Below are 55616 nucleotides of genomic sequence, written 5' to 3' on the forward strand. Positions count from 1 at the left end.
GTTCCTTGCGGACCGACTGCCAGTCCTCAAGCGCTTCGGGCGCCACTCCGCACGCGCGGACGAAGGACGTCAGGAGTTCCTCACGGGGGACGGTCGAGCGCGCGAGCATGTTGGCCACGGTCGAGCGGGGCAGGACGTCGCCGAGCGCCTCCGCCCGGGCCGACAGCTCTCGGTAGGTCAGTCCGGACCAGTCCTTGAGTGCCTGGAGCCGCGCGATGAACGAGGCGGCGTCGGTGGCCCCGCGCGGGTCGGGGGCGCCGTCCGCGCCGGCGTGTCCCTCGGTCATGCGTGCTCGCCGCCCCTCCCCCGGACAGGGTTGGGACATGTCCGGGACAGCCCCAAGCCTTGTTGATCCGGCTGTTCAACTCAAGAGTGGAAATCGGCAATTCCGGCCCCGGGCCGGAACCGCCACGGGGGGAGGCACGGGGGAACGGAAGGGCCCCGATCGTCCACGGGGGACGATCGGGGCCCTTCGGTGTCGGGACGGCTCGGGACCGAGGCCCCGGGCTGGTGGGGCCAGAAGACCCGGCTCGGCCGGATGGGGTCAGAAGACCGACTCCGCCTCGGACATCCGGCTCGACGGGACGGTCTTCAGCTGCGTGACGGCCTCGGCCAGCGGGACCATGTGGATGTCGGTGCCGCGCAGCGCCGTCATCCTGCCGAAGTCGCCCCGGTGCGCGGCCTCCACGGCGTGCCAGCCGAAGCGGGTCGCGAGCACCCGGTCGTACGGGGTCGGCGTGCCGCCGCGCTGGACGTGACCGAGGATGACCGGCCGGGCCTCCTTGCCGAGGCGTCGCTCCAGCTCGATGGCGAGCCGCGTGCCGATGCCCTGGAAGCGCTCGTGACCGTACTGGTCGATCTCGCCCTTCTTGTACTCCATGGAGCCCTCGGCCGGGTGCGCGCCCTCGGCCACGCAGATGACGGCGAACTTCTTGCCGCGCGCGAAGCGCTCCTCGACCATCTTGACGAGGTCGTCGACCTGGAAGGGGCGCTCGGGCAGGCAGATGCCGTGGGCGCCGCCGGCCATGCCGGACTCCAGCGCGATCCAGCCGGCGTGCCGGCCCATCACCTCGACGACCATCACGCGCTGGTGGGACTCGGCGGTGGTCTTGAGACGGTCTATGGCCTCGGTCGCCACGCCCACGGCGGTGTCGAAGCCGAAGGTGCGGTCGGTGGAGGAGATGTCGTTGTCGATCGTCTTGGGGACACCGACGACGGGCATGCCGGCGTCCGCGAGCATCCGGGCGGCCGTGAGCGTGCCCTCGCCGCCGATCGGAATGAGCACGTCGATGCCGTACTCCCTGGCCAACTCCGGGGCCGACGCGGCGGCTTCGGACAGCCGGTTGCGCTCCAGGCGGGCGGAGCCGAGGATGGTTCCGCCGCGGGCGAGGATGCCGCTGACCGCGTTGAGGTCGAGGGGGCGGAAGTGCCCGTCGAGGAGACCCTTGAACCCGTCCTCGAAGCCGATGACTTCGTCGCCGTGGCCGGTGAGCGCCCGGTGTACGACCGACCGGATCACTGCGTTCAGGCCAGGGCAGTCGCCGCCTGCGGTGAGAACTCCGATGCGCATCGTGCCGTGTCTCCTGCTCGGTAGTGGTACGTGTGAGCTCCGTCGATTCTCCCACGTCCGACGCGGCGCTCGCGCTCCCGGCGGCTCCGCGCACCCGCCCAGGAGGGCCTTTCGTCCCCTTTTATGGGCCCTTCGCCCGGCGGGCGTCCTATCCACCCCCAGAGGTATTGTCAAGAGGGCTATGCCACCCTATCGGGGTTTTTTGAACACACTCGGTTGACGCGATCGGGTGGACGGAAACGGGACAGGAGACCACGGCGTGACGCGCAGCGTGTACGTGACCGGGATCGACCGCGGGGACGGCCGGCAGGTCGTCGAGCTGGGAGTCATGGAGCTCCTGACCCGCCAGGTGGACCGGGTGGGGGTGTTCCGGCCCCTGGTGCACGACGGCCCCGACCGGCTCTTCGACCTGCTGCGCGCCCGGTACCGGCTCTCCCAGGACGCGGCGAGCGTCTACGGCATGGACTACCACGAGGCGTCCGCTCTCCAGGCCGAACAGGGTACCGACGAACTGGTCTCCCGGCTCGTCGACCGCTTCCACGCGGTGGCCCGGGAGTACGAGGTCGTCCTCGTCCTCGGTACGGACTTCGCCGCCACCCAGCTCCCCGACGAGCTGGCGCTCAACGCGCGCCTCGCCAACGAGTTCGGCGCCTCGGTGATACCCGTGGTGGGAGGCAAGGGCCAGCAGGCCGAGTCCGTACGGGCCGAGGCGCGCAACGCCTTCCGGGCGTACGACGGGCTGGGCTGCGACGTGCTCGCGATGGCCGTCAACCGGGTCGCCGCCGACGACCGGGCCGCCATCGCTGAACGGCTCGCGGCCCGGCTGCCGGTGCCCTGTTACGTCCTCCCCGACGAGCCCGCGCTCTCGGCCCCCACGGTCGCCCAGATCACCCACCACCTGGGCGCCTCGGTCGTGCTCGGCGACGACGCGGGCCTGGCGCGCGACGCGCTGGACTTCGTCTTCGGCGGCGCGATGCTGCCGAACTTCCTGAACGCGCTGACCCCCGGCTGCCTGGTGGTCACCCCCGGGGACCGCGCCGACCTCGTCGTCGGGGCGCTCGCGGCGCACTCGGCCGGCACCCCGCCGATCGCCGGTGTCCTGCTCACCCTCAACGAGCGCCCCAGCGACGAGATCCTGACCCTCGCCGCCCGGCTCGCGCCCGGCACCCCGGTCATCTCCGTCCCCGGCAACAGCTTCCCCACGGCCGCGGAACTCTTCTCCCTCGAAGGGAAGTTGAACGCCGCCACGCCCCGCAAGGCGGAGACCGCGCTCGGTCTCTTCGAGCGGCACGTGGACACCGCCGATCTGCTGAAGCGGATCTCGGTGGCCCGCAGCGGCCGGGTCACGCCGATGATGTTCGAGCACGAACTCCTGGAGCAGGCCCGCGCCGACCGCCGTCGCGTGGTCCTGCCGGAGGGCACCGAGGAGCGCGTGCTGCGCGCGGCGGACGTGCTGCTGCGCCGGGGCGTCTGCGACCTGACGCTCCTCGGCGACGTCGAGGTCATCCGCAAGAAGGCCGCCGACCTCGGCATCGACCTGTCGTCGCCGTCGACCCAGCTGATCGACCCTCAGACCTCCGAGCTGCGGGACGCGTTCGCCACCAAGTACGCCGAGCTGCGCGCCCACAAGGGCGTGACGGTGGAGCTGGCGTACGACGTCGTCTCGGACGTCAACTACTTCGGGACGCTGATGGTCGAGGAGGGTCTCGCCGACGGCATGGTCTCCGGCTCGGTGCACTCGACGGCGGCCACCATCCGTCCGGCGTTCGAGATCATCAAGACGAAGCCCGAGGCGTCGATCGTCTCGTCCGTGTTCTTCATGTGCCTGGCCGACAAGGTGCTGGTGTACGGGGACTGCGCGGTGAACCCGGACCCGAACGCGGTGCAGCTCGCGGACATCGCCGTGCAGTCGGCGGCCACCGCGGCCCGGTTCGGTGTCGAGCCGCGGATCGCGATGCTGTCGTACTCCACCGGCACCTCGGGCTCCGGCGCCGACGTCGACAAGGTCCGCGAGGCGACGAAGCTGGTACGGGAGTCCCAGCCGGACCTGCGGATCGAGGGTCCCATCCAGTACGACGCGGCCGTCGAGCCGTCCGTGGCGGCGACCAAGCTGCCGGGGTCGGAGGTGGCCGGTCAGGCGACCGTGCTGATCTTCCCGGACCTCAACACCGGCAACAACACGTACAAGGCCGTGCAGCGTTCGGCCGGCGCCGTGGCCGTCGGCCCGGTCCTTCAGGGTCTGCGCAAGCCGGTGAACGACCTCTCGCGCGGCGCGCTCGTCAGCGACATCGTCAACACGGTCGCCATCACGGCGATCCAGTCCCAGACCCCCCAGGCCCCCGAGGGCCAGTCCCAGGAGCTCCCCGCATGACCGGCAACGCGACCCGCGTCCTCGTCCTCAACTCCGGCTCCTCGTCGGTGAAGTACCAGCTGCTCGACATGCGTGACCGGAGCCGGCTCGCGGTCGGCCTGGTGGAGCGGATCGGCGAGGAGACCTCGCGTCTGGTCCACACCCCGCTGCAGGGCGGCGGAGGTGCCCAGCGGGAGCGGACCGGCGCCATCGCCGACCACGCGGCCGCCCTGAAGGCGGTGGCGGAGGAACTGTCGGCGGACGGCCTCGGCCTCGACTCCCCCGAACTGGCCGCGATCGGACACCGGGTGGTGCACGGCGGACTGCGGTTCACGGCGCCGACCGTGATCGACGAGGAGGTGCTCGCCGAGATCGAGCGGCTCGTCCCGGTCGCGCCGCTGCACAACCCGGCGAACCTGACCGGGATCCGTACGGCGATGGCGCTCCGCCCCGACCTGCCGCAGGTCGCGGTCTTCGACACCGCCTTCCACACGACGATGCCGGAGCCCGCGGCCCGGTACGCGATCGACGTGGAGACGGCCGACGCGCACCGCATCCGGCGGTACGGCTTCCACGGCACCTCGCACGCCTATGTGTCCCGTGAGACGGCGAAGCTGCTGGGAAAGGCGCCGGAGGAGGTGAACGTGATCGTGCTGCACCTGGGCAACGGCGCCTCGGCCTCGGCCGTCAGGGGCGGGCGGTGCGTGGACACCTCGATGGGCCTCACCCCGCTGGAGGGCCTGGTCATGGGCACGCGCTCGGGTGACGTCGACCCGGCGGTGACCTTCCACCTCAAGCGGGTCGCGGGGATGACGGACGACGACGTGGACACCCTCCTGAACAAGAGGTCCGGGCTCGTCGGGCTCTGTGGCGACAACGACATGCGGGAGATCCGCCGCCGGATCGACGAGGGCGACGAGCGGGCGGCGCTCGCCTTCGACATCTACATCCACCGGCTGAAGAAGTACATCGGGGCGTACTACGCGGTACTCGGGCGGGTGGACGCGGTCGCGTTCACGGCGGGTGTCGGCGAGAACGCGGCTCCGGTGCGGGAAGCTGCCATCGTGGGCCTGGAGGAGCTGGGCCTGGCGGTGGACGCCGATCTCAACGCCGTGCGGTCCGGCGAGGCACGGATCATCTCGCCGGCGTACGCGCGGGTGGCGGTCGCCGTGGTGCCGACGGACGAGGAGCTGGAGATCGCGCGCCAGAGCTACGACCTGGTGGCCCCGGCCGCTCCGGAAGTGAACGCCTGAGCGACCCCGCGCCCATTTGTACTTTCCACCAGACGGAATATTCCGCAGTGAAACAAACCGATAGGATCCGCCTCATGCGCCGTTCCAAAATCGTCTGCACGCTGGGCCCCGCCGTCGACTCGTACGAGCAGCTGAAAGCGCTCATCGAGGCCGGTATGAACGTGGCCCGATTCAACATGAGCCACGGGACCCAGGCAGAGCACCAGGAGCGGTACGACCGTCTCCGCAGGGCGGTGGCGGACACCGGCCGCGCCGTCGGTGTGCTCGCCGACCTCCAGGGCCCCAAGATCCGTCTGGAGACCTTCGCGGAGGGTCCCGTCGAGCTGGTGCGCGGTGACGAGTTCACCATCACCACGGAAGACGTCGCGGGTGACAAGTCCATCTGCGGCACCACGTACAAGGGCCTGCCCGGAGACGTCTCCAAGGGCGACCAGGTCCTGATCAACGACGGCAACGTCGAGCTGCGGGTCGTCGAGGTCGAGGGCCCTCGGGTCAAGACCGTGGTCATCGAGGGCGGTGTCATCTCGGACCACAAGGGCATCAACCTGCCGGGTGCCGCCGTCAACGTCCCGGCCCTCTCCGAGAAGGACGTCGAGGACCTCCGCTTCGCGCTCCGTATGGGCTGCGACATGGTCGCCCTCTCCTTCGTCCGCGACGCCAACGACGTCAAGGACGTCCACAAGGTGATGGACGAGGAGGGCCGCCGGGTCCCCGTCATCGCCAAGGTGGAGAAGCCGCAGGCGGTGGAGAACATGGCCGCCGTCGTCGCGGCCTTCGACGCCGTCATGGTGGCCCGTGGCGACCTCGCCGTGGAGTATCCGCTGGAGAAGGTCCCGATGGTGCAGAAGCGCCTCGTGGAGATGTGCCGCCGCAACGCCAAGCCGGTCATCGTCGCCACCCAGATGATGGAGTCGATGATCACCAACTCCCGCCCCACGCGCGCCGAGGCCTCCGACGTGGCCAACGCGATCCTGGACGGCGCGGACGCGGTCATGCTCTCGGCGGAGTCCTCCGTCGGCGCCTACCCGATCGAGACCGTGAAGACGATGTCGAAGATCGTCGCCGCGGCCGAGGAGGAGCTGCTCTCCAAGGGCCTCCAGCCGCTCGTGCCCGGCAAGAAGCCGCGCACGCAGGGCGGTTCGGTCGCCCGCGCGGCCTGCGAGATCGCGGACTTCCTGGACGGCAAGGCGCTGATCGCCTTCACCCAGTCCGGCGACACCGCCCGCCGCCTCTCGCGCTACCGCACGATCCAGCCGATCCTGGCCTTCACCACCGACGAGGCCACCCGCAACCAGCTCACGCTGAGCTGGGGCGTGGAGTCCTTCCTCGTGCCGTTCGTGGAGACCACGGACGCGATGGTCGACATCGTCGACGCGGAGCTGCTGAAGCTCCAGCGCTACAACGAGGGCGACACCATGGTCATCACGGCCGGCTCGCCCCCCGGCGTCCCCGGCACCACGAACATGGTCCGGGTGCACCACCTGGGCGGCGACGGCCGCGACTGACGCGCCGAGCCGGCCTCCGGGCCATGACGAGGGCCCCCGTCCGGATCGGACGGGGGCCCTCGTCATGTCGGGCTGCGGTCAGCCGGGCTCGACCGTGTTGCGCAGGCCGGGGACCGTGAGCGTGCCGCCGAACTGGCCGGCCTGGGTCACCTCGACGTCCGTGAAGATCGCGAACGGCACGTCGAGCGGCGGCGGGGTCTCCGGGCTGAAGGTGACCGGGATGATGCCGAAGAGGTTGCCCTTCAGCTTCTCCGTGTACATGGTCACGGTGCCGTTGCTCATGGTCGACGTCGAGCCCTTGTCGGAGCGGACGTGTCCCGTGTAGCCCTCGGAGTGGACGGTGCGCTGGTGCAGGTCCTTGATGTCCACACCGTCCTTCGCGGTGAACTTCAGGACCTTCTTGATCTTTCCGCTGCCCGTCTTCACCTCGACGATGCCGTGGTACTTGAGGCCCTTGAGCGTGAGCCTCGTGCTGTTGAGGATCCACGGCTCGTCCGGGAGCAGCGGGATGCCGGGCTCCAGCTCCGCGGCCGCCAGCGCCTCGGGGTCGGCCTCGGGGCACGGGAAGCGCGGCTTGGCGCCCTCCGGTATGTCCTCGTCCTTCTTGGCGTCGAGGCCCTTGGCGTCCTCCGGCAGCTCCTCGACCTTGGCGCCGGCCTTCTCGGCGGCGTCCTTGATCGCTTCCTTGGCGGTGTCGACCGGGTCGTCGGCGGTGGCCCCGCCCGGCTTGGGCGCCGCGGTCGACGGCTTGTCGTCGGGCTCGGCCGTCGGCTTCCCGGCCGGCTCCTCGGTCGGCGGCTGCGTCGCGGTGGCGGTCGGCGCCGGCGTGGCCGTCGGGGTGGCGTCCGGCCCGTCGAAGAGGTCCTTGATCTTGTCGCCGAGGCCCAGCGGGTCGAGCGGGTTGACGCTCTTCGTCGGGGTCGGCGTCGGGGCCGGGGCCTGCTGCTCCTCGGCGTCCGGCTTCGTCGTGGCCGTGGCCGAGGGGGTGGCGGTCGGCTTGGGCGCCTCCGGTTCCTCCGTCGTGCCGGGCTTCGGCGATCCGGTCGGGTCCGGGCTCTCGCTCGCGTCGGCCGTGGGCACGGGCTTCGGCGTCTCGGCGGGCTTCGTCGTCTCCTCGGCCACCGGCTCGTCCGAGCGGGTCACGCACGGACCGGGCGCGAAGGGGATGTCCTTCTCGTCGGCGAGGGCGAGCTTGGGCGCCATGCCCATACCCATCAGGACCGCGGTCGGCATGGCGGCCAGGGCCATCGCCTTGCCCGCGGGTCCCTGGATCTTGTTCAGCAGCGACTTGCGCGGTGCCGCGTGCCGCGGACCCCTGCGAGCCAGAGTGGCGTCGTCCGCAGCCGTCGCCGACTGCGCCGACTGTGTTTCGTCACCCCGCACTGTTCCTCCCGCCGTTGGCGTCGATCGTCGATTCGGTCGCCTGCGCACCGGGACCCGCCTGCGGGTCCGGCTCCTCACCGGCGCGCTGCTCCGGGACCGCGGCCTTCCCGAAGTCGACCGGCTGGGTCTCCTCCGGCGCCTCGGATCCCTGCGGCTGACCGTCGTACTCGTGCTCGCCCGCGTCGGCGCCCGTCGGCTCGCCGGCCGGCTTCGCGGTCTCCTGCACCGGAGCACCCGGGGCCCACGCGACGGAGAGTCCGCCGCCGATCAGGGCCAGCAGGAAGCCCATGAAGAAGCCGCCGAGGTTGGAGACCGGGATGGAGACGAGCGCCAGCACGATCGCCGCGACGCCCGCGAAGACCCGTACGACGGGCTGGAACCACATCGTCAGTCCGAGCGTCACCAGGAGTACGCCGATGATCAGCGCTCCGGCGCCGCCCGTCGTCGCCATGGCGATCGTCATGTTGCCGAGTCGCAGGTCGGCGTACGGGAAGTAGGCGATCGGTACGCCGCCGATCATGGTGAACAGACCCGCCCAGAAGGGCCGGCTGCCCCGCCAGTCGTGGAAACGGCGCTCGCGCTGGTTCGGGACTCCGCGGGAAGCAGTGGACTCGGCGCTCATGGAAAACAGCTCCCTGGAAGCGGTGTTGCTGAGAAATGTGGAGAAGATGGCGCTATGGCCGGGAACGGGCGGGGCCGTACGGAACGAACGACGGCCCTCGCCCGCCGGGCGGTTGTGCCAGATGCCGCACCGAGTGACTACTCGGTGAAGCACTCCTTGGTGCCCTTGTGCAGCTTCAGGCTCAGGTTGCTGAGCTTGAACGTTCCGGCGGTGGTCGCCCACGCCTTCTGCTCCACGTTGGTGAGCTTCGCCGTCTCGGCGCGCTGCGAGAAGCCGTAGGGGTTGGCCTTCGTACCGGGCTGGATGCCCGGCTTGCCCTCGGACTTCGGGAGCGAGCCCGCGGCCACACCGATGTCGATGTTGCCGAACTCGGCGTCCGCCTTCAGCGAGGAGACATCGAGGTAGATGTCCTTCGCGTAGACCGGCTTGTTCTTCTCCGTACCGGCGCGCAGCTCGAGCGACACGTTGCCGATGAACGGCACGTTCGGCGTCACCACGGACTGGCACATGTTGGTGATCCAGGCCTCGGAGAAGCCCGAGACACCGACCGGCTCCGCGAAGGGCTTGCCTTCGAGGTCCTTGCCGGACGCCACGCTGCCGTACTGGACGAAGTCATTGCCGACAAGGCTGTCGGCCTTCACCTTGAACTCCTGGCCGGAGATGCTGAAGGACGCTGCGAGCGCGCCCTGAGCCAGGCCGACACCGATCGCGGCCGTCGCGGCCACACTCGGCACCATGACGACGGCGAACCGCTTCCATCTGGTCCCGCCACGAACCTGGGACTTCATGAGAATCCTCCTTCTCGGACGTACATCTCCGGATGGGCCCAGGGGCCCGTCCTGGGATGGGAGAAGTGCTACGTCCTCGGGAAGGAGCGCCGAACACCGGGCGCGAGGAGCGTCCGACTTCACCGGCGATCACCCCCGAGCGACAACCACTGGCCACGCCTTGCGCGCAACCTCTTGGACAGGCCCTGCCGGTGAGAGCAGGAACCCCCCTGTCCACGGCCGGCGCCACTGTCGCCGACCCGCTCGGTGGGGACCCTCGCCGCCGCCCCGGTTGGGTGCCGGGGTGCGGTACAGGACCGAGCGTCGCCGATCGTGGTCCATTACGGGCCGGGGCACAAGGGGGTTCGTTACTGACTAGTAACGGCTGGATAACCGCGCCACGACGGGGCGATGTCGCCCGGCCACACAGGGTGCAGTCAACTGAGGTGACATAGGAGGAGGATGGCGGTGAAACCCGGACAGAAATCGAGGTTCGATTTACTGCAAGTAACAGCGGCCGCGATTACCAAGTTTTGGTAAAGCGCGGCCGCGTTTTGTCACTGTGTCGCCAAATCGGTGCTGTCCCGGGCGGGATGGAACGGGTCAGAACAGCACGCGTGCGAGGGCCTGACGGGCCGTCGTGACCCGCGGGTCGTCCGGACCGATGACCTCGAAGAGCTCCAGGAGCCGCAGCCGTGCCGCGTCCCGGTCCTCACCGGCCGTGCGCCGCACGGCGTCCACGAGACGGCTGAAAGCGTCCTCGACATGACCGCCCACCAGATCGAGGTCGGCGGCGGCGATCTGCGCGGTGACGTCGGCCGGATCGTCGGCCGCGTTCTTCCGTACCTGCTGCGGGTCCATGTCCTGCACCCGGGCGAGCAGTTCCGCCTGGGCGAGGCCCAGCTTGGCCTCCGGGTGGGCCGGGTCGTCGGCGAGCACGTTCTTGTACGCCTGGACGGCACCGCCCAGATCACCGGCGTCCAGCGCGGACATGGCCGCTTCGAGCAGCGCGTCGTACGGACCGGCCGGCGCGGGGGCGGCGGCCGACGCACCGTCGGCCGCGGCGTCCGGGTCCACGGCGATACCGGTGAGGCCGAAGCGCTCCTCGCCGACCTGGATCAGCTGGTCCAGGGTCTCGCGGATCTGGGCCTCGGGCGCGGCGCCCTGGAAGAGCGGCAGCGCCTGGCCGGCGACCACCGCGAAAACGGCCGGAATCCCCTGGATGCCGAACTGCTGCATCAGCATCTGGTTGGCGTCGACGTCGATCTTCGCCAGGAGGAAGCGGCCGTTGTACTCGACGGCGAGCCGCTCCAGGAGGGGGCCGAGCTGCTTGCAGGGCTCGCACCACTCGGCCCAGAAGTCGATGACGACCGGAACCTCGGCGGAGCGCTGGAGGACATCGCGCTCGAAGCCGGCCTCGTCGACATCGATCACCAGGGCGGAGGGGGCGACGGCCGTGGGCCCGCCCTGCCGGGCGGCCTGCGCGCGAGCCTGCTCCGCCTTGGCCTTGGCCTCTCCGGCCGCCTTCACCGCGGCGAGGTCGACGACGCCGCTCATGGACATGTTTCTGGGCTGCATGAGTACATCCTCCCCCCTCCGCGCGCGTAACCGGTAAGTCATGGCTGAACCGCACACCAAGGTGCGCGGTTCCCTTCGGTCGCGCCGGGTCCCCACCCGGCGCATGTGGTTGTCGCTCAGGCCGGTCGAGGCCTTTCGCTACGGGTCGTAGCGTAACTGTCCCGGTCGGCTCGCGGGAAGGACTGCCCGGTGAACTGGCTCACATCGCACACCTCTGGCGCAATACCTACCGGCGGGTATGGTCGACCTCCATGTGCAGCCGTACCAGTTCCCGCAGCTCCCGGAGCCGTACCGGACGCCCGCGCAGTGTCGAGGCCGATGCCGCGATCCTCGAGGCGACCCGGGCGGCGCTGGTCGAACTGGGCTGGTCCAAGCTGACGATGGGCGACGTGGCCGGCCGCGCGGGGGTGGCCAAGACGACCCTCTACCGGCGCTGGGCGAGCAAGAACGAACTGGTCGTGGACGCCGTCGCCGTCCTCTTCGACGAACTCGAACTCCCCGACCTGGGTTCCCTCCAGGCCGACATCGAGCATGTGGTCCTCCAGTTCGCCGCGCTGCTCCAGCGGCCGGAGACCAAGACCGCGCTGATGGCCGTCGTGGCGGAGTCCACCCGGGACGAACCGCTGCGCGAGCGCATCCGCACCTCCATCGTGGACCGGCAGAAGCGGCTCGTCCTCGAGGGCCGCCAGCGCGCCCAGGAGCGCGGCGAACTCCCCTCCGACCGGGATCCGACGTCCGTCGACAGCACCGACGACCTGATCTTCGACGTGATCGCCGGTGCGGTGGTCCACCGCGCCCTGGTGAGCGCCGAGCCGGTCGACGCGGCATGGGTCCAGCGCTTCACGGCGCTGCTCATCGGAGGTCTGGGCGCGGCGGCGGCCACACCCTAGGGTGATCGCCGTGACGATCACCCTGAACAGCACTGTGCGCACGCTTCTGGACGACCCCAACCCGGCGATCCTGGGCACGGTCCTCCCCGACGGCTCTCCGCAGAACTCCGTGGTCTGGGTGGCCAGGGACGGCGACGACCTGCTGATCTCCAGCCAGGACGGCCGCCGCAAGGTGCGGAACATCCAGGCCGACCCCCGGGTCAGCCTGCTCGTGTACGACGTGAAGGACCCGCAGCTGTACGCCGAGATACGGGGCACGGCCACGGTCACCGAGGACGTCGGGCGGGCGTTCGCCGTCGCGGTCGAGGAGCAGTACGAGGGGCCCGGATCCGGCCAGGGCTACCTCGAACTGCCGCCGGAGGTGGTGCGGGTGGTCATCCGGATCACGCCGGTGAAGGTGGCGGGCACGGCCGCCGAGTAGCCCGGGGGAAGAGGAAGGGGCGGTACGGGAGGTCCCGTACCGCCCCCTCTCGTCCGGGGTGTGCGGCTAGAAGCCCGGGGGCTCGGTGTAGATGCCCCACTCCTCGCGGAGCACGTCGCAGATCTCGCCGAGCGTGGCCTCCGCCCGTACCGCGTCCAGCATCGGGCCGATCATGTTCGAGCCGTCGCGGGCCGACGCCAGCATCGCGTCCAGCGCGGCGCGGACCCGGGCGTCGTCGCGGCGGCCCTTGCGCTCGCCGAGAACCCGGACCTGCTCCCACTCGACCTCGTGGCTGACGCGGAGGATCTCCAGGTCGCCGGTGACGGAGCCGTGGTGGACGTTGACGCCGACGACTCGCTTGTCGCCCTTCTCCAGGGACTGCTGGTACTGGAAGGCGGACTCGGCGATCTCTCCGGTGAACCAGCCGTCCTCGATCCCGCGCAGGATGCCGGAGGTGATCGGGCCGATGGGGTGCTGACCGTCCGGGTGGGCGCGGCGGCCGCGCTCCTTGATCTGGTCGAAGATCTTCTCGGCGTCGGCCTCGATCCGGTCGGTGAGCTGCTCGACGTACCAGGAACCGCCCAGCGGGTCGGCCACGTTGGCCACGCCCGTCTCCTCCATGAGCACCTGCTGCGTGCGGAGCGCGATCTCGGCGGCCTGCTCGCTGGGGAGCGCCAGGGTCTCGTCGAGGGCGTTGGTGTGCAGGGAGTTGGTTCCGCCGAGGACCGCGGAGAGCGCCTCGACCGCGGTCCGTACGACGTTGTTGTACGGCTGCTGGGCGGTGAGCGAGACACCGGCGGTCTGGGTGTGGAAGCGGAGCCACTGCGCCTTGTCGGTCTTGGCGCCGTAGACCTCCTTCATCCAGCGGGCCCAGATCCGGCGGGCGGCGCGGAACTTGGCGATCTCCTCGAAGAAGTCGAGGTGCGCGTCGAAGAAGAAGGAGAGGCCGGGCGCGAAGACGTCGACGTCCAGGCCGCGGGAGAGGCCGAGCTCCACGTAGCCGAAGCCGTCGGCGAGGGTGTACGCGAGCTCCTGCGCGGCCGTCGCTCCGGCCTCGCGGATGTGGTAGCCGGAGACGGAGAGCGGCTTGTACGCGGGGATGCCCTGCGCGCAGTGCTCCATCAGGTCGCCGATGAGACGCAGGTGCGGCTCGGGCTGGAAGAGCCACTCCTTCTGCGCGATGTACTCCTTGAAGATGTCGGTCTGGAGCGTGCCGTTGAGCACGCCCGGGTCGACACCCTGGCGCTCGGCGGCGACCAGGTACATGCAGAAGACGGGCACGGCGGGCCCGGAGATGGTCATCGAGGTGGTGACGTCGCCGAGCGGGATGTCCTTGAAGAGGACCTCCATGTCGGCGGCGGAGTCGATGGCGACACCGCAGTGGCCGACCTCGCCGAGCGAGCGGGGGTCGTCGGAGTCGCGGCCCATGAGGGTGGGCATGTCGAAGGCGACCGAGAGCCCGCCGCCGCCGGCGGCCAGGATCATCTTGTACCGCTCGTTGGTCTGCTCGGCGTTGCCGAAGCCGGCGAACTGGCGGATGGTCCAGGTCCGGCCGCGGTAGCCGGTCGGGTGCAGACCCCGGGTGAAGGGGTACTCGCCGGGCCAGCCGATGCGCTCGAAGCCCTCGTAGGTGTCCCCGGGCCGGGGGCCGTAGACGGGCTCGACCGGATCACCGGAGAGCGTGGTGAAGTCTGCGTCCCGCTTGCGGGCCTTGTCGTACCGGGCCTGCCAGCGTCGGCGGCCTTCCTCGATCGCGTCTGCGTCCATGCTTCGAATTTACTAGGACGTCCTAGTAAATGTCGATGGCAAACCCCCGCACATCCGTGCGGGGGGTGTGGCGCCGGGCCGGGTCAGGCCTTGGCGGGAGCCGGCTGCGCGCCGCTGACCAGCGGAAGCGTCTCGCGGACGACCTTGCGCTCGACGAAGAAGGCGGCGAAGGGAATCGTCCCGGACAGCAGCACCCACAGGAGCTTGCCGAACGGCCACTTCGCCTTGGAGCCGAGGTCGAAGGCGAAGATCAGGTAGATGATGTAGAGGACGCCGTGGGCCTGGGAGACCGCGAAGGTCACGTCCTCGCCCATGTCGAACCCGTACTTGAAGACCATGCACGTGCAGAGCACGAGCAGCATGACGGCGGTGATGTACGCCATCACGCGGTAACGGGTCAGCACGCTGGATTTCATGCCGTCGAGCGTAACGGCACGTTCCGGGCGATCTTCGGGCGGGCCCGGTTCCGGTCAGCTCTCGTCGAAGTCGTGCGCGTCCACCCGGAGCGGGCGCAGCATCGCGAAGATCTCGCCGCACTCCTCGGCGTCGTACACCCCGAGCCCGAAGTCCATCGCCATCAGGTCGCGGGTGGCGGCCTCGACCACCTCGCGCCCCTTCTCGGTGATCGAGGCGAGGGTGCCACGGCCGTCGTTGGGGTTGGGTCGCTTGTCGACGAGACCGGACTTCACGAGCCGGTCGACGGTGTTGGTGACCGAGGTCGGGTGGACCATCAGCCGCTCGCCGATCTTGGACATCGGCAGCTCACCGGCCTTGGAGAAGGTGAGCAGCACCAGCGCCTCGTACCGCGCGAACGTCAGTCCGTACGGCTTGACGACGGCGTCGACCTCCGCGAGGAGGATCTGGTGGGCGCGCATGATCGAGGTGATCGCGGCCATCGAGGGGACCGGCCCCCAGCGCTTCTGCCAGAGTTCGTCGGCGCGGGCGATGGGGTCGAAGGGGAGACTGAGCGGCTTCGGCACGCGTCGACCTTACCCACTGGTCACATGGTGGTCAGCCCCGTCTCGTACTTCGGTCGCACGGACATGGAGGACGGCGGCGAGGACGCAGAGGGTGCCGACCACTCCCGTGCCGGCGACCACGAGGTGGACGGGGAGGAACTCGGCGGCGAGGCCCGCACCCGCCATGCCGACGCCCTGCGCGGTCATCATGCCCGCGGTCATCAGGGTCATGGCCCTCCCCCGCTGCCCCTCGGGGACCGCGGCGACGAACCAGGCGTCGAGGCCGAGCGTGTACGCGCCGGTGGCGCCGGCCAGGACGAGGGCGAGGCCCGCGAGCGCGGCGCGGGGCTCCACGGCGTAGAGGAGATAGGGGACGACGCCGGCCAGGGCCAGCGGGTACACGATCCGGGAGCGGGTGGCCGCGCTCAGCCTGGACCCGGCGAACAGCTCGCCCGCGACGGTGCCGACGGGCAGGGCGCACATCAGCAGCCCGAGCGCGGCGGTGGAGACGCCCGCCTGGTCGGCGTAGGGCGCGGCGAGGGCCTCGGGGACGACGGCGAACAGCGGCGGCAGCCAGAACAGCAGCATGAGCGCGCGGACGCGGCGGTCGCGGAGGACGGCCAGGTTGCCGCGCTCGCGCGGGGCGGTGGCGGTGGGTGCGGCGGCGCGGGCGGGTCGCCTCCGCGTCCCGAGACGGAGGAGGAGGGCGGAGACGAGGAAGGTCGCGGCGGTGACGGCGATGGCGCCGCGCGGTTCGACGACGGTGAGGAGCACTCCGCCGGCGCCGAACCCGACGAGGAGGGCGCTCTGGGACACGATGCGGAGGAGGGAGCGCCCGAGGACGAAGAGGTCGCCCTCGCCGAGGATGTCGGCGAGGGTCGCGGTCCGGGTCCCGTTGAACACGGGCGCGACGGCGGCGACGGCGCACCGCAGCACGAGCAGCCCTGCGACGGGCGTGACGGGCACGACCATGAGCGAGACGCACGCGGCGCAGACGAGGTCGCAGACGACGAGGACCCGCCGGGGCGGGTACCGGTCGGCGACGCCGGCGAGGAGGGTGCCGCCGAGGAGGTAGGGGAGGAAGCCGAGGGCGAAGGTGAGGGAGGAGAGGAGGGGGGAGCGGGTGAGGTCGTAGACGAGGACGGTGAGCGCGATCTCGCTGACGACGACGCCGAGGAGGGAGAGCAGATGGGCGACGAAGACGGTCCGGAACTCCCGCACGGCGAACACGGCGCGGTACCCGGAGCCGCGCGCCCCCGTGCCGCCCGCTCCAGCCGGCCCGGAGCCGTCGGTCGCCTCGGCGGTCGGCGGGTCCGCGGGAGGATGCGCGTCCGCACCACCGGCCACCGGCTCCGCCGCGGCCTGGCCGGGCGCGGCGGGGTGCGCCGAGCCGGACTGCGACGCGGTGCGTGCTGCGGAGACCGCCGACCGGGGCGGGCTGGACGGCGACGCCTCCGTGCTCCCGCCTGCGGGCGGCGCGGGTGCGGAGGGCGGGGGCTCGGGGGCGGTGTCTCGGGTCGGCATGTGCCGCAGCGTGCCCGGGACGTACGCGCGGGCCTAGACTTTCGGACCCAGCCGAATCTTCCGCCCCGAGGTGCCCACCCCGTGCCGTACCACCTCCACTTCGGCGAGGCCGACCCGCTGCGGATCCGGTTCGCGCTGTCGCCGCTCTGGGAGACGCACTCCGCCGTACGCGTGCTGGCGCGCCCCCGCCAGCAGGGCTATCACCTGCCCTGGCTGCGGCGGATCCGGGAAGCCGCCCGAGGGCTCGAACTCGCGCCCCTGCACCTGCTGATGCCGCTGCGCGGGCACAGCCCCGACTTCCTCTACCCGCCGCCCCTGGGGCCAGCCGCCTCCTTCGCGGAGGAGATCGCGGCCGTACGGGAGACCGATCCGGCCCTTGCCCGGGACGACTTCGCCCGGGCGCTCGCCGAGACACCCGGCGCCACGGCGAGCGACGAGGGCCGGCGGATGCTGGACGACCCCGCGGCGACCGTCCGCCGGCTCGCCGATCTGCTCCACGCGGCCTGGGAGGCCCTGATCGCGCCCGAGTGGCCGCGGCTGCGGGCCGTCCTGGAGGCCGACGTGGCGTACCACTCGCGCCGACTGGCCGAGGGCGGCCTGGAGCGGCTCCTCGGCGAGCTCCACCCCGGCTTCGGCTGGGACGCCGACCGCGCCACCCTCACCGTCGCGTACCCCGGCGACCACGTCCGCCCCCTCGACGGCCAGGGGCTCGTCCTGATGCCGTCCGTCTTCACCTGGCCGCACGTCGTGAGCGGCTTCGACCCGCCCTGGCAGCCGACGGTCGTCTACCCCGTGCGCGGGATCGGCGGGCTCTGGACCGAGGCCCCCGACCGGACCCCCGACGCGCTGGCCCGGCTGCTCGGGCGGGCCCGCGCGGACGTGCTGTGCGCGCTGGACGAGCCGACCGGCACGACCGCGCTCGCGCACCGGCTCGGCCTGGCGCCCTCCTCCGTATCGGCCCACCTGTCGGTCCTGCGCGAGGCCGGTCTGCTGACCTCCCGCCGCTACGGCCACCAGGTCCTCTACGAACGCACCCCGATCGGCATCGCCCTGACCGCCCCCGGCGACACACACGACTGAGCCCCCGGCACCCGCTGAGGGGTTCGGGGGCTCGGAGACCCGGGGCGGCGGTCAGGCCTCCAGGTGGCGTTCCACCGTCGCGACCTTCGAGGTGAGACCGTCCGTGACGCCCGGGCGGATGTCGGCCTTCAGGACGACGGAGACCCGGGGCGCCCGTGCCTCCACCGCGGCGACGGCGCGCTTCACCACGTCCATCACCTCGTCCCACTCTCCTTCGACGGAGGTGAACATCGCGTCCGTGCGGTTCGGGAGACCCGACTCCCGCACGACCCGGACGGCGTCGGCGACGTACTCGCCGACCTCCTCCCCCACGCCGAGCGGGGTGACCGAGAAGGCGACGATCATGCCTCCACCGCGCTCTCGCGGCGGGCGCGGGAGGCGATGACCGCGTCCTCGGCCTCGCGCTTGAGCTTGCGCTCCGCGTAGAAGCCGCCGAACGGCAGCACCGAGAGGACGAAGTAGAGGGCAGCCGTCTTGAACTGCCACTTCGTACGGTTCCAGGCGTCCAGCCAGAAGAGCACGTACAGGATGAAGAGGATGCCGTGGACCGCGCCCATCACGGGCACGGCGTTGAAGTCCGTCGTGCGCTTGAGCACGGAGCAGACGAGCAGCAGCAGGAAGGAGACGGCTTCCGGCGCGGAGACGAGCCGGAGGCGGTGGAGGGAGGAGGCGGTCTTGATGTCCACGGGAGGGGGTCACCTTCGTTCGATCTTGTGAACGGATGCACAAGGGTGGGCGGGTCCATTGTGCACGCCGACTTTGCTGTTCCTTTAGCCGGGGGGCCCGTAATCTCCCTCCGTGGCAACGTTCCGACTCCAAGGCAGCAAAGTGCTCGCCGTGTCCATGACCGGCGACGCCGTCAAGGCCAAAAACGGCTCCATGGTCGCCTACGACGGCCAGATGGCCTTCAAGAAGATGTCCGGCGGAGGCGAGGGTCTGCGCGGCATGGTCACGCGCCGGCTCACGGGTGAGCAGATGGAGGTGATGGAGGTGAAGGGCCAGGGGACCTGCTGGTTCGCCGACCGCGCCTCCGAGATCAACCTCGTCTCGCTCCACGGCGACAAGCTCTACGTCGAGGCGAGCAATCTGCTCTGCACCGACGCAGGGCTGCGCACCGGCACGAGCTTCACGGGCCTGCGTGGCGGGGCGACCGGCAACGGCCTCTTCACCACGACCGTCGAGGGCACGGGGCAGGCGGCGATCATGTCCGACGGCCCCGCCGTGGTGCTGCGCGTGACCCCGCAGTACCCCCTCTCCGTCGACCCCGGCGCGTACATCGCCCACCAGGGCAACCTGCAGCAGAGCTTCCAGTCCGGTGTGACGTTCCGCACCTTCCTCGGCGAGGGCGGCGGCGAGGCCTTCCAGATCCGCTTCGAGGGCGACGGCGTCGTGTACGTCCAGCCCAGCGAGCGGAACACGATCGGGGGCGACGTCTGATGCCGTTCCGCGAGATCAACTCGAAGATGGTCGAGGCGACCGTCGTCCCCGGGCAGCGCATGTTCAGCCAACGCGGCGCGATGCTCGCGTACCGCGGCGACGTCACTTTCACGCCGAACATGGCAGGCGGCCAGGGCGGCGTGATGTCGATGATCGGCCGCCGCGTGGCCGGCGAGGCGACGCCGCTGATGACCGTCGAGGGCAACGGCACGGTGATGTTCGGGCACGGCGGTCACCACATCCAGGTGATCCAGCTGACCGGCGACACCCTGTACGTCGAGGCCGACCGGCTGCTCGCCTTCGACGGCACCCTGCAGCAGGGCACGATGTTCATGGGCTCCCAGGGCGGGGTCATGGGCATGGTGCGCGGTCAGGTGACGGGCCAGGGGCTCTTCACGACGACGCTCAAGGGTCACGGCGCGGTCGCCGTCATGGCCCACGGCGGCGTGATCGAGCTGCCGATCGCCCAGGGACGCGCGGTCCACGTGGACCCGCAGGCGTACGTCGCCCACCGCGGCGACGTACGGAACAAGCTCTCCACCGCGCTGGGCTGGCGCGACATGGTGGGGCGGGGCTCCGGCGAGGCGTTCCAGCTGGAGCTGAGCGGCAGCGGTGTGGTGTACGTGCAGGCCTCGGAGGAGAAGCTGTGACCGGTCCCGTCGTCCTCGACCCGCAGTCCCTCCCGTCCGACGACAACGTCAATCCGTACACCTTCTGCGTGGAGCTCAAGGGCTCCCAGTGGTTCCTGCAGAAGGGCAAGATGATCGCCTACTACGGGCGGATCGACTTCAACGGCATCGGCCACGGGCGTCTGGACCGCCTGGTCCGTACGTCGTTCCACTCGCCGCTGCACGCGAGCGACTGGGTGGTGGCGGAGGGCAGCGGCAAGATGCTGCTCGCCGACCGGGCCTTCGACGTGAACTCGTTCGACCTGGACGAGGGCAATCTGACGATCCGTTCGGGCAATCTGCTGGCGTACCAGCCCACGCTGGCGCTGAAGCAGTCGATCGTGCCGGGGTTCGTGACGCTGATCGGCACGGGCAAGTTCGTGGCGGCCTCGAACGGGCCGGTGGTCTTCATGGAGCCGCCCATGCGGGTGGACCCGCAGGCCCTGGTCGGCTGGGCGGACTGCCCGTCCCCCTGCCACCACTACGACCACGGGTACATGACGGGCGTGATGGGCGGCGTCCGCGCACTGACGGGGCTCGGCGGGACCTCGGGCGAGGAGCACCAGTTCGAGTTCGTGGGAGCGGGTACGGTACTCCTCCAGTCGAGCGAGATGCTGATGGCCGACCGGGCGATCGGTGAGGTCGGCGGACAGCCGGGCGTCCCGGGCGGCGGCGTCCCCGGAGCGCATGGTTCCGGCCAAGGGGGGCACGGTTCGGCACCGCGCCTTCCCGGACAGCTCGGGGACCTCCAGCGTCGCTTCGGTCTGTAGCCGGTAGTCTGCGGAGTGTGACGCCCTCGAACGTCTGCGCCCGTCGGGGCCCTGGGTGCCCGGCGTCACACTCCCTGACTTCGTCCAGTTTTCAACTTCTTAGGTAGAATCCACATATGGAGACCGAGACGGCCACCCCCTGGCTCACCGACGCCGAGCAGTGTGCGTGGCGCACCTATCTGGACGTCAACCGGATGCTGACGTATCAGCTGGAGAAGGACCTCCAGCCCTTCGGCCTGACCATGAACGACTACGAGATCCTCGTGAACCTCTCGGAGTCGGCCGACCGGCGTCTGCGCATGAGCGACCTGGCGGCGGCGACGCTGCAGTCCAAGAGCCGGCTCTCGCACCAGATCACCCGCATGGAGAACGCCGGGCTCGTGCAGCGCGCCAACTGCGAGTCGGACCGCCGCGGGCTGTACGCGGTCCTGACGGACCAGGGCATGGAGACCATGCGCAAGGTCGCGCCCCACCACGTGGAGTCGGTGCGCAGGCACTTCATCGACCAGCTGTCGCCCGAGGCCCTCGGCGACCTCCACGAGTCCCTGAAGCCCGTCGCCGAGCAGCTCCGGGGCCGCCGGGGCAAGCCCTAGGGCTCTCCGGGCCGCCCTAGGGGCCCTCCGGCAGCGGCAGAGTCAGTTCGAACAGCGCGCCGCCCGCCGGTCCTTCACGGACCGTGAGGGTGCCGCCGTGCCGTACGGCCACGTCCCGGGCGATCGCGAGGCCGAGCCCCGCGCCGCCCTCGTCGCGGGTGCGGGCCTCGTCGAGCCGGACGAACCGCTCGAAGATCCGCTCGCGGTCGGCCGCGGGCACCCCGGACCCGTCGTCGGCCACGCCGAGCACGGCCCGGTCCCCCGCCCTTCGTAGCGTGACCGTCACCTCCGTACGGGCGTGACGCACCGCGTTGTCGAGGAGATTGCCGAGCACCCGGCCGAGCTGCCCCGGGGAGCCGGTCACCTCGACGGACTCCGCGGCCTCCACCGTGACCCCCCGCCGCCCCGCGGCCGTCGCCGTCGCCAGCGCGGCGAGGTCGACCGGGGCACCGGCGATCCGCTCCCCCGCGTCGAGCCGGGCGAGCAGCAGCAGGTCGGCGGCGAGGTGCTGCAGCCGTACGGTGTCCTCGACCGCGCCCGGCACGTCCAGGAGCTCCGGATGGGCGGCGCCCACCTCCAGCTGGGTGCGCAGGCTCGCGATGGGGCTGCGCAGCTCGTGCGAGGCGTCGGCGACGAACCGGCGCTGCCGCTCCACGGACGACTCCAGGGCCGCGAGCGTCTCGTTGGTGGTCCGGGCGAGCCGGGCCACCTCGTCGTGCGTGGCGGGCTCGGGGACCCGGCGCGACAGATCCTGCGAGGTGGTGATCTCCGCCATCTCGCGGCGGATGGACTCGACGGGCCGCAGCGCCCGCCGGGTCACCAGCCAGGTCACCCCGGCCACCACCCCGAGCAGCAGCGGCAGTCCGACGAGCATGGCGGTGGCGGCGGTGCTCACCGCGTCCCGCTGCGCCCCGAGCGACGCGCCCGCGTAGACCCGGACCGTCTCGTCCCGCCGGTCGGTGACCTCCACCTGGCTGAACCGGTAGTCGTCGCTCTCCCCGTCCACGGTGGCGCTGCCCTCGCCGTGCCAGGTGCTGACCCCGACCTGGCCGGGTTCGGGGTCGTCCGCGTCGTCGTCGGCGTCCCGCCCGGTCCCGGGGCTCGCCTCGGGGGTGACGTCGGGCACCCCGGTCCCGCTGATCGCCGTGAGCCCCTGGCTCACCGCGAGGACCCTGCCGTCGCGGTCGACGACCTGCACCGGGTTCTCCTCGCCGTCCGGCAGGTCGAGCGACCGGTACGGGGTGCCGGCGGCGATGCGGCCCGCGACCTCGCGGGCGACGGAGTCCGCCTCGCCGTCCGCCCGGCTCGTGAGGTTGCCCCGCAGGGTCAGCAGGACGGCGACACCGGCCGCGACGAGGGCGACGGCCACCACCGCGGTCGCGCCGAGGGTGGCCCTGGCGCGGACAGAGGCCAACCACCGGCCGCTCACCGTGCCTCCAGGCGGTATCCGGCACCGCGCACCGTCCGGATCAGGGAGGCGCCCAGCTTGCGCCGGAGGGTGCTGACGTACACCTCGACGATGTTCGGGTCGCCCTCGTAGGCGAAGTCCCAGACGTGCTCCAGGATCTCGGCCTTGGACACCACCTCGCCGGAGCGCAGCGCGAGCTGTTCCAGGACCGCGAACTCCTTGGTGGTGAGCGCGACCTCGTCCTCGCCTCGGTGCACGCGCCGGGCCGCCGTGTCCACGCGCAGGTCGCCGAGATCGAGGACCGGGGAGGGGCCGGCGGGGCGGCGGCGGAGCAGCGCCCGGATCCTGGCCACCAGGACGACGTAGGAGAACGGCTTGGTGAGGTAGTCGTCGGCGCCCGTGTCGAGTCCCTCGGCCTCGTCGTACTCGCCGTCCTTGGCGGTCAGCATCAGGATCGGCACGTCGTCGCCCGCGGCGCGCAGCGAGGAACAGACGCGGTACCCGTTCATGCCGGGCAGCATCACGTCGAGCACGACCAGGTCGTACGGCGTCCCGATCGCCCGGTGCAGCCCCTCCAGGCCGTCGTGGACCACGTCGACGGCGTACCCCTCGGCGGTGAGGCCCCTGGCGAGAGAGAGGGCGAGCCGCTTCTCGTCCTCCACGATGAGCAATCGCATGGGCCAAGAGTCGCAAACCGAAGCTGAAGGGGGCTTCAGGTGGCTTCAGGCTGCCTTCAGGTCGCGTTGCGCACAGTGGGGTCCGTCGGAACGAACCACGCCGGGTTGGAGGACCCTCATGAAGCGCATCATCGTGATCGCCACCGCCGCAGCGGTGGCCGTGGCCGGCGGCGGGACCGCGATCGCCCTCGCGGACGACGCCGGGGAGCGGACCGAACGGGCCGTCGTACGGGACGCGAAGGTGACCGCCGCGCAGGCGATCGAGGCCGCCCTGAAGGCGCAGCCGGGCACGGCCGTCTCGGCCGGCCTGGACGACGACGACCGCGGCTGGGAGGTCGACGTCCTGGGCACGGGCACGACCTCGTACACGGTCCGCGTGGACGCCGGCACGGGCGAGGTCCTCGGCAAGGAGACCGACCGTGACGACGACCGGGACGGTGACGAGCAGGACGACGCCGACGACCGCCGGGCCCTGAAGGGTGCCTCCGTCGACGCCCGGGAGGCGGCCGAGGCGGCTTCCGCGAAGGGGGCCGTCACGTCGGTGAGCCTCGACGACGACGACCGCGCCCCGGCCGCCTGGGAGGTGGACACCGTGAACGGCGACTGGCGGGTCGACCTGAAGACGGCCCAGGTCACCCCGGACGCCGACGACCGGGACGACGGCCGGGACGTCGGCCGGGACGCCCGCGCGGAGGCTGCCGACCACGCGGACGACCACGACGACACCGACGACACCGACGACTGACGGAACGGCCGCGGCGCCGGCGGGGGGGGGGCCGCGGGGGGGGCGGCCGGGGGGGGGGGGGGCGCGGGGGGCCGGGGGGCGGGGGGCGGGGGGGCCCCCCCCCCCCCGCCCCCGCGCCGGGCGGGGGGGGCCCGCCCCCCCCCCCCCCCCCCCCCCCCCCCCCCCCCCCCCCGGCCCGGCCCCCCCCCGGGGGGGGGGGGCGGGGGCCGGGCGCCCCCGCGGCCGTGTCGGCGGCCTTCCGGCCGGCCGGACGTCAGGACTCGGTGAGGCCCGCCACCAGCTCGTCCGCCGCGCGGTACGGGTCGAGCTCGCCCGCCACGATGCGCTCGGCCAGCGCGTCCAGGCGGCGGTCGCCGTGGAGGTCGCCGATGCGGGCGCGCAGCGCCGTGACGGCGATCGTCTCGACCTCGTGCGCCGAGCGCGCCCGGCGGCGCTCGGCCAGGACCCCGTGCTCCTCCATCCACGCGCGGTGCTTCTCCAGGGCCTCGACGACCTCGTCGATGCCCTCGCCCCGCGCCGCTACCGTCTTCACGATCGGCGGCCGCCAGGCCCCCGCACCGCGCGCCTCGCCCAGGCCCAGCATGTGGTTCAGCTCGCGGGCCGTCGCGTCCGCGCCGTCCCGGTCCGCCTTGTTCACGACGTACACGTCGCCGATCTCCAGGATGCCCGCCTTCGCGGCCTGGATCCCGTCGCCCATGCCCGGAGCGAGGAGCACCACGGACGTGTCGGCCTGGGAGGCGATCTCGACCTCCGACTGCCCGACGCCGACGGTCTCGACGAGGACGACGTCGCAGCCGGCCGCGTCCAGGACCCGGATCGCCTGCGGCGCCGCCCAGGCGAGCCCGCCCAGGTGACCGCGGGTCGCCATCGAGCGGATGTAGACGCCCGGGTCGGAGGCGTGCTCCGACATCCGGACCCGGTCGCCGAGCAGCGCTCCCCCGCTGAACGGGGACGACGGGTCGACGGCCAGGACGCCGACCCGCTTGCCCGCCCGCCGGTACGCGGAGACCAGCGCCGACGTCGACGTGGACTTGCCCACGCCGGGCGAGCCCGTCAGGCCCACCACGTACGCGCCGCCGGTCAGCGGCGCGAGCGCCGCCATCACCTCGCGCAGCTGCGGGGACGCCCCCTCCACGAGCGAGATCAGCCGGGCCACGGCGCGCGGCCGGCCCTCCCGTGCCTGGGCGACCAGTTCGGGGACGTCCACCATTGCCGATGCTCCTTGCTTGACGGGAACTACTTGCCGGGTACGCGGACGATCAGAGCGTCGCCCTGACCGCCGCCGCCGCACAGCGCCGCCGCGCCGACGCCGCCGCCGCGCCGCTTGAGCTCCAGGGCGAGGTGCAGCACCACTCGGGCACCGGACATGCCGATGGGGTGGCCCAAGGCGATCGCGCCACCGTTGACGTTCACCTTTTCCGGGGTAACGCCCAGGTCCTTCATTGACTGGTGGGCGACGGCCGCGAACGCCTCGTTGATCTCGATCAGGTCGAGGTCCTCGACGCCGAGGCCCTCCTTCTTCAGGGCGTGCTGGATCGCGTTGGCCGGCTGCGACTGCAGCGAGTTGTCCGGGCCCGCGACGTTGCCGTGGGCGCCGATCTCGGCGATCCACTCCAGGCCCAGCTCCTCGGCCTTCGCCTTGCTCATGACGACGACCGCGGCGGCGCCGTCGGAGATCTGCGAGGAGGTGCCGGCGGTGATGGTGCCGTCCTTGGCGAAGGCCGGGCGCAGCTTGCCGAGCGACTCGACGGTCGTCTCGGCGCGGATGCCCTCGTCCTTCGAGAAGACGACCGGCTCGCCCTTGCGCTGCGGGATCTCGACCGGGGTGATCTCGGCCTCGAAGATGCCGTTCTTCTGCGCGGCGGCGGCGCGCTGGTGCGACAGCGCGGCGATCTCGTCCTGCTCGGGGCGCTTGATGCCGAGGTGGGTGTTGTGCTTCTCCGTGGACTCGCCCATGGCGACGTTCTCGAAGGCGTCGGTCAGACCGTCGTACGCCATCGCGTCGAGCATCTCGATCGCGCCGTACTTGAAGCCCTCGCGGGACTTCGGCAGCAGGTGCGGGGCGTTGGTCATCGACTCCTGGCCGCCGGCGACGACCACGTCGAACTCACCCGCGCGGATCAGCTGGTCGGCCAGGGCGATGGCGTCCAGACCGGACAGGCACACCTTGTTGATGGTGAGGGCCGGGACGTTCATCGGGATGCCGGCCTTGACAGCGGCCTGGCGGGCGGGGATCTGGCCGGCGCCCGCCTGGAGCACCTGCCCCATGATCACGTACTGCACCTGGTCGCCGCCGATCCCGGCCCGGTCGAGCGCGGCCTTGATGGCGAAGCCACCCAGGTCGGCGCCGGAGAAGGACTTGAGGGAGCCGAGCAGACGGCCCATGGGCGTGCGGGCGCCCGCGACGATCACTGAGGTGGTACCGGTCGTTCCAGACATGAGGCACAGCCCCTTGGGATGAGGAGTGAACGAGGGTTTACCGCCAATGTACTGAGCGGTGCCGTACGCGGTCACCGGCCTGCCGGTGTGACGGCGCGCACGTTGCGTAACCATCCCCCTGGCGCTGCACTGGAGGCATGCTGACGCGAATCGACCACATCGGGATCGCCTGTTTCGACCTCGACAAGACTGTCGAGTTCTACCGTGCGACCTACGGTTTCGAGGTGTTCCACTCCGAGGTGAACGAGGAGCAGGGCGTCCGCGAGGCCATGCTCAAGATCAACGAGACCTCCGACGGCGGAGCCTCCTACCTCCAGCTCCTCGAGCCCACCCGCGAGGACTCCGCGGTGGGCAAGTGGCTGGCCAAGAACGGCGAGGGTGTCCACCACATCGCCTTCGGCACGGCGGACGTCGACGGCGACGCCGAGGCCATCCGTTCCAAGGGCGTCCGGGTCCTCTACGACGAGCCGAGGACCGGTTCCATGGGCTCCCGCATCACCTTCCTCCACCCCAAGGACTGCCACGGCGTACTGACCGAACTGGTCACGTCCGCTGACCCCTCCTCAGCGGAGCACTGACCTCCGGATTCCTGGCCCGGTAGAGTGGGCGACTCCGGGCCGGGGCCGGTCGGTGCCGCATGCCATGCGGCGTCGAAGTCGGGGTATCCGATCTGCCACGATTCCCGGGGGGCCGTTCTCCGGGGAACGGTGCTCGTTGGAGTGTTGCGACCAGGGGACGGATGGGACCGCGCAGTGCGGGGCTACGAACGCCAGGAGAGCCACCGAGCTGAAGACGACCATCTTTCGCGGTTCGAAGCCGAGATGGACCGGCTGAAGACCGAGCGGGAGAAGGCCGTCCAGCACGCCGAGGACCTCGGTTACCAGGTCGAGGTGTTGCGTGCCAAGCTCCACGAGGCGCGGCGCACCATCGCGTCCCGTCCCGCCTACGACAGCGCGGACATCGGCTACCAGGCCGAGCAGATGCTGCGCAACGCGCAGGTCCAGGCCGACCAGCTCCGCCAGGACGCCGAGCGCGAGCTGCGTGACGCCCGCGCGCAGACCCAGCGCATCCTCCAGGAGCACGCCGAGCACCAGGCCCGGCTCCAGGCCGAGCTGCACGCCGAGGCCGTCCAGCGCCGGCAGCGCCTCGACCAGGAGCTGTCGGAGCGCCGCCAGACCGTCGAGGCGCACGTCAACGAGAACGTGGCCTGGGCCGAGCAGCTGCGCGCCCGCACGGAGTCGCAGGCCCGCCGTCTGATGGAGGAGTCCCGCGCCGAGGCAGAGCAGGCGCTCGCCGGCGCGCGCGCCGAGGCCACCCGCCTGGCCGAGGAGACCCGTCAGCGGGTCGGTTCGGAGGCGGAGGCGGCCCGTGCCGAGGCCGAAGCGATTCTGCTGCGCGCCCGCAAGGACGCCGAGCGGCTCCTGAACGCCGCCTCCACCCAGGCGCAGGAGGCCACCAGCCACGCCGAGCAGCTGCGCTCCTCCACCAGCGCCGAGACCGAGCAGGCCCGGCAGCAGGCGACCGAGCTCTCCCGCGCCGCCGAGCAGCGGATGCAGGAGGCGGAGCTCCGGCTGCGCGAGGCCCGCGCGGAGGCCGAGAAGACGCTCGCCGAGGCCAAGGAGGCGGCGGCCAAGCAGCTGTCCTCCGCGGAGTCCGTCAACGAGCAGCGCACCCGTACGGCCAAGGCGGAGATCGCCCGGCTCGTCGCCGAGGCGACGAAGGAGGCCGAGACCCTCAAGAGCGAGGCCGAGGAGAAGCTGCGCGAGGCCGGCGCCGAGGCGGAGAAGCTGGTCTCGGAGGCCTCCGACAAGGCGCGTACGGTCGCGGCCGAGGACTCGGCCGCCGCGCTCGCCAAGGCGGCCCGTACCGCCGAGGAGGTCCTCACCAAGGCGTCCGAGGACGCCCAGGCGACCACCCGCAAGGCGTCCGAGGAGGCCGAGCGGATCCGCCGCGAGGCGGAGTCGGAGGCCGACCGGCTGCGCAACCAGGCGGAGGAGCAGGCGGGCGAGCTGCTCGGGTCGGCGAAGGACGACACCAAGGAGTACCGCGCCAAGACCGTCGAGCTGCAGGAGGAGGCGCGCAGGCTGCGCGGCGAGGCCGAGCAGCTGCGGGCCGAGGCGATCGCCGAGGGCGAGAAGATCCGCGGCGAGGCCCGGCGCGAGGCCGTCGGCCAGATCGAGGAGGCGGCCAGCACCGCCGAGGAGCTGCTGACCAAGGCCCGTACCGACGCCGACGAGCTGCGCGCGAGCGCGGGCGCCGAGGGCGAGCGGGTCCGCTCGGAGGCCATGGAGCGCGCCCAGACGCTGCGCACGCAGGCCGAGGAGACCCTGGAGCGCACCCGCGCCGAGGCCGAGCGGATGCGGACCGAGGCCGATGAGCAGGCCGAGTCGGTCAAGGAGGCGGCCGAGCGGACCGCCGCCGAGCTGCGCGAGGAGGCCGAGCGGGCCGCCCGGGCCCGGCACGCGGAGGCGGCCGACGAGCTGTCCCGGCTGCGCGCCGAGGCCGAGACCCGGGTCGAGAGCGCGGAGCAGGCGCTGACCGACGCGCGCGCCGAGAGCGAGCGGCTGCGGCGCGAGGCCGCGGAGGAGACCGAGCGGCTCCGTACGGAGGCCGCCGAGCGGATCCGTACGCTCCAGGCACAGGCCGAGCAGGAGGCCGAGCGCCTCCGCACGGAGGCGGCGTCGGACGCGTCCACGTCGCGCGCCGAGGCGGAGACGGCGGCGGTACGGCTGCGGACGGAGGCGTCGACGGAGGCCGAGCGGCTGAAGTCGGAGGCCCAGGAGACCGCGGACCGGGTCCGCGCCGAGGCCGCGGCCGCCGCCGAGCGGGTGGCCGCCGAGGCCGCCGAGGCGCTGTCCGCCGCGCAGGAGGAGGCCAACCGGCGGCGCCGGGAGGCCGACGAGACGCTGGAGTCGGCCCGTTCCGAGGCCGGCCGGGAGCGCGAGCACGCCCGTGAGCAGTCCGAGGAGCTGCTCGCCTCCGCCCGTAAGCGGGTCGAGGAGGCGCAGACCGAGGCGCAGCGCCTGGTCGAGGAGGCGGACCGGCGGGCCACGGAGATGGTGTCCGCGGCCGAGCAGACGGCCAAGGAGGTCCGGGACTCGGTCGCCGGCCTCCAGGACCAGGCCGAGGAGGAGATCGCCGGGCTGCGCAGCGCGGCCGAGCACGCGGCGGAACGCACCCGCACCGAGGCGCAGGAGGAGGCGGACCGGGTCCGCGCCGACGCGTACGAGGAGCGGGAGCGGGCCACCGAGGACGCCCACCGCGTCCGGGCACGGGCCCAGGAGGAGACCGAGGCCGCGAAGTCGCTGGCCGAGCGGACGGTCGCGGACGCGATCGCCGAGTCGGAGAAGCTGCGCGCGGACACGGCCGAGTACGCCCAGCGGGTACGGACGGAGGCGTCGGACGCGCTGGGGTCGGCCGAGCAGGACGCGGCCCGGACCCGTGCGGACGCCCGCGAGGACGCCAACCGGATCCGTTCCGAGGCGGCGGCGGAGTCCGAGCGGCTGACCGCCGAGGCCGAGGAGCTGGTGACGCTCGCCCGCACCGAGGGCGAGCAGATCCTGGACGAGGCCCGCAAGGCCGCCGACAAGCGGCGCACGGACGCGGCCGAGCAGGCGGACACCCTCATCACGGAGGCCGCCGGCGAGGCGGAGCGGCTGACGGCCGAGGCCGAAGCCCTGCGTGCCGAGGCCGAGCAGCTGAAGACGGACGGCGAGGCGCACGCGCAGGCGCTGCGGGTCGCCGCGCTCGCCGACGGCGAGCGGGTCCTGGACGAGGCCCGCAAGGCCGCCGACAAGCGGCTCACGGACGCGGCCGAGCAGGCCGACGCGATCACCGCCGAGGCGGTGGCACTCCTGGAGTCCACCGAGCAGGACGCGCTGCGGCTCCGGGCCGAGGCCGAGCAGGTCAAGGAGGAGGGCGAGGCGCAGGCCGAGGCGCTGCGGGCCGCCGCGCGGGCGGACGGCGAAGGTGTTCTCGACGAGGCCCGCAAGGCCGCCGACAAGCGGCGCGCGGACGCGGCCGAGCAGGCGGACTCGCTCATCACCGAGGCGAGGAGCGAGGCCGAGCGGATCATGGCCGAGGCGGCCGACGACGCCGAGCGGCTCCGGGCCGAGGGCGCCGAGACCGTGGGGCAGGCCCAGCAGGCCGCCGAGCGGATCCGGTCGGAGGCCGAGCGGATCAAGGCCGACGCCGAGGCGGCGGCGGAGCAGATGCGTGCCGAGGCGCGCGAGGAGGCCGACCGTACGCTCGACGAGGCGCGCGAGGCCGGTGCCAAGCGCCGTTCGGACGCGGCCGAGCAGGCCGACCAGCTGATGGCGAAGGCCCAGGAGGAGGCGCTGCGCGCCACCACCGAGGCCGAGTCGCAGGCCGACACGATGGTCGGCGCGGCCCGTCAGGAGGCCGAGCGGATCGTGGCCGAGGCGACGGTCGAGGGCCACTCGCTCGTGGAGAAGTCGCGTACGGACGCGGACGAGCTCCTGGTGGGCGCGCGGCGCGACGCGACGGCCATAAGGGAGCGGGCGGAGGAGCTGCGGGCCCGCCTCGAGGGCGAGATCGAGGAGCTGCACGAGCGGGCGCGGCGCGAGACGGCCGAGCAGATGAAGACGGCCGGCGAGCGGGTCGACAAGCTGGTGAAGGCCGCCGAGGAGCAGCGGGCCGAGGCCGAGGCGAAGTCCAAGGAGATGCTCTCCGACGCGAGTTCGGAGGCGAGCAAGGTCCGCATCGCCGCGGTGAAGAAGGCCGAGGCGCTGCTCAAGGAGGCCGAGCAGAAGAAGGCCTCGCTGGTCGCGGAGGCGGAGAAGGTCAAGGGGGAGGCCGAGCGCGAGGCCGAGGAGATGATCTCCGAGGGCAAGCGCGAGCTGGAGGTCCTGGTGCGCAGGCGCGAGGACATCAATGCGGAGATCTCCCGTGTCCAGGACGTCCTGGAGGCGTTGGAGTCTTTCGAGACGCCGTCCGCGGGAACGAAGGAGGGGGTCAAGGCGGGTGTTCCGGCCGGAGCAACACGTTCGAGTGGCAAGTCCTCCGACGGCTAGCCACTCAAAAGGCTGGACATTCTCCATATCAAACGGGCATCCGCTCGATGACACGCCGCTTCGGCCCCTAGGATTCCCCCTAACACCTCACCGGTCTCATTCGACAGGAACCCCATGAGCGACACTTCCTCCCCCTTCGGCTTCGAGCTCGTGCGGCGTGGTTACGACCGCGGTCAGGTGGACGACCGCATTACCAAGCTCGTCGCCGACCGTGACAGTGCTCTGGCCCGAATCACCTCGCTGGAAAAGCGCATCGAGGAACTCCACCTCGAGACGCAGAACGCCCAGGCCCAGGTCACCGACGCCGAGCCGTCGTACGCCGGCCTCGGCGCCCGCGTCGAGAAGATCCTCCGGCTGGCCGAGGAGGAGGCGAAGGACCTGCGTGAGGAGGCCCGTCGCGCCGCCGAGCAGCACCGCGAGCTGGCCGAGTCGGCCGCCCAGCAGGTGCGCAACGACGCCGAGTCGTTCGCCGCGGAGCGCAAGGCGAAGGCCGAGGACGAGGGCGTCCGGATCGTCGAGAAGGCGCAGGGCGAGGCCAACTCGCTGCGCGCCGAGGCCCAGAAGGACGCGCAGTCCAAGCGCGAGGAGGCGGACGCCCTCTTCGAGGAGACCCGCGCCAAGGCCGCCCAGGCCGCCGCGGACTTCGAGACCAACCTGGCCAAGCGCCGGGAGCAGTCGGAGCGCGACCTGGCCTCGCGTCAGGCCAAGGCCGAGAAGCGCCTCGCCGAGATCGAGCACCGCGCCGAGCAGCTCCGCCTGGAGGCCGAGAAGCTGCGTACGGACGCGGAGCGCCGGGCCCGCCAGACGGTGGAGACCGCGCAGCGCCAGGCCGAGGACATCGTGGCCGACGCGAACGCCAAGGCCGACCGGATCCGCTCCGAATCGGAGCGCGAGCTGGCGGCGCTGACGAACCGCCGCGACTCGATCAACGCGCAGCTGACCAACGTCCGCGAGATGCTGGCGACGCTGACCGGTGCCGCCGTGGCGGCCGCCGGTTCCCCGATCGACGACGAGCCGGCCACCCGTGGTGTCCCGGCCCAGCAGACCCGTTGATCGCTCCGGTTCCCCCGGTCCGGTAACCGGAACGCGAACTCCCACAAAACCCTCCGTCATTCCAGTGGCGGAGGGTTTTTGGCACCCGTAGCGTGGTCGCATGATCGAGCTCGAGGGCCTGACGAAACGGTTCGGAACGAAGACGGCGGTCGACCATCTCTCCTTCCAGGTGCGGCCCGGTGTGGTCACCGGCTTCCTGGGGCCCAACGGCGCGGGCAAGTCGACGACGATGCGCATGATGCTCGATCTGGACAACCCGACGAGCGGTACGGTCCGGATCGACGGCAAGCACTACCGCGAGCTCCAGGAGCCGTTGAAGTACATCGGCGCGCTCCTGGACGCCAAGGCGATGCACGGCGGCAGGTCGGCGTACAACAACCTGCTCTGCCTCGCCCAGTCGAACCGCATCCCGGAGAGGCGGGTCGGCGAGGTCCTGGATCTGGTCGGTCTGACGACGGTGGCGCGGAAGAAGTCGAAGGGCTTCTCCCTCGGTATGGGCCAGCGGCTGGGAATCGCCTCGGCGCTGCTCGGCGATCCCGAGATCCTGATGTTCGACGAACCCGTCAATGGTCTGGACCCCGAGGGAATTCACTGGATCCGCAATCTGATGAAGGCGCTGGCGTCCGAGGGGCGGACGATCTTCGTTTCCAGCCATCTGATGAGTGAAATGGCTCTGACGGCGGATCATCTCATCGTGATCGGGCAGGGAAAGCTGCTGGCGGACACGACGATGGCCGATTTCATCCACCAGAATTCGCGGAGCTATGTGCGGCTCCGTTCGCCGCAGCAGGAGCGGCTGCGGGACATCCTCCACGCGAACGGCTTCACTCCCGTGGAGGCGGGCAACGGCACGCTGGAGGTGGACGGCGCCACGACCGAGAAGCTCGGTGAACTGGCCGCCGAGCACGGCCTCGTCCTGCACGAACTGAGCTCCCAGCGCGCCTCCCTGGAGGAGGCGTTCATGCAGATGACCGCGGGCGCGGTGGAGTACCACTCGCACGGCACGGACGTACACGGGGCGGACGCGCCCGGCCCCCGCTGGGGCGACACCACCAAGGGAGCCTGAACGATGGCAGCGGTATCGGCGGTCCTCCAGTCGGAGTGGACCAAGATCCGGACGGTCTCGTCGACGGTCTGGACCCTGGCGAGCGCGCTCCTGGTGACGGTGGCGATGAGCGCGGCTCTCTGCGCCCTCCTGAAGTCGACCTTCGACGACCTCTCGGAGGCCGAGCAGGCGACCTTCGACCCGACCTTCGTCAGCTTCTCCGGGATGGTGCTCGGCCAGCTGGCGATGGTGGTCTTCGGCGTCCTCGTCGTCGGCACCGAGTACAGCTCGGGCATGATCCGTACGTCCCTGGCGGCCGTCCCGCAGCGCGCGACGTTCCTCTTCTCCAAGATCGCCGTGGCCGGGCTGCTCGCCCTGGTGGTGGGCCTGGCGACCAGCTTCCTGTCGTTCTTCCTCGGGCAGGCGCTCCTGGGCGAGCACCGCACCTCCCTCGGTGCGGACAACGTACTGCGGGCGGTCGTCGGCGGCGGGCTCTACATGGGGCTGATCGCGCTGTTCTCGATGGGTGTGGCGGCGATGCTGCGCTCCTCGATGCTCTCCCTCGGCATCCTCGTGCCGTTCTTCTTCCTGGTCTCGCAGATCCTCTCCGCGGTGCCGAAGGCCAAGGAGGTGGCGCTCTACTTCCCCGACCAGGCCGGCTCGAAGATCATGCAGGTCGTACCGGACGCCATGAACACGGAGGAGGCGCCGTACGGTCCGTGGGGCGGTCTCGGGATCATGCTGATCTGGGTGGCGGTGGCGCTGCTCGGCGGCTATCTGGTCATGAAGAAGCGGGACGCGTAGCGCGTACAGGACGATCGAGGCTTCGCCGGAACCGTCAACGGCTGGATAAGCTCCTAGCTCATACGGGGGTTCCGGCCCAGGAGGGCACGACCCCGACGACCTGACCTGTCGATGGGGCTGGAGAATGATCGAGGCAGTCGGCCTGACGAAGCGCTACGGCGCCAAGACGGCCGTGTACAACCTTTCCTTCCACGTGCGGCCGGGCACCGTCACCGGCTTCCTCGGTCCCAACGGTTCCGGCAAGTCGACGACGATGCGCATGATCCTGGGGCTCGACCGTCCGACGTCGGGGCACGTCACGATCGGCGGCCATCCGTTCCGGCAGCTGCCGAACGCGCCCCGCCAGGTGGGTGCGCTGCTCGACGCCAAGGCCGTGCACGGCGGCCGGAGCGCCCGCAGCCATCTGCTGTCGCTCGCCCAGCTCGCCGGGATCCCGGCGCAGCGGGTCGACGAGGTCCTCGGGGTCGTCGGCCTCCAGGACGTCGCCAAGCGCCGCTCCAAGGGCTTCTCGCTGGGCATGGGCCAGCGGCTCGGCATCGCCGCCGCGCTGCTCGGCGACCCGCAGGTGCTGCTCTTCGACGAGCCGGTCAACGGTCTCGACCCCGAGGGCATCCTCTGGGTCCGGAACCTGATGAAGAAGCTCGCCTCCGAGGGCCGGACCGTCTTCGTCTCCAGCCACCTCATGAGCGAGATGGCGCTGACCGCCGACCATCTGATCGTGATCGGCCGCGGCCAGCTCATGGCCGACATGAGCGTCAAGGACTTCATCTCGGCGAACTCGGCGGACTTCGCCCGGGTGCGCACCCCGCAGACGGAGCCGCAGCAGCGCGAGAAGCTGACCGCCGCGCTCACCGAGGCCGGCGGCCGGGTGATGTCCGAGCCGGACGGCGCGCTGCGCGTGACGGGTCTGCCGCTGCCGCGGATCAGCGACCTGGCCCACGACGCGGACGTGCGGCTCTGGGAGCTGTCCCCGCACCAGGCCTCGCTGGAGGAGGCGTACATGCGGCTGACGCAGGGCGCCGTGGACTACCGCTCCACCGACGACCAGTTGGCGCACCTCCAGCAGCCGCAGCCGCACCACTTCCAGCAGCCGCCGGCTCAGCCGGTGGTGCCGGACGTACCGCAGCAGGGCTGGTACGCCCCGCCGCCGCCCGGACAGAACCCGTACGCGACGCAGAGCGAGCCCGCCAGGAACGACAACGAGGACGCCCGATGACCGCCCCCAGCCCCTTCCCGGCCTCGTACGTCTCGCCGATCCCGGTGCGCCGGGCGCACCTCGGGGACGCGCTCGCCTCCGAGTGGACCAAGATCCGTTCGCTGCGCTCCACGGTGTGGACGCTCGGCGTGATGGTGCTGCTGATGCTGGGCATCGGCCTCAGCGTGGCCGCGGTCGTGGCCAGCACCGAGGCGCCTACGGCGAACGAGTCGGCGCTCACCCTCGGCTTCTTCGGCGTGCTGCTCGGCTCGATCTGCGTGATGACGCTCGGCGTGCTGACGATCGCCTCCGAGTACGGCACGGGCATGATCCGCACGACGCTGACCGCCTGCCCGAGCCGCGGCCGGGTGCTGACGGCCAAGGCGATCGTCTTCTTCCTGCTGGTGTTCACCGTCACCACCGTCACGGCGGCGGTGGTGGGGATGGCCCAGGTGGCGATGGTGAGCACCGCCGTCGAGCCCTCCTCCGGCGAGTGGCTGCGGGCCACGGTGGGCGTCGGCCTGTTCCTGGCCCTGCTCGGCCTGCTGTCGCTGGCCGTCGGCGCGATCATCCGGCACTCGGCGGGCTCGATCACGATCATGATCGGTGTGCTGCTGCTGCCGCTGGTCGCGGCGATGTTCATGTTCTCGGAGTCGCTGGCCGCGGTGCAGGAGTGGCTGCTCGACTACGCGATCCCGAGTCAGCTCATCGCGCTGTACGCGGGCCGGGCGACGGTCGGCGAGGGCGGCCCCTCGGGCTGGGACCCGATCTGGATCATGGCGGTCATCGTCGCGGCGGCGATGGGCGGCGCGTACGCGCTGCTGAACAGCCGGGACGTCTGACCCGCGTCCGGGGCCTGGGCGACCGGGGCGAAGAGCCCGGCCTTCCGCCCGGCCTGGACCCGCCTAGTACTTCGGGGCGTTACGGGACCGCTGCACCCTCGTGGTGCGGCGGTCCTTCGCGCTCCAGCAGGCCTTGTGCCAGTGGCGGCGGTCGTCCACTCCCCCGTACTCCGGCCACGCCACCACATGCGGCGCGCCCCCGGGGATCTCCTGGTCGCAGCCGGGGCAGCGGTAGCGCTTGCCGGGAGCGCTCGCGCCGGCCACGTGCCGGACGAGCCACTCCTCGCCCTGCCAGTTCTCGCTGCGCTGCGACCCGCCGTACCGGTCGCCCGGCTCACCCTGACGATCGGGCTTCTCGCCGCCCTGGGGGCGGTTGCGACGGGGGGACACGTAATCACCTCACGGGACCGGGGACGCACGGAACGTTCTCTCCAGCCTACGGGCCGCGACGGAGTGGCCCTTCCACCCCCTGAGGCGAATCAGCGGAAAATCGCAAGAACTTCGGCGCAGGCCGTTGCCTTTGGCACGTGTCAGACGTTGTTGCCGGTACGAGGGGGAGAAACGCGTCGGCCGCAAGGAGGCAGAAGGCGATGCGCGTGGGTACGTTTGTTCTGGCCGCCCAGTTCCCGGGCCAGGGTCAGGGCGAGGCACTGCACCGGGCGGTGCGGACCGCCGAGGTGGTCGAGGAGTCGGGGCTCGACTCCGTGTGGGTCGCCGAGCACCACTTCGTTCCGTACGGCGTCTGTCCGTCGGCCGCGACCCTGGCGGCGCTGCTCCTGGGGCGGACGCGCCGGATCCGGGTCGGTACGGCGGTCAGTGTGCTGCCGACGGTCCATCCGGTCGCCCTGGGCGAGCAGGCGGCCCTGCTCCATCTGACGTCCGGGGGCCGGTTCACGCTCGGCGTGGGCAGAGGCGGTCCGTGGGTCGACCTGGAGGTGTTCGGCGCGGGCCTGCCGGCGTACGAACAGGGATTCCCCGAGTCGCTCGATCTGCTGCTGCGGTGGCTGACGGAGTCCCGGGTCTCGGCCGAGGGAGAACGATTCGCCTTCCGTGAGGTGGCCGTCGTGCCCCGCCCCGGGGAGCTCATCGGCGGGGACGCGGCGCCCGAGGTGGTCGTCGCCTGCACCTCCCCGAAGAGCGTCGAGCTGGCCGCCCGGCGCGGGCTGCCGATGCTCCTCGGGATGCACTGCGGCGACGAGGAGAAGGCCGACATGGTGGCCGCATGGGAACGTTTCTCCCGGGACGCGGGCCGCACCCCCGACGAGATCGCGCGGATCGGCGCCGGCCATGTCTCGGCGGGCGTCGTCCAGCTCGCGGACGGTCCGCGGGACGCGGCCGAGGCGCTGGTGAAGGCGATGCCCGGCTGGCTGAAGCAGGGGCTCGACGCCCATGTCACCGTGGACGGCCGCGTGCGCGCGATGCGGGACCCGGTCGGCTACACGGAGTTGCTCTGCGGGCTGCACCCGGTCGGCACACCCCGGCTCGCGGCGGACCGCCTCGCGGCGACGGCGGAGCGGACGGGCATCACGCGCTTCGCGCTGCTCGCCGAGGGCACGGGCGATCTCGCGGCCACCGAGGAGAACGTCCGGCGGGTGGGGGCCGAGGTGCTCCCCCTGCTGGTCTGAGTCCATGAGTCTGGTGCGGTGTGCTGGTCCGGTGCCGCCGCGCCGGCATCTCTCGCAACGATCGCGTCTCCCGCGATGCGGAGCGGCGGCACCGTGCCTCAGCAGTCGCGCAGTTCCGGCGACTGGTTGAGCAGCTGTCCCCGTACGGAGGTGAAGCGGGCGAGCCGTTCGTCGACCGCGGGGTCGAGCGGGAACACCGCCACACGGTGGCAGTTCTGGAAGGCCAGACGCACCCCGAAGTGCCGCTGCAGCGCACCACGGATGGCGTCACTCGCGAGTGCACGCAACAGCTGACCACGTGCCTGCTCGTTCGGCGGCGGCGTCTGGTTGTCGGCGAACTCGCCGCCGTCGACCTTCAGCTGGGCCACCAGAGAACTGATCATCTCCCATGCGTAGGGCAGGGAGGTCCGGACGCAGTCGACGAAGTCGGCTTCGTCGACCTCGCCTCGCTCGGCCTGTTCCAACAGCGCCGGTGAGACGTCGAGCGACATGGGTTCTCCTCTCGCGACCCCGACGGACGGGGTCTTACGGGCAGGGATGAAGGACCCCCGTGCGACACGCAGCGTGCACGGACGGCGACCTCCTGTCTCCACGGTAAGCGCGGCGTCCGGAGCGCACCAGGAGAATGGGAGCACAACCGGCCAATAAGTGACGGTCGTCCAGCGGGCGTTAAGAGCCGAATCGCGCGGAAGAGCGTGTGTCTTGTAGCGTTGCCGACCATGCGTCTCGTCATCGCCCGCTGCTCCGTGGACTACGCCGGCCGGCTCACCGCCCACCTGCCCTCCGCTCCCCGTCTGATCCTGGTCAAGGCAGACGGCAGCGTCTCCATCCACGCGGACGACCGCGCGTACAAACCGCTCAACTGGATGTCGCCCCCGTGCACCCTCAAGGAAGGTGTCGACGGAGAGGCCGGCATCTGGACCGTGGTGAACAAAGCGGGCGAGAAACTGATCATCACGATGGAGGAGATCCTCCACGACTCCTCGCACGAACTCGGCGTCGACCCGGGCCTCATCAAGGACGGCGTGGAAGCGCACCTCCAGGAGCTGCTGGCCGACCGCATCGAGACGCTGGGCGAGGGCCACACCCTGATCCGCCGTGAGTACCCGACAGCGATCGGCCCGGTGGACATCCTCTGCCGGGACGCCGACGGGGCGACGGTCGCGGTGGAGATCAAGCGCCGGGGCGAGATCGACGGTGTGGAGCAGCTGACCCGCTACCTGGAGCTGCTCAACCGCGACCCGCACCTCGCGCCGGTGAAGGGCGTCTTCGCGGCCCAGGAGATCAAGCCGCAGGCGCGGGTGCTCGCGACGGACCGCGGCATCGACTGTGTGGTGCTCGACTACGACGCGATGCGCGGCATCGAGGACGACAAGCTGCGACTGTTCTAGGACGTCTTCAGGACGTACGGATACGTCGACGGCCCCGGGTGCGGTGAACGCACGCGGGGCCGTCGACGTTCCGCGACGGTCAGGCCGGGTTGCCGGTGGAGTCGCCGGAGGCGGTGTTGCTGGGGCTGCCCTCGCCGTCGGGCGGCGTCGTGGTCGGCGGCGTCGTCGGAGCTGTGGTGGGCGGGGTCGTCGGCGGCGTGGTCGGCGGCGTCGTGGGAGGCGTCGGCTTGGGCGACGTCGACCGTGTCGGACTGACCGTCGGGCGCGGCGAGGTCGCCGTCGGAGCCGGCTTTCCCGTCGTCGTCGCCGTGGCGCTCGGCGTACCGGACGGCGTGGTGGACGCGGCCCCCGAGGGACCGGGCGTGGCCGGGCTCGCCGATCCCGACCGGCTGGGCGAGGCGCTCTCCGAGGGGGCGTCGGCGGCACCCTCGGCCGGCTCCTCGGCGTCGAGGATCTCGTCGCCGTTCTCCTCGTCGGCCGTACGGTCGGAGGTGACCCGCCCGGTGCCCGGGTCCTGGGCTTCGCCCGAGGTGGCCCCGATGGTCACGACCGTGCCGAGCACGGCGGCCAGGAGCACTCCCGTACCGACCGCGACCAGGTTGCGGCGTGCCCCGGCGACGATGCCGAAGCGGCCGCCCCCCTTCGTGCTCTGCTCGCCCGGCCGGGTGTCCGGGCGGGAGATGAGGGTCGGGCCCTCGTCGGCGAAGTCCGGGAAGGCGGGGATCGGAGAGGTCGGGGCCGTGGCCGCGGCACGTGGTACGGCGGGCCGGGGCACGACGGGCGGGGCGATGGCCTTCGGGATGCCGCGCGGCGGGGAGAGGGACTCCTCCTGCCGTACCGCCGACGGCGCGCCCTCGCCGCCCAGCGGCCCGCCGCTGCGGTCGGCGACCAGGGCGAGTGCCCGGCGGCCGGCGACGGTGCCGCGCTTGTCCGCGAGGACGCCGCGCATGCCGACGGACGCCTCGAGTTCGGCGCGGGCCCGCTCCAGGTTGCCGGCGCAGAGCGCGAGGATGCCCAACTCATGGTGGAAGTACGCCTCTTCGGCCACCTCGCCGGCCAGCCGGGCGGCCTCCTGGCCGCCGCGCAGCACCCGCTCCCAGGCGCCCCAGTGCAGCCCCGCGGCGAAGGCGGGGGCGGCGCTGCGGGCGAGCAGGACGGCGGTGGCGGGGTGTTCGGGGTCCGAGCCGGGCACGATCGCGGCCAGGGCGGCGAGGACGGCGTCGGCCTCGGCGGCCGCGCGGGCGGGGGTGACGGAGGGGTGTCCGGCCCACCAGGCGTAGTGCTGGGCGACGGTGTGGGCGCGGCCGGTGGCGTCCTCGTCGTACCCGTGGGCGACGAGCTGGGTGAGTATGCCGGCGGCGAGGCGGTAGCGGGAGCCGACCGGGGTCAGCAGACCGCACGCCATGAGTTCGCCGAGGGCGGCGTCCGCGTGGGTGTCGCCGACGAGGGCGGGCAGGTGTGCCTGGTGCGGCACCTCGCCCCCGAGGGCGACCGCGAACCGCAGGGTGTCCTGGGCGGAGCGGCTGAGCCGGGAGGCGAGCAGGGCGGCCGGAGCCGCGCCCTCGCCGAGGCTGGGCAGGGGTATCTCGCGCAGTTCGATGTCCACGGGGTCCACGGAGTCCTGCGGGGCGCCGGGACCGTCGGAGCCCGGTCCGAAGGCGTCGTCGAGGGCGCCGAAGGCGTCGAACTCCGAGGGGACGGTCTCCTCCTGGGCCCCGAACGCGTCGAACTCGGCCGGGGTGACCCGGAGCCGGTCGCGCTGCCGGAGCAGGGCACCGGCCTGGACGAAGCGCAGCGGCAGCCCCTCGGACTCGAACCAGAGGTCGCCCGCCCAGTTCGCCTCGTCGTCGGTGAGCGGCCGGTCGACGGCGCGCTCCAGGAGGGCGAGGGAGGCGGCGCGGCCGAGGCCGGCGAGCGCGACCTCTTCGAGGTGGGCGTCGGGCGAGGGGGCCGGGGCGTCGGGGGCCGCGGCGAGCAGGAAGGCGCACTCGGGGGCGGCGTCGAGGACGTCGTCGAGCGCGGCGCCGCCGAGCTCCAGGTCGTCGACGACGACGACGGCGCCGATGTCGTGGACCAGGGCGAGCAGGCCGGAGCGGTCCGGCCGGTGGTCCGGGGCGTGCTGGACCGTGGCGTGGAGTTCGTACAGCAGCTCGGTGGCGGTGCGGTGGTGGCCGGAGAGCCGTACGACGCCGTCCGGGGCGAGGTCGGCGCAGTCGGCGGCGACGGCGTCGAGGAGCGCGGTGCGGCCCGAGCCGGCCGGGCCGGTGACGCGGGCGGAGCGGCCGCGGGAGAGGAGCTGGACGAGCCGCTCGTGCTCCTCCTGCCGTTCGAGCAGCGGCAGCGGCGGGGCGGCGGGACCGGGCGGTACGGGCGGGATGGCCGCGCGGGCGGCCTCGGCGCGCTCCTGGGCGGTGCGGCGGCGGGGCGGCTCGGGCTGCTCTCCGGGCGGGCAGGCCTCGATCTCGCTGCCGTCGACGGGGTTGACGGTCAGCAGCAGGTCGCCCGAGACGACGCGGGCGGTGCGGACGCGGGCGGGTGTGGCCGGACCGCGCTCGGGCAGGAGGCCGCCGCGGACGTCGTCGCCTTCGTGGTCGTAGCCGTGCTCTTCCGGCTCCCGGTTCATCGGGTCCATGGTTCAAGCCCCCCAAAAGCGGTGCGTACGGAAGCCCCTCCGGCCGAGCTGCACGCGCGCTGTCGCTTCTGGTCCGGTGCCCGCCGGGTGGGTTCGTCAATGGGCGGGCGACCGAACCCTAGACGTTCCACGAGTATCCGGGAACAGGCGGGGTGCCACCCCGCCCAAGACGTCACGGTCCGCTAAGGATTGGCCCGGGACGCCGGTTTCTCACAGCAGCTTCACAGCCGGTTACGGCGTCGGCTCGCGCCGTGGTCCCGCCCCGCGACCGGTCCGCCCGGCAGGGGCGCGGGTCAGACGCGGGGCAGCGACTCGGCGGCGAGGCCACCCTCGATGGCGAGGATGCGGTGCAGCCGGGTCGCCACGAGCAGACGCTGCATCTGGGGCGGCACGCCACGCAGCACGAGCCGCCGTCCGCAGCGTCCGGCCCTGCGGTGCGCGCCCATGATGACCCCGAGCCCGGTGGCGTCCCAGGAGTCGAGACCGGTCAGGTCGAGCACGAGGTCGCCGACTCCGTCGTCGACGGCCGAGTGCAGGACCGTACGGGCGTCCGCCGCGCTCCGGACGTCGAGGCGGCCCCCGACGACCAGCTCGACATGGTCGCCCCTGATGTGCATATGCGCTCCCCTAGGGTGCTCCGTCTTTGCATCAACTGACTGTGGTTGGCGCAGAAGCGTTGCGCCTTGTAAGCGAACTGATACCGAATTCACCCGGTGGGGTGAACGCCGAACGATTTCCGACGATCAGTGCTCGTAGAACCCCTGCCCGCTCTTGCGGCCGATGTCACCGGCGTCCACCATCCGGCGCATCAGCTCCGGCGGCGCGAACTTCTCGTCCTGGGACTCCGTGTAGATGTTGCTCGTGGCGTTCACCAGGATGTCGATGCCGGTGAGGTCCGCCGTGGCGAGGGGGCCCATGGCGTGGCCGAAGCCCAGCTTGCAGGCGATGTCGATGTCCTCGGCGGTGGCGACGCCCGACTCGTAGAGCTTGGCGGCCTCGACGACCAGCGCCGAGATGAGGCGGGTCGTGACGAAGCCGGCGACGTCACGGTTCACGACGATGCAGGTCTTGCCGACCGACTCGGCGAACTCCCGCGCCGCGGCGAGGGTGGCGTCGCTGGTCTTGTAGCCGCGGACGAGCTCGCAGAGCTGCATCATCGGCACCGGCGAGAAGAAGTGGGTGCCGACGACGGCCTCCGGGCGCTCCGTCACGGCCGCGATCTTGGTGATCGGGATGGCGGAGGTGTTGGAGGCGAGGATCGCGCCGTCCTTGGCGATCTTGTCGAGGGAGCGGAAGATCTCGTGCTTGACCTCGAGCTTCTCGAAGACGGCCTCGACGACGATGTCGGCGTCGGCGACCGCGTCGAGCTCGGTGGTGGCGGTGATCCGGCCGAGGGCGGCCTCGGCGTCGGCGGCGTCCAGCTTGCCCTTGGCGACGAACCGGTCGTACGACGCCTTGATGCCGTCGGTGCCCCGGGTCAGCGCGGCGTCGGTGACGTCACGCAGGACGACGTCCCAGCCCGCCTGGGCAGAGACCTGCGCGATTCCCGACCCCATGAGTCCGGCTCCGATGACGGCGAGCTTCCTGGCCACGTCTTCCACCCCTCAACACCTGTTCACTTCTGGCTCTTCGGCGGAGATTAGCGGGCGGGAGGCGGGATGTGACCGCGAAGTAACGCGCGTCACGCCCGGTTTGACGGACGTCACACTCGCGACAGGCCGCCTGCCCCCGTACGGCGTACGTCAGAGGGGGCGGCGGCGTTCGCCGTGACGGTCGGCACACGGGCGCTCCGGAGGGCAGGTGCGTCACTACGCTGGGCTCATGGTCAATCTGACGCGCATCTACACCCGTACCGGCGACCAGGGCACCACCGCTCTGGGCGACATGAGCCGGACCGCCAAGACCGATCTGCGGATCTCGGCGTACGCCGACGCCAACGAGGCCAATGCCGTCATCGGTACGGCCATCGCCCTCGGGCAGCTCGACCAGGAGGTCGTGAAGGTCCTGGTCCGCGTCCAGAACGACCTGTTCGACGTGGGCGCGGATCTCTCCACCCCGGTGGTCGAGGACCCGAAGTACCCGCCGCTGCGGGTCGAGCAGAGTTACGTCGACAAGCTCGAGGCGGACTGCGACCGCTTCCTGGAGGAGCTCGAGAAGCTGCGTTCCTTCATCCTGCCGGGCGGCACGCCCGGTGCGGCGCTGCTGCACCAGGCGTGCACGGTGGTCCGCCGCGCGGAGCGCTCGACGTGGGCGGCGCTGGAGGTCCACGGCGAGACGATGAACGCCCTGACGGCGACCTATCTCAACCGCCTCTCGGACCTGCTCTTCATTCTCGCGAGGACGGCCAACAAGGAGGTCGGGGACGTGCTCTGGGTCCCCGGCGGAGAGCGCTAGACGCGATCCCGGTCCCGGTCCCGGTCGGTGAGCGGTGACTCCGCCTCCCCCTCCGGGGCCTTCTTCGGCCAGATCGCGTAGGTGAGCGCGATCAGGCCGTGGATGCCGACCGCTCGCCAGGCGAAGCCGATCCAGCCCTTCAGCGACTGCGTGTCCCCGGCGTCGCCGACGTACCGGACGGCGAGCAGCAGCAGTCCGGTCGCGACCGCCGCCCCCGTCACCGAGCCCAGCCAGACCTTCCCCTCGTGGCGGGCGCGCGCCATGCCGTAGCGCGGCGGCCCGACCGGCGGCGGCGCGCCGCCCAGGCGGTGGGCCGCGTGGCCGTCGAGCCACTTCACGGTGCGGTGGCCGTGGCCGACGGTGTAGCCGATGTACACCGCCGCGAGACCGTGCCGCCAGCTCGGCTCCGCGCCGTTCTTCAGGTCGATCGCGGTCACGACGAGCAGCAGGACCTCCAGGAGCGGCTCGCACAGCAGCAGGGCGAGGCCCGACCGGGGCATCTTCAGCAGGTAGCGGGCGGCGAGGCCGGCGGCCAGCAGCACCCAGAAGCCGACCTCGCAGATCACGATCAGCGTGACGATCACGGCGGAACTCCCCTCTCGGTTCCCCTCCAGCGTCCCCCGGCATTCCGCCCGGATCGTCGTCGCCGATGACGACGTACGCCTACATCCTTCGACGGAGGGGCGGATCGGCCCGCACGGCGAGGCCCGGGGCCGTACCGCCGTGTTGGGATGGGACCGTGACACTCCCCCGACCGCACCGCGTCGATCTCCTCATCGCCCTCGGCGGCCTCGCCGTGGGCCTGCTGATGTGGTCCTTCGGGCTGCACACCCAGACCGACCGGCTGATCACCGCGCGGTGGGCGACCCTGGTCCCGCTCGTCGTCATGGCCGCCATGGCGACCCTGCGACGTTCGCTGCCGCAGACCGCCCTGATCGTCGGCACGGTCGCCCTCGTGGCGGACCAGTTCACCTACGGCACCCTCGTGACCGCGCTGATGTTCACGGACCTGGTCTACGCGGCCGTGGTGTACGGGCCGCCGTCCGCCGCCCGGCGCGTCCCGTACAGCACCGGACTGATCACGATCGGGGTGACGATCGGCTTCCTCGTCTGGTGGCAGAACGCGGCCGCCCTGGTGGTCGGGCTGATCACCGGCATGCTGTCGTTCCTGCCCGCCGTCACCGGAGCAGTCGTGCGCAACCACCGCCAGGCCGCCGACGCCGCCCGCCTCCGCGCGGAGCAGACCGCGCTGCTCGCCGAGATGGACCGCAGTCAGGCCGTCGTGGCCGAGCGCGCCCGGATGGCGCGGGAACTCCATGACATGGTCGCCAACCATCTCTCCGCCATCGCGATCCACTCCACGGCCGCGCTGTCGCTCGACGAGCCGGGGACCACCCGGCAGGCACTGACCGTGATCCGGGAGAACAGCGTGGAGGGGCTCGCGGAGATGCGGCGGCTGATCGGACTGCTCCGGGACAGCAGCGGGGACATGGAGCCGGCGGCCGCGCCCACCCTGGAGGGACTGGACGCGCTGGTGGCCCAGGCGGCGACGAACGGGCGGAGCAGCGGGCTGACGTTCTCGATCGACGACACCCGGGCGGGGAGCGGCGGGGCGCTGCCGGCCCCGGTCGGCCTCGCCGCGTACCGGATCGTGCAGGAGTCGCTGACGAACGCCCTCAAGCACGCCGCGCCGGGTGAGGTACGGGTGGAGCTCGGCCGCCGCGCGGGCGGCGCCCTCACGGTAGGCGTGACCAGTCCGCTCGGCGGGCAGCCCGGGCCGCGCGCCCCCGGCTCGGGAGCGGGTCTGGTGGGGATGCGGGAGCGGGTGGCGCTGCTCGACGGGGAGTTCGAGGCCGGTCCGGTCACCTCGGACGGCGGACGGAAAGAATGGCGGGTGCGGGCTGTCCTGCCCGTCGGGACGAACGACAAGGAGCCGTCGGCATGGTACGGGTGATCGTGGCCGAGGATCAGAGCGCGGTCCGGGCCGGGCTCGTCCTGATCCTGGGCAGCGCGCCGGACATCGAGGTGGTCGGGGAGGCCGCCGACGGCGAGCGCGCGGTGGAGCTGGCCCGGGAGCTGCGCCCGGACCTGGTCCTGATGGACATCCAGATGCCGCGGATGGACGGAGTGACGGCGACCGGCCTCGTCGTGTCGGAGGGGCTGGCCGACGTGCTCGTGCTGACCACCTTCGATCTGGACGAGTACGTGTTCGGGGCGCTGCGGGCCGGGGCGGCGGGCTTCCTGCTGAAGAACGCCGAGGCGAAGGACCTGATCGAGGCGGTACGGACGGTGGCGCGCGGGGAGGGCCTGATCGCCCCGGCCGTGACGCGGCGGCTGATCGCCGAGTTCGCGACCCCGCGCGCACCGGCTCCCACGCGGAGCGCGGTGGACCCTGCCGTACTGGACGCGTTGACACCCCGGGAGCGCGAGGTGCTGGCGGCGCTGGCCAGGGGGCTGTCGAACGCCGAGGTCGCGGAACGGCTGGACATGGCGGAGGCGACGGTGAAGACGCACGTCAGCAAGGTGCTGGGAAAGCTGGGTGTCCGCAGTCGGGCTCAAGCGGCCGTTCTGGCACGGGAGTTGGGTGTCTGAACCACCCTTTTCGACGTTGGTCTGGACCTCTTGACGGTTGGTCCAGACCTTTCTACGCTCGCGGGGCGCGCGCACTTCACGGACCACCCCCATCACTCGTCCGTCCGCAACTTGAGGAGCACCGTTGAGCACTCAAGCACCGACGCGCAGAACAGGGTTCAGACACCGGGCCGCCGCCGGTCTCACCGCCCTGATCCTGCCCCTGGCCGCCATGGTCGGCCTCGCCGCCCCCGCCGAAGCCGCCACGGCGGCCACCGCCACGTACACCAAGGTCTCCGACTGGGGCACCGGCTTCGAGGGCAAGTGGACGGTGAAGAACACCGGCACCACCACCCTCTCCTCCTGGACCGTCGAGTGGGACTACCCCGCCGGCACCGCGGTCACCTCCGCCTGGGACGCCACCGTCACCAGCTCCGGCACCCACTGGACCGCCAAGAACGTCGGCTGGAACGGCACCCTCGCCCCGGGCGCCTCCATCTCCTTCGGCTTCAACGGCTCCGGATCCGGCGCGCCGAGCGGCTGCAAGGTCAACGGCGGCTCCTGCGACGGCGGCACCCAGCCCGGCGACAACGCGCCCTCCGCCCCCGGTACCCCGGTCGCCTCCGACGTCACCAACACCTCGGTCAAGCTGACCTGGACCGCCGCCACGGACGACAAGGGCGTCAAGAACTACGACGTCCGGCGGAACGGCTCCACGATCGCCACGGTCACCGGACTCACGTACACGAACACCGGGCTGACCGCGGGCACCGACTACACCTACACGGTCGTCGCCCGGGACACCATCGACCAGACCGGCCCCGCGAGCGGCGCCGCGAACGTCCGCACCACGGGCGGCGACCCGCCGCCACCGCCCGGTTCCACCGTGAAGCTGGGCTACTTCACCAACTGGGGTGTCTATGGCCGGAACTACCACGTCAAGAACATCGCGACCTCCGGCTCCGCCTCCAAGATCACGCACATCAACTACGCCTTCGGCAACGTGACCGGCGGCAGGTGCACGATCGGCGACTCCTACGCGGACTACGACAAGGCCTACACCGCCGACCAGTCGGTCGACGGCGTCGCCGACACCTGGGACCAGCCGCTGCGCGGCAACTTCAACCAGCTGCGCAAGCTGAAGAAGGCCTACCCGCACATCAAGGTGCTGTGGTCCTTCGGCGGCTGGACCTGGTCCGGCGGCTTCGGCCAGGCCGTGCAGAACCCGACCGCCTTCGCGCAGTCCTGCTACGACCTGGTCGAGGACCCGCGCTGGGCCGACGTGTTCGACGGCATCGACCTGGACTGGGAGTACCCGAACGCCTGCGGTCTGTCCTGCGACACCAGCGGCCCGGCCTCCTTCAAGAACATGATGCAGGCCATGCGCGCCAAGTTCGGCAGCAACGCCCTGGTCACGGCCGCGGTCACGGCCGACGCCTCCTCCGGCGGCAAGATCGACGCCGCCGACTACGCGGGCGCCGCGCCGTACATGAACTGGTTCAACGTGATGACGTACGACTTCTTCGGCGCCTGGGCGGCGCAGGGCCCGACGGCCCCGCACTCCCCGCTCACCTCGTACGCCGGCATCCCGCAGGCGGGCTTCAACTCCGCCGAGGCGATCGCCAAGTTCAAGGCGAAGGGCGTCCCGGCCAACAAGCTGCTCCTCGGCATCGGCTTCTACGGCCGCGGCTGGACCGGCGTCACCCAGTCCGCGCCCGGCGGCACGGCGACGGGCCCGGCCGCCGGCACGTACGAGCAGGGCATCGAGGACTACAAGGTCCTGCGGAACTCCTGCCCGGCCAACGGCACGGTGGCCGGAACGGCGTACGCCCACTGCGGATCCAACTGGTGGAGCTACGACACCCCGGCCACGGTCACGTCCAAGATGAGCTGGGCGAAGAACCAGGGCCTGGGCGGCGCGTTCTTCTGGGAGTTCAGCGGTGACACCGGCAACGGCGAGCTGGTGGGAGCCATCAACAGCGGGCTGAACTAGCCCCGGGAACGACGCGGCGGGGACGGTGCAGCACACCGTCCCCGCCGTCGTCGTCCTCCACGTCGTCGGCCTGCGTCAGGCCACGTTGACGCGCTGGCCGGGAGGCGCGGCCTCCAGCCAGGCGAGAAAGCCGGTGAGAGCGTCCTCGCTCATCGCCAGCTCCAGCCGTGTCCCCCGGTGCATACAGCCCTGGATCACGGCGTCGGAGAGCAGCGCGAGCTCCTCCTCGCCCTCGGGCATCCGGCGCTCCAGGACCTCGATGGCCGAGCGCTCCAGGACCCGGCGCGGGCGGGGCGCGTACGAGAAGACCCGGAACCAAGCGATCTCGTCACCGCTGTAGCGGGCGACGCCGTACACCCAGCCCTTGCCGGAGAGGTCCGGCTCCTCGGGGATGTTCCAGCGCAGGGAGCAGTCGAAGGTGCCCCCGGCGCGCTGGATCAGCCTGCGGCGCAAGCCGAAGACGAAGAGCCCGATCACCACCAGTGCGACGACCAGGCCGCTCAGGAGCAGAGCGAGGAACATCTTCACCGACCTCCTCGCTGCGTCCCGTGACCGGCGTCGCCGGCGTAACCGAATACAACCTGCATCTGCATCGCCTCAGCCGCGACACGGTCTGGATAGTTCCAGCCGTGCCGCGGCTGAGGGCACAACTCTCGGCGCGGTCCGCTAGCGGACCGCTACCGCACGCAACCGGACATCGGCGCGACGCTCGGCGGCGGCGTCCGACTCCGACTTGGCGCGCTCCAGCGCACGCTCCGCGCGCTGGGCGTCGATCTCGTCCGCCAGCTCGACGATCTCCGCAAGCAGAGACAGCTTGTCGTCGGCGAACGAGATGAATCCACCGTGCACAGCGGCGACGACGGTCTCGCCCTCGCTGGTACGGATGGTCACCGGGCCCGACTCCAGCACACCGAGCAGCGGCTGGTGGCCGGGCATGACGCCGATGTCGCCGGAGGTGGTACGTGCGATGACCAGGGTGGCCTCGCCGGACCAGACACTCCGGTCCGCGGCGACCAGCTCGACGTGCAGCTCAGCAGCCAAGGGTGGCTCCTCGGGTCACCACCCGGCGGTCGTGCCGGGTGTTGGGGTCAATTCTAATGGGCGTGACGAGGGGGGCGGGACACACCCGCCCCCCTCACGAGAGCACGGGGCTCAGGAGACGCCGAGCTCCTTGGCGTTCTTCTTGAGGTCCTCGATGCCACCGCACATGAAGAAGGCCTGCTCGGGGAAGTGGTCGTACTCACCGTCGCAGATCGCGTTGAACGCGGAGATCGACTCGTCGAGCGGAACGTCCGAACCGTCCACACCGGTGAACTGCTTCGCCGCGTGGGTGTTCTGGGACAGGAAGCGCTCGACACGGCGGGCACGGTGGACAACGAGCTTGTCCTCCTCGCTCAGCTCGTCGATACCGAGGATCGCGATGATGTCCTGGAGGTCCTTGTACTTCTGCAGGATTCCCTTGACGCGCGTGGCGGCGTCGTAGTGGTCCTGCGCGATGTAGCGCGGGTCCAGGATCCGGGACGTGGAGTCCAGCGGGTCCACGGCCGGGTAGATGCCCTTCTCGGAGATCGGACGGGAGAGAACCGTCGTCGCGTCGAGGTGGGCGAAGGTGGTGGCCGGAGCCGGGTCGGTCAGGTCGTCCGCGGGGACGTAGATCGCCTGCATCGAGGTGATCGAGTGACCACGGGTCGAGGTGATGCGCTCCTGGAGGAGACCCATCTCGTCGGCCAGGTTCGGCTGGTAACCCACGGCGGAGGGCATACGGCCGAGCAGGGTCGAGACCTCGGAGCCGGCCTGCGTGAAGCGGAAGATGTTGTCGATGAAGAACAGCACGTCCTGCTTCTGCACATCGCGGAAGTACTCCGCCATGGTCAGACCGGCGAGGGCCACGCGCAGACGGGTGCCCGGGGGCTCGTCCATCTGGCCGAAGACCAGCGCGGTCTTGTCGAGAACGCCGGCCTCCTCCATCTCGACCATGAGGTCGTTGCCCTCACGGGTGCGCTCGCCGACGCCCGCGAAGACCGACACACCGTCGTGCAGCTTGGCCACACGGACGATCATTTCCTGGATCAGAACGGTCTTGCCGACACCGGCACCACCGAACAGACCGATCTTTCCACCCTTGACGTACGGGGTGAGAAGGTCGACGACCTTCAGGCCGGTCTCGAACATCTCGGTCTTGGACTCGAGCTGGTCGAAGGCCGGGGCCTTGCGGTGGATCGTCCAGCGCGGCGCGTCGGCCACGGTGGAGGCGTCGGCGTTCAGCACCTCACCCAGCGTGTTGAACACGCGGCCCTTGGTGACGTCGCCGACGGGCACGGTGATGCCCTCGCCGGTGTCGGTCACCGGGGCCTGGCGAACCAGGCCGTCGGTCGGCTGCATGGAGATGGTGCGGACGACGCCGTCACCGAGGTGCTGGGCGACCTCGAGGGTCAGCGTCTTGGTCGCGCCCTCCTCGGCCGGGTCCGGAACATCGACGTTCAGCGCGTTGTAGATCTCCGGCATCGCGTCGACGGGGAACTCCACGTCGACGACCGGGCCGATGACCCGGGCGACGCGGCCCGTGGCGGCGGCCGTCTCAACAGTGGTCGTCATTACTTGTCACTCCCCGCGGTCGCGTCGGCCAGGGCTGCGGTGCCACCGACGATCTCGCTGATTTCCTGGGTGATTTCGGCCTGGCGGGCCGCGTTGGCAAGTCGGGAGAGGTTGTTGATCAAGTCTCCCGCGTTGTCGGTCGCCGACTTCATCGCACGGCGCGTGGCGGCGTGCTTGGAGGCAGCCGACTGGAGCAGCGCGTTGTAGATCCGGCTCTCGACGTAGCGCGGCAGAAGGGCGTCGAGGACGTCCTCCGCCGACGGCTCGAAGTCGTACAGCGGACGGAGCGTGTCCTGCTCGCCCGCCTCCTTCGCCACCTCGTCGAGGCTGAGGGGCAGCAGCCGGGCCTCGACCGCCGTCTGCGTCATCATCGAGACGAACTCGGTGTAGACGATGTGGAGCTCGTCCACGCCGCCCTCGGCCGTGTCCTTCTCGATCGCCTCGATCAGCGGAGCCGCGATGTTCTTGGCGTCCGCGTACTCCGGCTGGTCCGTGAAACCGGTCCACGAGTCGGCCAGCTTGCGCTCACGGAAGTTGTAGTGCGCGATGCCACGACGGCCGACGACGTAGATGTCGACCTCGCGCCCCGCGCTCTCCAGCTTCCTCGTCAGCGCTTCCGCCGCCTTGATGGCGTTGGAGTTGAAGGCACCGGCCAGACCACGGTCGCTCGAAAGGAGCAGGACCGCGGCGCGGGTCGGGTTCTCCGTCTCGGTGGTCAGCGGGTGCTTGTCGTTCGCACCCGTGGCCACCGCGGTGACCGCGCGGGTCAGCTCGGTGGCGTACGGGGTCGACGCCTGCACCTTGCGCTGCGCCTTGACGACACGCGAGGCGGCGATCATCTCCATCGCCTTGGTGATCTTCTTCGTCGCGGTGACGGATTTGATGCGACGCTTGTAGACCCGGAGCTGCGCTCCCATGAGTCAGGTCCCTTCCGTCGTCACTTCGAGACGTTGACGGCAGCGGAAGCGTCGTCGCCCAGCAGCTTCCCGTCAGAGGTCTCGAACTGCTTCTTGAACTCCGCGATGGCGTCGGCCACGGACTGCAGGGTGTCGTCCGACATCTTGCCGCCCTCACGGATGGAGGTCATGAGACCGGAGTGGCTCTGGCGCAGGTACGCCAGCATCTCGGCCTCGAAGCGGCGGATGTCGGCCACCGGGACGTCGTCCATCTTGCCGGTGGTGCCGGCCCAGACGGAGACGACCTGGTTCTCGGTGGGCATCGGCTGGTACTGAGCCTGCTTGAGCAGCTCGACCATCCGCTGACCACGCTCCAGCTGCGCCTTCGACGCGGCGTCCAGGTCCGAACCGAAGGCGGCGAACGCCTCCAGCTCACGGAACTGGGCCAGGTCGACACGGAGGCGACCGGAGATCTGCTTCATCGCCTTGTGCTGGGCGGAGCCACCGACACGGGAGACCGAGATACCGACGTTCAGGGCCGGACGCTGGCCGGCGTTGAACAGGTCGGACTCCAGGAAGCACTGGCCGTCGGTGATGGAGATGACGTTGGTCGGGATGAACGCCGAGACGTCGTTGGCCTTCGTCTCGACGATCGGCAGACCGGTCATCGAGCCGGCACCCAGCTCGTCCGAGAGCTTCGCGCAGCGCTCGAGGAGACGCGAGTGCAGGTAGAAGACGTCACCCGGGTAGGCCTCACGGCCCGGCGGGCGGCGCAGCAGCAGCGACACGGCGCGGTAGGCGTCGGCCTGCTTCGACAGGTCGTCGAAGACGATCAGGACGTGCTTGCCCTGGTACATCCAGTGCTGGCCGATGGCGGAACCGGTGTACGGCGCCAGGTACTTGAAGCCGGCCGGGTCGGACGCCGGGGCGGCGACGATCGTCGTGTACTCGAGCGCACCGGCCTCTTCCAGGGCGCCGCGAACGGACGCGATGGTCGAGCCCTTCTGGCCGACGGCGACGTAGATGCAGCGGACCTGCTTGTTCACGTCGCCCGAGCGCCAGTTGTCACGCTGGTTGATGATCGTGTCGACGCACAGCGCGGTCTTGCCGGTCTGACGGTCACCGATGATCAGCTGACGCTGGCCACGGCCGACCGGGGTCATGGCGTCGACAGCCTTGTAACCGGTCTCCATCGGCTCGTGCACCGACTTACGGGCCATGACGCCCGGGGCCTGCAGCTCGAGGGCGCGGCGGCCCTCGGTCGCGATCTCGCCGAGGCCGTCGATCGGGTTGCCGAGCGGGTCGACGACGCGGCCGAGGTAGCCCTCGCCGACACCTACGGAGAGAACCTCACCGGTGCGCTGCACCGGCTGGCTCTCCTCGATACCGCTGAACTCGCCGAGGACGATCGCACCGATCTCGCGCTCCTCGAGGTTGAGGGCGAGACCGAGGGTGCCGTCCTCGAACTTCAGCAGCTCGTTCGCCATGGCCGAGGGAAGACCCTCCACCTTGGCGATGCCGTCGCCGGCCAGGCTGACCGTTCCGACCTCCTCGCGCGAGGCCGCGTCCGGCTGGTACGACTGGACAAAGTTCTCCAGCGCGTCCCGGATCTCCTCCGGCCGGATCGTGAGCTCCGCCATCTGGGTTCCCTGCTCTCCTTGTTGGGCCCGAAGTTTCTTAGGGGGTCTGGGGGCCGACCCCCAGGAATCTTCTGCAATCTCTGCACGGCCCAACCGGGCCGCTGGTGATGCTGTGTTCTGTTGGTGACTGACGTCAGCCGGCCAGTCGCCTGGTCGCCTCGTCGAGGCGCTCGGCGATGGTGCCGTTGATGACCTCGTCGCCGACCTGCACCGTGATCCCGCCGAGGACCGCGGGGTCCACTTCGAGGTTCAGGTGCATCTGGCGGCCGTACAGCTTGGCCAGGACGGCACCGAGGCGCTGCTTCTGCTGATCGGTCAGCGGCACCGCCGACGTCACGACGGCGACCATCCGGTCCCGGCGCGCCGCGGCGAGCTTGGAGAGGGACTCGAGTCCCGCTTCCAGGCTACGTCCACGCGGCTGGGTCACGAGACGGACGACCAGGCGCTCGGTGACCGGGTTGGCCTTGCCGCCGAGCAGGCTGCGCAGCAGCTCGCTCTTGGCGGACGCCGCGGCGGCCTTGTCGGTCAGCGCCGAGCGCAGCTCGGTGCTGGAGGTCACGATCCGGCCGAACCGGAACAGCTCGTCCTCGACGTCGTCCAGCGCGCCGGCCTGCTGCGCCGCGGTGAGGTCGGCGATGTTCGCCAGCTCCTCGGCGGAGTCGACCAGGTCACGCGAGGACGACCAGCGGGCACGCACCATGCCGGACACCAGGTCGGTGGTCTCGCCGCCCACCTGGCCGCCGAGCAGTCGCCCGGCGAGTTCGGCCTTGGCCTCGCCCGCCTGCGCCGGGTCGGTCAGGACCCGACGCAGCGACACCTCGCGGTCGAGCAGCGCGGTGACCGCGGCCAGCTCGCCCGCGAGCTTCGCGGCGTCGACCGAGGTGTTGTCGGTCAGCGCGTCGAGAGACTCGCGTGCGGCGACCAGTGCCTCACGGCTCGCTCCGTTCATCGGACAGCCTCGGCCTTCTCCTCGAGCTCGTCGAGGAAGCGGTCGATCGTGCGGCTCTGGCGGGCGTGGTCCTCGAGGGACTCGCCGACCAGCTTGCCGGCCAGGTCGGTGGCGAGCTTGCCCACGTCCTGACGCAGCGAGGTCGCCGCAGCCTTGCGGTCGGCCTCGATCTGCGTGTGACCGGCCGCGATGATCTCCTCGCGCTGGCGCTGGCCTTCCGCCTTCATCTCCTGGATGATCGCGGTGCCCTGCTCCGTCGCCTCCTGGCGAAGACGCGCGGCCTCATGGCGGGCTTCGGCGAGCTGGGCCTTGTACTGCTCCAGCACACTCTGGGCCTCGATCTGGGCCGACTCGGCCTGCTCGATGCCACCCTCGATGGCCGCCCGACGCTCTTCCAGAACCTTGTTGATGTTCGGGAGGAGCTTCTTGGCGAGGAAGCCGAAGACGATGACGAAGGCGATCAGGCCGATGACGAGCTCGTCAAGATGCGGGATCAGAGGAGGCTGGGGCTCCTCCGCCGCAAGAAGCAGAGCGTTCACATCAGTGCCTTCC

Annotated in this window: 53 protein-coding genes (1 of these 53 cut by a window edge); 24 read left to right on the forward strand and 29 right to left on the reverse strand. The window is 71.3% G+C overall.

What is annotated here, in order from left to right:
- On the reverse strand, positions 1–286 hold the 5' portion of the coding sequence (locus ACZ3IJ_RS06180) for a helix-turn-helix domain-containing protein (protein ID WP_467466506.1). It extends 773 nt beyond the left edge of the window; 286 of the gene's 1059 nt are visible here — the first part of the coding sequence; the start codon lies at positions 284–286; its stop codon lies off the left edge, out of view.
- A 258-nt stretch (positions 287–544) separates the two neighbouring features.
- Positions 545–1570 (reverse strand): ATP-dependent 6-phosphofructokinase, encoded by a 1026-nt coding sequence (locus ACZ3IJ_RS06185; RefSeq protein WP_391798379.1) that lies wholly within the window; start codon positions 1568–1570, stop codon positions 545–547.
- A 259-nt stretch (positions 1571–1829) separates the two neighbouring features.
- On the opposite strand from ACZ3IJ_RS06185, the gene pta reads away from it, so the two are divergent.
- The 3 genes from pta to pyk all read left to right on the forward strand — a co-directional run bounded on the left by pta (position 1830) and on the right by pyk (position 6678).
- On the forward strand, positions 1830–3941 hold the full coding sequence (gene pta / locus ACZ3IJ_RS06190) for a phosphate acetyltransferase (RefSeq protein ID WP_467466507.1): 2112 nt from the start codon (positions 1830–1832) through the stop codon (positions 3939–3941).
- Entirely contained in the window at positions 3938–5173 is a 1236-nt protein-coding gene (locus ACZ3IJ_RS06195) for an acetate kinase (RefSeq protein WP_467466508.1), read from the forward strand. Before pta ends, ACZ3IJ_RS06195 begins: the two co-directional genes overlap by 4 nt.
- A gap of 74 nt (positions 5174–5247) precedes the next feature.
- Positions 5248–6678 (forward strand): pyruvate kinase, encoded by a 1431-nt coding sequence (pyk, locus tag ACZ3IJ_RS06200; protein ID WP_383222042.1) that lies wholly within the window; start codon positions 5248–5250, stop codon positions 6676–6678.
- A gap of 78 nt (positions 6679–6756) precedes the next feature.
- On the opposite strand, the gene ACZ3IJ_RS06205 is transcribed toward pyk, so the two are convergent.
- From ACZ3IJ_RS06205 to ACZ3IJ_RS06220, 4 genes are all read right to left on the reverse strand, one after another.
- On the reverse strand, positions 6757–8061 hold the full coding sequence (locus ACZ3IJ_RS06205; RefSeq protein ID WP_467466509.1) for a hypothetical protein: 1305 nt from the start codon (positions 8059–8061) through the stop codon (positions 6757–6759).
- Positions 8051–8683 (reverse strand): DUF6114 domain-containing protein, encoded by a 633-nt coding sequence (locus ACZ3IJ_RS06210; protein WP_467466510.1) that lies wholly within the window; start codon positions 8681–8683, stop codon positions 8051–8053. The genes ACZ3IJ_RS06205 and ACZ3IJ_RS06210 overlap by 11 nt, the downstream gene beginning before the upstream one ends.
- 137 nt (positions 8684–8820) lie before the next feature.
- Positions 8821–9471: a DUF6230 family protein gene (locus tag ACZ3IJ_RS06215; protein WP_352191711.1), complete on the reverse strand. Its 651-nt coding sequence runs from the start codon at positions 9469–9471 to the stop codon at positions 8821–8823.
- Between the two features lie 582 nt (positions 9472–10053).
- Positions 10054–11028 carry a tetratricopeptide repeat protein gene (locus ACZ3IJ_RS06220; protein WP_467466511.1) on the reverse strand — a complete coding sequence of 325 codons (975 nt, stop codon included), beginning with the start codon at positions 11026–11028 and terminating at the stop codon, positions 10054–10056.
- Positions 11029–11279: 251 nt separating this feature from the next.
- On the opposite strand from ACZ3IJ_RS06220, the gene ACZ3IJ_RS06225 reads away from it, so the two are divergent.
- Together ACZ3IJ_RS06225 and ACZ3IJ_RS06230 are read left to right on the forward strand one after the other, a co-directional pair.
- Entirely contained in the window at positions 11280–11918 is a 639-nt protein-coding gene (locus ACZ3IJ_RS06225) for a TetR/AcrR family transcriptional regulator (protein WP_352191709.1), read from the forward strand.
- Positions 11919–11928: 10 nt separating this feature from the next.
- Positions 11929–12339: a PPOX class F420-dependent oxidoreductase gene (locus ACZ3IJ_RS06230; RefSeq protein ID WP_467466512.1), complete on the forward strand. Its 411-nt coding sequence runs from the start codon at positions 11929–11931 to the stop codon at positions 12337–12339.
- Positions 12340–12405: 66 nt separating this feature from the next.
- Here the strand turns inward: ACZ3IJ_RS06230 and ACZ3IJ_RS06235 are convergent, their stop codons facing one another.
- From ACZ3IJ_RS06235 to ACZ3IJ_RS06250, 4 genes are all read right to left on the reverse strand, one after another.
- Entirely contained in the window at positions 12406–14106 is a 1701-nt protein-coding gene (locus ACZ3IJ_RS06235; RefSeq protein WP_467466514.1) for an acyl-CoA mutase large subunit family protein, read from the reverse strand.
- A gap of 83 nt (positions 14107–14189) precedes the next feature.
- Complete coding sequence (locus ACZ3IJ_RS06240) at positions 14190–14522, reverse strand: DUF3817 domain-containing protein (RefSeq protein WP_352191706.1); 333 nt, start codon at positions 14520–14522, stop codon at positions 14190–14192.
- A gap of 54 nt (positions 14523–14576) precedes the next feature.
- Positions 14577–15086: a MarR family winged helix-turn-helix transcriptional regulator gene (locus ACZ3IJ_RS06245; protein ID WP_467466515.1), complete on the reverse strand. Its 510-nt coding sequence runs from the start codon at positions 15084–15086 to the stop codon at positions 14577–14579.
- A gap of 9 nt (positions 15087–15095) precedes the next feature.
- Positions 15096–16589 carry an MFS transporter gene (locus tag ACZ3IJ_RS06250; protein WP_467466516.1) on the reverse strand — a complete coding sequence of 498 codons (1494 nt, stop codon included), beginning with the start codon at positions 16587–16589 and terminating at the stop codon, positions 15096–15098.
- An 81-nt stretch (positions 16590–16670) separates the two neighbouring features.
- Here ACZ3IJ_RS06250 and ACZ3IJ_RS06255 point away from each other — a divergent pair, with 81 nt between their 5' ends.
- Positions 16671–17669: an ArsR/SmtB family transcription factor gene (locus tag ACZ3IJ_RS06255; protein WP_467466517.1), complete on the forward strand. Its 999-nt coding sequence runs from the start codon at positions 16671–16673 to the stop codon at positions 17667–17669.
- A gap of 51 nt (positions 17670–17720) precedes the next feature.
- On the opposite strand, the gene ACZ3IJ_RS06260 is transcribed toward ACZ3IJ_RS06255, so the two are convergent.
- Positions 17721–18014, reverse strand: a complete 294-nt coding sequence (locus ACZ3IJ_RS06260) for an MTH1187 family thiamine-binding protein (RefSeq protein WP_391798391.1) — start codon at positions 18012–18014, stop codon at positions 17721–17723.
- The gene (locus ACZ3IJ_RS06265; RefSeq protein WP_391798392.1) at positions 18011–18355 is read right to left on the reverse strand and encodes a DUF3817 domain-containing protein; all 345 of its coding nucleotides are present in this window, start codon (positions 18353–18355) and stop codon (positions 18011–18013) included. The genes ACZ3IJ_RS06260 and ACZ3IJ_RS06265 overlap by 4 nt, the downstream gene beginning before the upstream one ends.
- 112 nt (positions 18356–18467) lie before the next feature.
- On the opposite strand from ACZ3IJ_RS06265, the gene ACZ3IJ_RS06270 reads away from it, so the two are divergent.
- The 4 genes from ACZ3IJ_RS06270 (at position 18468) to ACZ3IJ_RS06285 (ending at position 21137) form a co-directional block, all read left to right on the forward strand.
- Complete coding sequence (locus ACZ3IJ_RS06270; RefSeq protein ID WP_352191700.1) at positions 18468–19106, forward strand: AIM24 family protein; 639 nt, start codon at positions 18468–18470, stop codon at positions 19104–19106.
- Complete coding sequence (locus tag ACZ3IJ_RS06275) at positions 19106–19756, forward strand: AIM24 family protein (protein ID WP_467466520.1); 651 nt, start codon at positions 19106–19108, stop codon at positions 19754–19756. The genes ACZ3IJ_RS06270 and ACZ3IJ_RS06275 overlap by 1 nt, the downstream gene beginning before the upstream one ends.
- Positions 19753–20544 (forward strand): AIM24 family protein, encoded by a 792-nt coding sequence (locus tag ACZ3IJ_RS06280; RefSeq protein WP_352191698.1) that lies wholly within the window; start codon positions 19753–19755, stop codon positions 20542–20544. Before ACZ3IJ_RS06275 ends, ACZ3IJ_RS06280 begins: the two co-directional genes overlap by 4 nt.
- A gap of 116 nt (positions 20545–20660) precedes the next feature.
- Complete coding sequence (locus ACZ3IJ_RS06285) at positions 20661–21137, forward strand: MarR family winged helix-turn-helix transcriptional regulator (protein ID WP_467466521.1); 477 nt, start codon at positions 20661–20663, stop codon at positions 21135–21137.
- Between the two features lie 16 nt (positions 21138–21153).
- Here ACZ3IJ_RS06285 and ACZ3IJ_RS06290 read toward each other — a convergent pair whose 3' ends face one another.
- Positions 21154–22551 (reverse strand): sensor histidine kinase, encoded by a 1398-nt coding sequence (locus ACZ3IJ_RS06290; RefSeq protein ID WP_467466522.1) that lies wholly within the window; start codon positions 22549–22551, stop codon positions 21154–21156.
- Positions 22552–22562: 11 nt separating this feature from the next.
- Complete coding sequence (locus tag ACZ3IJ_RS06295) at positions 22563–23222, reverse strand: response regulator transcription factor (protein WP_467466523.1); 660 nt, start codon at positions 23220–23222, stop codon at positions 22563–22565.
- A 118-nt stretch (positions 23223–23340) separates the two neighbouring features.
- Between ACZ3IJ_RS06295 and ACZ3IJ_RS06300 the strand changes: the two genes are divergently transcribed.
- Positions 23341–23967, forward strand: coding sequence for a PepSY domain-containing protein (locus ACZ3IJ_RS06300; RefSeq protein ID WP_467466524.1), 627 nt, complete (start codon positions 23341–23343; stop codon positions 23965–23967).
- Positions 23968–24220: 253 nt separating this feature from the next.
- Here the strand turns inward: ACZ3IJ_RS06300 and meaB are convergent, their stop codons facing one another.
- Both meaB and ACZ3IJ_RS06310 read right to left on the reverse strand, forming a co-directional pair.
- On the reverse strand, positions 24221–25177 hold the full coding sequence (meaB, locus tag ACZ3IJ_RS06305; RefSeq protein ID WP_391798396.1) for a methylmalonyl Co-A mutase-associated GTPase MeaB: 957 nt from the start codon (positions 25175–25177) through the stop codon (positions 24221–24223).
- Between the two features lie 26 nt (positions 25178–25203).
- Positions 25204–26406, reverse strand: coding sequence for an acetyl-CoA C-acetyltransferase (locus tag ACZ3IJ_RS06310; protein WP_391798397.1), 1203 nt, complete (start codon positions 26404–26406; stop codon positions 25204–25206).
- Between the two features lie 137 nt (positions 26407–26543).
- Between ACZ3IJ_RS06310 and mce the strand changes: the two genes are divergently transcribed.
- The 7 genes from mce (at position 26544) to ACZ3IJ_RS06345 (ending at position 36378) form a co-directional block, all read left to right on the forward strand.
- Entirely contained in the window at positions 26544–26984 is a 441-nt protein-coding gene (mce, locus tag ACZ3IJ_RS06315; protein ID WP_391798398.1) for a methylmalonyl-CoA epimerase, read from the forward strand.
- Positions 26985–27158: 174 nt separating this feature from the next.
- Positions 27159–31439, forward strand: coding sequence for a polarized growth protein Scy (gene scy / locus ACZ3IJ_RS06320; RefSeq protein WP_467466525.1), 4281 nt, complete (start codon positions 27159–27161; stop codon positions 31437–31439).
- A 114-nt stretch (positions 31440–31553) separates the two neighbouring features.
- Positions 31554–32492, forward strand: coding sequence for a coiled-coil domain-containing protein (locus tag ACZ3IJ_RS06325; protein ID WP_158990544.1), 939 nt, complete (start codon positions 31554–31556; stop codon positions 32490–32492).
- A 100-nt stretch (positions 32493–32592) separates the two neighbouring features.
- The gene (locus ACZ3IJ_RS06330) at positions 32593–33558 is read left to right on the forward strand and encodes an ABC transporter ATP-binding protein (RefSeq protein ID WP_467466527.1); all 966 of its coding nucleotides are present in this window, start codon (positions 32593–32595) and stop codon (positions 33556–33558) included.
- 3 nt (positions 33559–33561) lie between these two features.
- Complete coding sequence (locus ACZ3IJ_RS06335; protein WP_467466528.1) at positions 33562–34341, forward strand: ABC transporter permease; 780 nt, start codon at positions 33562–33564, stop codon at positions 34339–34341.
- A 124-nt stretch (positions 34342–34465) separates the two neighbouring features.
- The gene (locus ACZ3IJ_RS06340; RefSeq protein ID WP_467466529.1) at positions 34466–35557 is read left to right on the forward strand and encodes an ABC transporter ATP-binding protein; all 1092 of its coding nucleotides are present in this window, start codon (positions 34466–34468) and stop codon (positions 35555–35557) included.
- On the forward strand, positions 35554–36378 hold the full coding sequence (locus ACZ3IJ_RS06345; protein WP_467466530.1) for an ABC transporter permease: 825 nt from the start codon (positions 35554–35556) through the stop codon (positions 36376–36378). Before ACZ3IJ_RS06340 ends, ACZ3IJ_RS06345 begins: the two co-directional genes overlap by 4 nt.
- Before the next feature lie 63 nt (positions 36379–36441).
- Here the strand turns inward: ACZ3IJ_RS06345 and ACZ3IJ_RS06350 are convergent, their stop codons facing one another.
- Positions 36442–36768 (reverse strand): ATP/GTP-binding protein, encoded by a 327-nt coding sequence (locus ACZ3IJ_RS06350; protein WP_467466531.1) that lies wholly within the window; start codon positions 36766–36768, stop codon positions 36442–36444.
- 200 nt (positions 36769–36968) lie between these two features.
- On the opposite strand from ACZ3IJ_RS06350, the gene ACZ3IJ_RS06355 reads away from it, so the two are divergent.
- On the forward strand, positions 36969–38003 hold the full coding sequence (locus ACZ3IJ_RS06355; protein WP_467466532.1) for an LLM class flavin-dependent oxidoreductase: 1035 nt from the start codon (positions 36969–36971) through the stop codon (positions 38001–38003).
- A gap of 98 nt (positions 38004–38101) precedes the next feature.
- Here the strand turns inward: ACZ3IJ_RS06355 and ACZ3IJ_RS06360 are convergent, their stop codons facing one another.
- Positions 38102–38494 (reverse strand): SCO5389 family protein, encoded by a 393-nt coding sequence (locus ACZ3IJ_RS06360; protein ID WP_017236120.1) that lies wholly within the window; start codon positions 38492–38494, stop codon positions 38102–38104.
- Between the two features lie 228 nt (positions 38495–38722).
- Between ACZ3IJ_RS06360 and nucS the strand changes: the two genes are divergently transcribed.
- The gene (nucS, locus tag ACZ3IJ_RS06365; RefSeq protein ID WP_329115828.1) at positions 38723–39394 is read left to right on the forward strand and encodes an endonuclease NucS; all 672 of its coding nucleotides are present in this window, start codon (positions 38723–38725) and stop codon (positions 39392–39394) included.
- A gap of 79 nt (positions 39395–39473) precedes the next feature.
- Here nucS and ACZ3IJ_RS06370 read toward each other — a convergent pair whose 3' ends face one another.
- The 3 genes from ACZ3IJ_RS06370 to ACZ3IJ_RS06380 form a co-directional block, all read right to left on the reverse strand.
- Positions 39474–42026 (reverse strand): P-loop NTPase family protein, encoded by a 2553-nt coding sequence (locus tag ACZ3IJ_RS06370; protein ID WP_467466533.1) that lies wholly within the window; start codon positions 42024–42026, stop codon positions 39474–39476.
- Positions 42027–42319: 293 nt separating this feature from the next.
- Positions 42320–42643, reverse strand: a complete 324-nt coding sequence (locus ACZ3IJ_RS06375; RefSeq protein WP_024761898.1) for an STAS domain-containing protein — start codon at positions 42641–42643, stop codon at positions 42320–42322.
- 126 nt (positions 42644–42769) lie between these two features.
- Entirely contained in the window at positions 42770–43618 is an 849-nt protein-coding gene (locus ACZ3IJ_RS06380; protein ID WP_467466534.1) for a 3-hydroxyacyl-CoA dehydrogenase family protein, read from the reverse strand.
- A gap of 229 nt (positions 43619–43847) precedes the next feature.
- On the opposite strand from ACZ3IJ_RS06380, the gene ACZ3IJ_RS06385 reads away from it, so the two are divergent.
- Positions 43848–44420 carry a cob(I)yrinic acid a,c-diamide adenosyltransferase gene (locus ACZ3IJ_RS06385; protein WP_391798407.1) on the forward strand — a complete coding sequence of 191 codons (573 nt, stop codon included), beginning with the start codon at positions 43848–43850 and terminating at the stop codon, positions 44418–44420.
- Here ACZ3IJ_RS06385 and ACZ3IJ_RS06390 read toward each other — a convergent pair.
- Positions 44417–45004: a hypothetical protein gene (locus tag ACZ3IJ_RS06390; protein ID WP_467466535.1), complete on the reverse strand. Its 588-nt coding sequence runs from the start codon at positions 45002–45004 to the stop codon at positions 44417–44419. The two genes, ACZ3IJ_RS06385 and ACZ3IJ_RS06390, sit on opposite strands and share 4 nt — an antisense overlap.
- 155 nt (positions 45005–45159) lie before the next feature.
- Here ACZ3IJ_RS06390 and ACZ3IJ_RS06395 point away from each other — a divergent pair, with 155 nt between their 5' ends.
- From ACZ3IJ_RS06395 to ACZ3IJ_RS06405, 3 genes are all read left to right on the forward strand, one after another.
- Complete coding sequence (locus ACZ3IJ_RS06395) at positions 45160–46374, forward strand: sensor histidine kinase (protein ID WP_467466536.1); 1215 nt, start codon at positions 45160–45162, stop codon at positions 46372–46374.
- Entirely contained in the window at positions 46362–47012 is a 651-nt protein-coding gene (locus tag ACZ3IJ_RS06400; protein WP_467466537.1) for a response regulator, read from the forward strand. Before ACZ3IJ_RS06395 ends, ACZ3IJ_RS06400 begins: the two co-directional genes overlap by 13 nt.
- Positions 47013–47136: 124 nt before the next feature.
- Positions 47137–48984, forward strand: coding sequence for a glycosyl hydrolase family 18 protein (locus ACZ3IJ_RS06405; RefSeq protein WP_467466538.1), 1848 nt, complete (start codon positions 47137–47139; stop codon positions 48982–48984).
- 75 nt (positions 48985–49059) lie between these two features.
- Here ACZ3IJ_RS06405 and ACZ3IJ_RS06410 read toward each other — a convergent pair whose 3' ends face one another.
- From ACZ3IJ_RS06410 to ACZ3IJ_RS06440, 7 genes are all read right to left on the reverse strand, one after another.
- Positions 49060–49506: a DUF2550 domain-containing protein gene (locus tag ACZ3IJ_RS06410; RefSeq protein WP_391798412.1), complete on the reverse strand. Its 447-nt coding sequence runs from the start codon at positions 49504–49506 to the stop codon at positions 49060–49062.
- A gap of 144 nt (positions 49507–49650) precedes the next feature.
- Positions 49651–50025 carry a F0F1 ATP synthase subunit epsilon gene (locus ACZ3IJ_RS06415; RefSeq protein WP_352188973.1) on the reverse strand — a complete coding sequence of 125 codons (375 nt, stop codon included), beginning with the start codon at positions 50023–50025 and terminating at the stop codon, positions 49651–49653.
- A 111-nt stretch (positions 50026–50136) separates the two neighbouring features.
- A complete protein-coding gene (gene atpD / locus ACZ3IJ_RS06420) occupies positions 50137–51579 on the reverse strand; it encodes a F0F1 ATP synthase subunit beta (protein ID WP_467466539.1) in 1443 nt (480 codons plus the stop codon).
- Positions 51579–52496 (reverse strand): F0F1 ATP synthase subunit gamma, encoded by a 918-nt coding sequence (locus tag ACZ3IJ_RS06425; protein ID WP_467466540.1) that lies wholly within the window; start codon positions 52494–52496, stop codon positions 51579–51581. Before ACZ3IJ_RS06425 ends, atpD begins: the two co-directional genes overlap by 1 nt.
- Before the next feature lie 20 nt (positions 52497–52516).
- Positions 52517–54115, reverse strand: coding sequence for a F0F1 ATP synthase subunit alpha (atpA, locus tag ACZ3IJ_RS06430; protein WP_467466542.1), 1599 nt, complete (start codon positions 54113–54115; stop codon positions 52517–52519).
- A 133-nt stretch (positions 54116–54248) separates the two neighbouring features.
- Positions 54249–55064, reverse strand: a complete 816-nt coding sequence (locus ACZ3IJ_RS06435) for a F0F1 ATP synthase subunit delta (RefSeq protein WP_467466543.1) — start codon at positions 55062–55064, stop codon at positions 54249–54251.
- Positions 55061–55603 carry a F0F1 ATP synthase subunit B gene (locus tag ACZ3IJ_RS06440; RefSeq protein WP_391798416.1) on the reverse strand — a complete coding sequence of 181 codons (543 nt, stop codon included), beginning with the start codon at positions 55601–55603 and terminating at the stop codon, positions 55061–55063. The genes ACZ3IJ_RS06435 and ACZ3IJ_RS06440 overlap by 4 nt, the downstream gene beginning before the upstream one ends.
- Positions 55604–55616 lie beyond the last annotated feature (13 nt).

Source organism: Streptomyces sp. NPDC013317 (assembly GCF_055563155.1).

What these genes read in the sequence shown, in the direction of transcription:
- ACZ3IJ_RS06185 (WP_391798379.1), bottom strand. Translation starts at nt 1,570, where the DNA reads ATGCGCATCGGAGTTCTCACCGCAGGCGGCGACTGCCCTGGCCTGAAC.
- ACZ3IJ_RS06195 (WP_467466508.1), top strand. Translation starts at nt 3,938, where the DNA reads ATGACCGGCAACGCGACCCGCGTCCTCGTCCTCAACTCCGGCTCCTCG.
- pyk (WP_383222042.1), top strand. Translation starts at nt 5,248, where the DNA reads ATGCGCCGTTCCAAAATCGTCTGCACGCTGGGCCCCGCCGTCGACTCG.
- ACZ3IJ_RS06210 (WP_467466510.1), bottom strand. Translation starts at nt 8,683, where the DNA reads ATGAGCGCCGAGTCCACTGCTTCCCGCGGAGTCCCGAACCAGCGCGAG.
- ACZ3IJ_RS06215 (WP_352191711.1), bottom strand. Translation starts at nt 9,471, where the DNA reads ATGAAGTCCCAGGTTCGTGGCGGGACCAGATGGAAGCGGTTCGCCGTC.
- ACZ3IJ_RS06220 (WP_467466511.1), bottom strand. Translation starts at nt 11,028, where the DNA reads ATGCAGCCCAGAAACATGTCCATGAGCGGCGTCGTCGACCTCGCCGCG.
- ACZ3IJ_RS06225 (WP_352191709.1), top strand. Translation starts at nt 11,280, where the DNA reads ATGTGCAGCCGTACCAGTTCCCGCAGCTCCCGGAGCCGTACCGGACGC.
- ACZ3IJ_RS06235 (WP_467466514.1), bottom strand. Translation starts at nt 14,106, where the DNA reads ATGGACGCAGACGCGATCGAGGAAGGCCGCCGACGCTGGCAGGCCCGG.
- ACZ3IJ_RS06240 (WP_352191706.1), bottom strand. Translation starts at nt 14,522, where the DNA reads ATGAAATCCAGCGTGCTGACCCGTTACCGCGTGATGGCGTACATCACC.
- ACZ3IJ_RS06250 (WP_467466516.1), bottom strand. Translation starts at nt 16,589, where the DNA reads ATGCCGACCCGAGACACCGCCCCCGAGCCCCCGCCCTCCGCACCCGCG.
- ACZ3IJ_RS06260 (WP_391798391.1), bottom strand. Translation starts at nt 18,014, where the DNA reads ATGATCGTCGCCTTCTCGGTCACCCCGCTCGGCGTGGGGGAGGAGGTC.
- ACZ3IJ_RS06275 (WP_467466520.1), top strand. Translation starts at nt 19,106, where the DNA reads ATGCCGTTCCGCGAGATCAACTCGAAGATGGTCGAGGCGACCGTCGTC.
- ACZ3IJ_RS06285 (WP_467466521.1), top strand. Translation starts at nt 20,661, where the DNA reads ATGGAGACCGAGACGGCCACCCCCTGGCTCACCGACGCCGAGCAGTGT.
- ACZ3IJ_RS06295 (WP_467466523.1), bottom strand. Translation starts at nt 23,222, where the DNA reads ATGCGATTGCTCATCGTGGAGGACGAGAAGCGGCTCGCCCTCTCTCTC.
- ACZ3IJ_RS06300 (WP_467466524.1), top strand. Translation starts at nt 23,341, where the DNA reads ATGAAGCGCATCATCGTGATCGCCACCGCCGCAGCGGTGGCCGTGGCC.
- meaB (WP_391798396.1), bottom strand. Translation starts at nt 25,177, where the DNA reads ATGGTGGACGTCCCCGAACTGGTCGCCCAGGCACGGGAGGGCCGGCCG.
- ACZ3IJ_RS06310 (WP_391798397.1), bottom strand. Translation starts at nt 26,406, where the DNA reads ATGTCTGGAACGACCGGTACCACCTCAGTGATCGTCGCGGGCGCCCGC.
- mce (WP_391798398.1), top strand. Translation starts at nt 26,544, where the DNA reads ATGCTGACGCGAATCGACCACATCGGGATCGCCTGTTTCGACCTCGAC.
- ACZ3IJ_RS06325 (WP_158990544.1), top strand. Translation starts at nt 31,554, where the DNA reads ATGAGCGACACTTCCTCCCCCTTCGGCTTCGAGCTCGTGCGGCGTGGT.
- ACZ3IJ_RS06330 (WP_467466527.1), top strand. Translation starts at nt 32,593, where the DNA reads ATGATCGAGCTCGAGGGCCTGACGAAACGGTTCGGAACGAAGACGGCG.
- ACZ3IJ_RS06335 (WP_467466528.1), top strand. Translation starts at nt 33,562, where the DNA reads ATGGCAGCGGTATCGGCGGTCCTCCAGTCGGAGTGGACCAAGATCCGG.
- ACZ3IJ_RS06340 (WP_467466529.1), top strand. Translation starts at nt 34,466, where the DNA reads ATGATCGAGGCAGTCGGCCTGACGAAGCGCTACGGCGCCAAGACGGCC.
- ACZ3IJ_RS06345 (WP_467466530.1), top strand. Translation starts at nt 35,554, where the DNA reads ATGACCGCCCCCAGCCCCTTCCCGGCCTCGTACGTCTCGCCGATCCCG.
- ACZ3IJ_RS06355 (WP_467466532.1), top strand. Translation starts at nt 36,969, where the DNA reads ATGCGCGTGGGTACGTTTGTTCTGGCCGCCCAGTTCCCGGGCCAGGGT.
- ACZ3IJ_RS06360 (WP_017236120.1), bottom strand. Translation starts at nt 38,494, where the DNA reads ATGTCGCTCGACGTCTCACCGGCGCTGTTGGAACAGGCCGAGCGAGGC.
- nucS (WP_329115828.1), top strand. Translation starts at nt 38,723, where the DNA reads ATGCGTCTCGTCATCGCCCGCTGCTCCGTGGACTACGCCGGCCGGCTC.
- ACZ3IJ_RS06370 (WP_467466533.1), bottom strand. Translation starts at nt 42,026, where the DNA reads ATGGACCCGATGAACCGGGAGCCGGAAGAGCACGGCTACGACCACGAA.
- ACZ3IJ_RS06375 (WP_024761898.1), bottom strand. Translation starts at nt 42,643, where the DNA reads ATGCACATCAGGGGCGACCATGTCGAGCTGGTCGTCGGGGGCCGCCTC.
- ACZ3IJ_RS06385 (WP_391798407.1), top strand. Translation starts at nt 43,848, where the DNA reads ATGGTCAATCTGACGCGCATCTACACCCGTACCGGCGACCAGGGCACC.
- ACZ3IJ_RS06400 (WP_467466537.1), top strand. Translation starts at nt 46,362, where the DNA reads ATGGTACGGGTGATCGTGGCCGAGGATCAGAGCGCGGTCCGGGCCGGG.
- ACZ3IJ_RS06410 (WP_391798412.1), bottom strand. Translation starts at nt 49,506, where the DNA reads ATGTTCCTCGCTCTGCTCCTGAGCGGCCTGGTCGTCGCACTGGTGGTG.
- atpD (WP_467466539.1), bottom strand. Translation starts at nt 51,579, where the DNA reads ATGACGACCACTGTTGAGACGGCCGCCGCCACGGGCCGCGTCGCCCGG.
- ACZ3IJ_RS06425 (WP_467466540.1), bottom strand. Translation starts at nt 52,496, where the DNA reads ATGGGAGCGCAGCTCCGGGTCTACAAGCGTCGCATCAAATCCGTCACC.
- atpA (WP_467466542.1), bottom strand. Translation starts at nt 54,115, where the DNA reads ATGGCGGAGCTCACGATCCGGCCGGAGGAGATCCGGGACGCGCTGGAG.
- ACZ3IJ_RS06435 (WP_467466543.1), bottom strand. Translation starts at nt 55,064, where the DNA reads ATGAACGGAGCGAGCCGTGAGGCACTGGTCGCCGCACGCGAGTCTCTC.